The sequence below is a fragment of the Segatella buccae ATCC 33574 genome, from assembly GCF_000184945.1.
Classification (GTDB): Bacteria; Bacteroidota; Bacteroidia; order Bacteroidales; family Bacteroidaceae; genus Prevotella; species Prevotella buccae.
The window spans coordinates 2,355,295-2,412,965 of sequence record NZ_GL586311.1 but is presented as its reverse complement, the minus strand read 5'-3'; the positions used below and the strand labels follow the sequence as shown (position 1 = coordinate 2,412,965).

At 49.7% G+C, this 57,671-nt stretch carries 42 protein-coding genes and 2 tRNA genes (1 of these 44 running past the window's edge); 24 read left to right on the top strand and 20 right to left on the bottom strand.

Translation table 11 applies throughout. From position 1 onward, the window contains the following. Nucleotides 1-391, bottom strand: partial view of a T9SS C-terminal target domain-containing protein gene (locus HMPREF6485_RS09485; RefSeq protein WP_004342226.1) — the 5' portion only. Its footprint begins 320 nt before the window's first position; only the first 391 of its 711 coding nucleotides appear in the window; its start codon is at nt 389-391; its stop codon lies off the left edge, out of view. Nucleotides 392-485: 94 nt separating this feature from the next. Here HMPREF6485_RS09485 and HMPREF6485_RS09480 point away from each other — a divergent pair, with 94 nt between their 5' ends. Both HMPREF6485_RS09480 and HMPREF6485_RS09475 read left to right on the top strand, forming a co-directional pair. Beyond that, nucleotides 486-1,862 (top strand): PBP1 and LysM peptidoglycan-binding domain-containing protein, encoded by a 1,377-nt coding sequence (locus tag HMPREF6485_RS09480; protein WP_004342225.1) that lies wholly within the window; start codon nt 486-488, stop codon nt 1,860-1,862. 137 nt (nt 1,863-1,999) lie between these two features. After that, nucleotides 2,000-2,734 (top strand): porin family protein, encoded by a 735-nt coding sequence (locus HMPREF6485_RS09475; RefSeq protein ID WP_004342224.1) that lies wholly within the window; start codon nt 2,000-2,002, stop codon nt 2,732-2,734. 768 nt (nt 2,735-3,502) lie between these two features. Here HMPREF6485_RS09475 and HMPREF6485_RS09470 read toward each other — a convergent pair. The 5 genes from HMPREF6485_RS09470 to HMPREF6485_RS09450 form a co-directional block, all read right to left on the bottom strand. Further along, entirely contained in the window at nt 3,503-4,129 is a 627-nt protein-coding gene (locus HMPREF6485_RS09470; protein WP_044126380.1) for a response regulator transcription factor, read from the bottom strand. A 155-nt stretch (nt 4,130-4,284) separates the two neighbouring features. Continuing rightward, entirely contained in the window at nt 4,285-5,550 is a 1,266-nt protein-coding gene (gene cls / locus HMPREF6485_RS09465) for a cardiolipin synthase (protein ID WP_248622279.1), read from the bottom strand. An 8-nt stretch (nt 5,551-5,558) separates the two neighbouring features. Beyond that, nucleotides 5,559-6,530: a KpsF/GutQ family sugar-phosphate isomerase gene (locus HMPREF6485_RS09460; protein ID WP_004346191.1), complete on the bottom strand. Its 972-nt coding sequence runs from the start codon at nt 6,528-6,530 to the stop codon at nt 5,559-5,561. Nucleotides 6,531-6,589: 59 nt separating this feature from the next. Continuing rightward, nucleotides 6,590-7,342, bottom strand: a complete 753-nt coding sequence (kdsA, locus tag HMPREF6485_RS09455) for a 3-deoxy-8-phosphooctulonate synthase (protein WP_004346190.1) — start codon at nt 7,340-7,342, stop codon at nt 6,590-6,592. 10 nt (nt 7,343-7,352) lie between these two features. Then, complete coding sequence (locus tag HMPREF6485_RS09450) at nt 7,353-9,773, bottom strand: mechanosensitive ion channel family protein (protein ID WP_248622277.1); 2,421 nt, start codon at nt 9,771-9,773, stop codon at nt 7,353-7,355. A 144-nt stretch (nt 9,774-9,917) separates the two neighbouring features. Between HMPREF6485_RS09450 and HMPREF6485_RS09445 the strand changes: the two genes are divergently transcribed. The 16 genes from HMPREF6485_RS09445 to HMPREF6485_RS09355 all read left to right on the top strand — a co-directional run bounded on the left by HMPREF6485_RS09445 (nt 9,918) and on the right by HMPREF6485_RS09355 (nt 33,271). Continuing rightward, nucleotides 9,918-10,760 carry a hypothetical protein gene (locus tag HMPREF6485_RS09445; RefSeq protein ID WP_004346188.1) on the top strand — a complete coding sequence of 281 codons (843 nt, stop codon included), beginning with the start codon at nt 9,918-9,920 and terminating at the stop codon, nt 10,758-10,760. 589 nt (nt 10,761-11,349) lie between these two features. Then, on the top strand, nt 11,350-12,372 hold the full coding sequence (locus tag HMPREF6485_RS09440) for a hypothetical protein (RefSeq protein ID WP_004346185.1): 1,023 nt from the start codon (nt 11,350-11,352) through the stop codon (nt 12,370-12,372). Between the two features lie 80 nt (nt 12,373-12,452). Next, nucleotides 12,453-13,760 carry a glycoside hydrolase 5 family protein gene (locus tag HMPREF6485_RS09435; RefSeq protein WP_004346184.1) on the top strand — a complete coding sequence of 436 codons (1,308 nt, stop codon included), beginning with the start codon at nt 12,453-12,455 and terminating at the stop codon, nt 13,758-13,760. Nucleotides 13,761-13,858: 98 nt separating this feature from the next. Then, the gene (locus HMPREF6485_RS09430; protein WP_052296820.1) at nt 13,859-17,065 is read left to right on the top strand and encodes a SusC/RagA family TonB-linked outer membrane protein; all 3,207 of its coding nucleotides are present in this window, start codon (nt 13,859-13,861) and stop codon (nt 17,063-17,065) included. A gap of 22 nt (nt 17,066-17,087) precedes the next feature. Continuing rightward, the gene (locus HMPREF6485_RS09425) at nt 17,088-18,869 is read left to right on the top strand and encodes a RagB/SusD family nutrient uptake outer membrane protein (protein ID WP_248622275.1); all 1,782 of its coding nucleotides are present in this window, start codon (nt 17,088-17,090) and stop codon (nt 18,867-18,869) included. A gap of 27 nt (nt 18,870-18,896) precedes the next feature. Next, the gene (locus HMPREF6485_RS09420) at nt 18,897-20,525 is read left to right on the top strand and encodes a hypothetical protein (protein ID WP_004346181.1); all 1,629 of its coding nucleotides are present in this window, start codon (nt 18,897-18,899) and stop codon (nt 20,523-20,525) included. Between the two features lie 21 nt (nt 20,526-20,546). Beyond that, nucleotides 20,547-22,031: a cellulase family glycosylhydrolase gene (locus HMPREF6485_RS09415; protein WP_004346180.1), complete on the top strand. Its 1,485-nt coding sequence runs from the start codon at nt 20,547-20,549 to the stop codon at nt 22,029-22,031. Between the two features lie 174 nt (nt 22,032-22,205). After that, entirely contained in the window at nt 22,206-23,486 is a 1,281-nt protein-coding gene (locus HMPREF6485_RS09410) for an acetylxylan esterase (RefSeq protein ID WP_004346179.1), read from the top strand. Nucleotides 23,487-23,503: 17 nt separating this feature from the next. Further along, nucleotides 23,504-24,583, top strand: a complete 1,080-nt coding sequence (locus HMPREF6485_RS09405) for a glycoside hydrolase family 26 protein (protein ID WP_052296831.1) — start codon at nt 23,504-23,506, stop codon at nt 24,581-24,583. Nucleotides 24,584-24,618: 35 nt separating this feature from the next. Beyond that, nucleotides 24,619-25,788: a glycoside hydrolase family 130 protein gene (locus HMPREF6485_RS09400; RefSeq protein ID WP_004346177.1), complete on the top strand. Its 1,170-nt coding sequence runs from the start codon at nt 24,619-24,621 to the stop codon at nt 25,786-25,788. Between the two features lie 45 nt (nt 25,789-25,833). After that, nucleotides 25,834-27,210 (top strand): MFS transporter, encoded by a 1,377-nt coding sequence (locus tag HMPREF6485_RS09395; protein ID WP_004342208.1) that lies wholly within the window; start codon nt 25,834-25,836, stop codon nt 27,208-27,210. 42 nt (nt 27,211-27,252) lie between these two features. Continuing rightward, complete coding sequence (locus HMPREF6485_RS09390; protein ID WP_407636077.1) at nt 27,253-28,482, top strand: AGE family epimerase/isomerase; 1,230 nt, start codon at nt 27,253-27,255, stop codon at nt 28,480-28,482. Between the two features lie 642 nt (nt 28,483-29,124). Next, nucleotides 29,125-29,589 carry a helix-turn-helix domain-containing protein gene (locus HMPREF6485_RS09375; RefSeq protein ID WP_004346173.1) on the top strand — a complete coding sequence of 155 codons (465 nt, stop codon included), beginning with the start codon at nt 29,125-29,127 and terminating at the stop codon, nt 29,587-29,589. Between the two features lie 9 nt (nt 29,590-29,598). Further along, entirely contained in the window at nt 29,599-31,614 is a 2,016-nt protein-coding gene (locus HMPREF6485_RS09370; protein WP_004346172.1) for a dipeptidyl-peptidase 3 family protein, read from the top strand. A 9-nt stretch (nt 31,615-31,623) separates the two neighbouring features. Further along, complete coding sequence (locus HMPREF6485_RS09365) at nt 31,624-32,232, top strand: DNA alkylation repair protein (protein ID WP_004346171.1); 609 nt, start codon at nt 31,624-31,626, stop codon at nt 32,230-32,232. A 331-nt stretch (nt 32,233-32,563) separates the two neighbouring features. Further along, entirely contained in the window at nt 32,564-33,271 is a 708-nt protein-coding gene (locus HMPREF6485_RS09355) for an SIMPL domain-containing protein (protein ID WP_147279903.1), read from the top strand. A 296-nt stretch (nt 33,272-33,567) separates the two neighbouring features. Here HMPREF6485_RS09355 and HMPREF6485_RS09350 read toward each other — a convergent pair whose 3' ends face one another. The 4 genes from HMPREF6485_RS09350 to HMPREF6485_RS09335 all read right to left on the bottom strand — a co-directional run bounded on the left by HMPREF6485_RS09350 (nt 33,568) and on the right by HMPREF6485_RS09335 (nt 39,747). Then, a complete protein-coding gene (locus HMPREF6485_RS09350; RefSeq protein ID WP_004346168.1) occupies nt 33,568-34,374 on the bottom strand; it encodes a polysaccharide biosynthesis/export family protein in 807 nt (268 codons plus the stop codon). A gap of 245 nt (nt 34,375-34,619) precedes the next feature. Next, nucleotides 34,620-37,952, bottom strand: coding sequence for a preprotein translocase subunit SecA (gene secA / locus HMPREF6485_RS09345; RefSeq protein ID WP_004346167.1), 3,333 nt, complete (start codon nt 37,950-37,952; stop codon nt 34,620-34,622). Nucleotides 37,953-38,008: 56 nt separating this feature from the next. Continuing rightward, nucleotides 38,009-38,401 (bottom strand): hypothetical protein, encoded by a 393-nt coding sequence (locus HMPREF6485_RS09340; protein WP_004346166.1) that lies wholly within the window; start codon nt 38,399-38,401, stop codon nt 38,009-38,011. Continuing rightward, a complete protein-coding gene (locus tag HMPREF6485_RS09335; protein WP_004346165.1) occupies nt 38,398-39,747 on the bottom strand; it encodes an Lnb N-terminal periplasmic domain-containing protein in 1,350 nt (449 codons plus the stop codon). Before HMPREF6485_RS09335 ends, HMPREF6485_RS09340 begins: the two co-directional genes overlap by 4 nt. A 124-nt stretch (nt 39,748-39,871) precedes the next feature. On the opposite strand from HMPREF6485_RS09335, the gene HMPREF6485_RS09330 reads away from it, so the two are divergent. The 4 genes from HMPREF6485_RS09330 (at nt 39,872) to HMPREF6485_RS09315 (ending at nt 45,538) form a co-directional block, all read left to right on the top strand. Continuing rightward, on the top strand, nt 39,872-41,170 hold the full coding sequence (locus tag HMPREF6485_RS09330; RefSeq protein WP_004346164.1) for a porin family protein: 1,299 nt from the start codon (nt 39,872-39,874) through the stop codon (nt 41,168-41,170). A gap of 2 nt (nt 41,171-41,172) precedes the next feature. After that, nucleotides 41,173-41,880 carry an LptA/OstA family protein gene (locus HMPREF6485_RS09325; RefSeq protein ID WP_004346163.1) on the top strand — a complete coding sequence of 236 codons (708 nt, stop codon included), beginning with the start codon at nt 41,173-41,175 and terminating at the stop codon, nt 41,878-41,880. Nucleotides 41,881-41,901: 21 nt separating this feature from the next. Further along, entirely contained in the window at nt 41,902-43,173 is a 1,272-nt protein-coding gene (locus HMPREF6485_RS09320) for a hemolysin family protein (protein WP_004346162.1), read from the top strand. 214 nt (nt 43,174-43,387) lie between these two features. Next, complete coding sequence (locus HMPREF6485_RS09315) at nt 43,388-45,538, top strand: peptidylprolyl isomerase (protein ID WP_004346160.1); 2,151 nt, start codon at nt 43,388-43,390, stop codon at nt 45,536-45,538. Nucleotides 45,539-45,664: 126 nt separating this feature from the next. Here HMPREF6485_RS09315 and HMPREF6485_RS09310 read toward each other — a convergent pair whose 3' ends face one another. Together HMPREF6485_RS09310 and HMPREF6485_RS09305 are read right to left on the bottom strand one after the other, a co-directional pair. After that, nucleotides 45,665-46,189, bottom strand: a complete 525-nt coding sequence (locus HMPREF6485_RS09310; RefSeq protein ID WP_004346159.1) for a methylated-DNA--[protein]-cysteine S-methyltransferase — start codon at nt 46,187-46,189, stop codon at nt 45,665-45,667. Between the two features lie 177 nt (nt 46,190-46,366). Then, nucleotides 46,367-47,155, bottom strand: coding sequence for a class I SAM-dependent methyltransferase (locus tag HMPREF6485_RS09305; RefSeq protein WP_004346158.1), 789 nt, complete (start codon nt 47,153-47,155; stop codon nt 46,367-46,369). A gap of 625 nt (nt 47,156-47,780) precedes the next feature. Here HMPREF6485_RS09305 and HMPREF6485_RS14510 point away from each other — a divergent pair. Next, nucleotides 47,781-48,023 (top strand): VOC family protein, encoded by a 243-nt coding sequence (locus HMPREF6485_RS14510; RefSeq protein WP_004346157.1) that lies wholly within the window; start codon nt 47,781-47,783, stop codon nt 48,021-48,023. Between the two features lie 223 nt (nt 48,024-48,246). Here HMPREF6485_RS14510 and HMPREF6485_RS09295 read toward each other — a convergent pair. From HMPREF6485_RS09295 to abc-f, 7 genes are all read right to left on the bottom strand, one after another. Further along, nucleotides 48,247-48,318 (bottom strand) — tRNA-Glu (locus tag HMPREF6485_RS09295). A gap of 33 nt (nt 48,319-48,351) precedes the next feature. Beyond that, nucleotides 48,352-48,441, bottom strand: a tRNA-Ser gene (locus HMPREF6485_RS09290). Nucleotides 48,442-48,609: 168 nt separating this feature from the next. Continuing rightward, nucleotides 48,610-49,500: an N-acetylmuramoyl-L-alanine amidase-like domain-containing protein gene (locus tag HMPREF6485_RS09285; protein ID WP_007412388.1), complete on the bottom strand. Its 891-nt coding sequence runs from the start codon at nt 49,498-49,500 to the stop codon at nt 48,610-48,612. A gap of 124 nt (nt 49,501-49,624) precedes the next feature. Then, on the bottom strand, nt 49,625-50,767 hold the full coding sequence (locus HMPREF6485_RS09280) for a DUF4421 domain-containing protein (RefSeq protein WP_052296819.1): 1,143 nt from the start codon (nt 50,765-50,767) through the stop codon (nt 49,625-49,627). Between the two features lie 74 nt (nt 50,768-50,841). Further along, a complete protein-coding gene (locus tag HMPREF6485_RS09275) occupies nt 50,842-51,825 on the bottom strand; it encodes a Gfo/Idh/MocA family protein (protein WP_004346154.1) in 984 nt (327 codons plus the stop codon). Between the two features lie 24 nt (nt 51,826-51,849). Next, on the bottom strand, nt 51,850-52,458 hold the full coding sequence (gene yihA / locus HMPREF6485_RS09270; RefSeq protein ID WP_004341838.1) for a ribosome biogenesis GTP-binding protein YihA/YsxC: 609 nt from the start codon (nt 52,456-52,458) through the stop codon (nt 51,850-51,852). Between the two features lie 63 nt (nt 52,459-52,521). Further along, nucleotides 52,522-54,351, bottom strand: coding sequence for a ribosomal protection-like ABC-F family protein (abc-f, locus tag HMPREF6485_RS09265; RefSeq protein ID WP_004346153.1), 1,830 nt, complete (start codon nt 54,349-54,351; stop codon nt 52,522-52,524). A 151-nt stretch (nt 54,352-54,502) separates the two neighbouring features. Here abc-f and rho point away from each other — a divergent pair, with 151 nt between their 5' ends. After that, nucleotides 54,503-56,470, top strand: coding sequence for a transcription termination factor Rho (rho, locus tag HMPREF6485_RS09260; protein WP_004346152.1), 1,968 nt, complete (start codon nt 54,503-54,505; stop codon nt 56,468-56,470). Between the two features lie 315 nt (nt 56,471-56,785). Here rho and HMPREF6485_RS09255 read toward each other — a convergent pair whose 3' ends face one another. Further along, a complete protein-coding gene (locus HMPREF6485_RS09255; protein ID WP_155814402.1) occupies nt 56,786-57,019 on the bottom strand; it encodes a hypothetical protein in 234 nt (77 codons plus the stop codon). Nucleotides 57,020-57,671: the final 652 nt, after the last annotated feature.

Here is a 57,671-nt window from a genome sequence, read left to right as displayed (position 1 = left end):
AAATCGTTATCGGCTCCTCTTCGTTAGACACTTCTATGGCAGTTTGTCCGCTCTTGCTGAATTTGGCATAGCAAATGATGCGATGACTTCCGGCTACATTAAAGGTGAAATCAGTATTTTGCTCATATCTTACAAGATAGGGGGAAGTGTTGTTGTCAGTATAAAATCTCCATTCGTAATAGGGGGTCCACCCATCTGTGGCTGTGGGATTGGCCTGTAGCTTGACCGTAATGGGGGCCGACCCGCTAAAACTCGTTCCCTCCTCGGTGTGTCCTTCAGCATCGGTAAACGTCGCATTGGGAGAAATAGTGGGGTAATCTTGTGCATTGACAGTGACTATCGACAGACACGAAATGGCCAATGCTAATATTAGTTTAATTTTCCTTTCCATATCGTTTAATTATGCAAAGTTAATAAAAAGATGAAAGATAATCAATGTGGGATAATAGATTTTTTGTATTTTTGCACTTGAATACAAAATACCTATGGATATGAGACATTTTTTAAGATATTTGTTGTTGTCCCTCACTTTGCTTTTAAGCGTATCTGTATTTGGACAAAGCACCAAGTGGCGCGATATTTATCAGACAAAGAAAAAGGACACGCTGTTTGGCATTGCAAACAAGTACGGCATCACTGTGCCCGACTTGTTGGATGCCAATCCCGATATGAAGACCGAAGGCTATGTGCTTAAAAAAGGGACGACAGTCTTCATTCCTTTTGCAAAGCCGGAACGGTCAGCAAATAGTGTCAAGACACCCGCAACGCCCGCTAAGGTGGTGACATCCGCAAAGGCAGCCACTCCGTCATCGGCCATTCGCGTAGGCATGATGTTGCCCCTGCATGATGTGGATGGCGACGGTCGGCGGATGGTCGAGTACTACCGTGGCTTTCTCATGGCCGTTGAAGACATGAAGCGACAAGGTTTCTCCACCGAAGTATACGCTTGGAATGTTCCTATTGATGCAGATATGCGGCAAACGTTGCTGAAAGAGGGGGCCACGAAGTGTGATGTTATTTTTGGACCTCTATATTCCAAGCAAGTTGCAGCGCTTGGGGAGTTTTGCAAGGCATACGACATAAAGATGGTCATTCCTTTTTCTATCAGTGGAAACGAAGTGAATACCAACAGGCAGGTTTACCAAGTCTATCAATCGGCAGAATCGCTTAACCGATCGGCCATCAATGCCTATTTGAATCGATTCCCCAATGCTCATCCCATTTTCATCGATTGTAATGATACGGCTTCGACGAAAGGGATATTTACTTTCGGACTCCGCAAGCAGTTGGAAAGTCGTGGCATCAAATACAGCATCACAAATCTCAACTCGTCGCCCGAAGCTTTTGCCAAGGCTTTCGACCGCTCTAAGCAGAATGTCGTTATTCTTAATTCGGGACGTTCTCCTCTGCTGACTGCTGCATTAAACAAACTCGACCTGCTTAACAGCCAATACCCCGGTTTGGTAGTTTCTCTGTATGGCTATACCGAGTGGTTGATGTATACCAAGTACAATCTTGACCGTTTCTTCCGTTATGACACTTATATCCCTTCCACTTTCTATTATAATGCTTCCAATGCGAAGACTGTAGACTTGGAACGGCGCTATAAGTCGCTTTTCGGGGCGGATATGCTGTTTGCCATGCCTCGCTTTGCCCTTATTGGTTACGACCAGGCACAGTTCTTTCTCCGTGGATTTAAGCGGTTTGGTAAGAACTTCACAGGGGAGAAGGCGCAAAACACCTACCAACCGCTGCAAACGCCATTGTATTTTGAGAAAGCCGGACGTGGCGGATTCCAGAATCATAGTTTCCTGTTGATTCATTACACTTTCAACAAACAGATAGAGTCTATTGCCTATTGATATGGCCGTTCTGCAGTAGCATGGCTTAAGAGAAGTAGGGAAGGTGTCTTGGTGCATGCAAATTGTAGAGTGTTTACAGACAGTGTGACAGATAGAAAAAGAATAATATGAGAATACATAAAAAGGTGTCGGCCATCATGGCCATATATCTGTTAACATCCGCTTCCGCCCATTCGCAGATAGGCGAGCATCGCAACGATTTTGCCGTTGGTGTCAATGGCGGCTATGTGTTGAGCAATGTAGGCTTCGATCCTTCGGTGTCTCAAGGTTACCACGGCGGCATCACCGGCGGACTGTCATTCCGGTATGTGTGTGAAAAATATTTTAAGACCATTTGTGCCATTCAAGCCGAGGTGAACTATGCCTCACTTGGTTGGAAAGAGGATATAAAGACAGTTAACAATGAGCCGGTCATCAATGAAGAAACCGGTTTGGCTGAGGAGTATAGTCGCACCATTAACTATGTGCAAGTTCCCATGTTTGCCCACCTCGCATGGGGACGCGAAAGCAAAGGTGCCAATTTCTTTGTTAATTTGGGGCCACAGTTTGGCTATTATTTAAGTGAATCCACCACGACCAATTTTGAATTGAGCAAGCGCAACCAGTCTCTTACGACAGGGCGCAGCAACACGGTCGTCGCCCAAGACACCATGAGTGTAGAGAAGAAGTTCGACTATGGCATTGCCGTAGGCTTGGGTGTTGAATATTCCGTACCTAAGATCGGGCATTTTCAAGTCGAGGCCCGTTACTATTATGGACTTGGCAATATTTATGGTAGCAGCAAACGTGACTTCTTTGGCAAGAGTAATTTTGGCAACATCGTCATTAAGGCGAGCTACCTTTTCGACCTCGTCCGCACACGAAAGAAATAGCACTTTTGCGCTGCCTTAACAGGGAGGGGCGGGGTGGAACATATACTCCAGCCTGCCCTTTATGTTATAATCAGGTGTTGCATGTTCGTCGGACAGTTGCCATTTGATGGGATGAATGAAAGCATGTATCAGTCACACACCGATAAAACCTGTGAAAGTTGTCTCCACAAGAAGACTGATGGTGGCGAATAAACTTAACAAAAATACATCCACAGAAATCTTTCAACCAGAATGGAAAGTAGGCTTCAAACCATCGGGAAAACCTACCGAATTTTCCTTTCCGGATCTCCGGGCTTGCGAAAGAGCCACACTTGAAAGCTGAAAGGGGCACAGTTGCGTCGCAACTGTGCCCCTTTTGCAAACTCGTTTGGACCCTTTCAGGCCCGTTTCCGAATTCTAATTCATGTTGATAAAATTCAAATAGCTGATTGTCAGCGTTTTGGAAATGTCGCTAAAATCGCTTATTTACGGTCAAGTGGGTTGTCGGTTGTGAATATCGTAATATGAGAGGCCGAAAATGAATAAATGTTTTGACAATTATTCTGTCCGGTGTTCTCCTCCGCTAAACATTGACAGAGCTCTAATGTCCTTTCCATGCTTCTCTGCTATTGGAAAAGGCAGAGTGTGGAAAAGATAATAAAAAGGCTGCACAATGGGCAGCTTTTTAAAAATAGGGGAGGGGCTTGGGCATATCGCTTTAGGTTTTCTTGTCGGTTTTGCCGGTCAGGGTGACTCTGAATGAAAAGAACCGAAAAATCCCGGCTCCGTTTAAATGGCGTTGATATCTACATACCCTCGCATGACGGCATAGATGGTGAGTGCCGACACGCTCTTCAGGCCCAACTTCTCTTGGATATTCTTGCGGTGGGTGATGACGGTCGTCAACCCGATGTTGAGCGTTTCTCCTATCTCCTTGTTTATTTTCCCCTGAGCCACGAGTGATAGTACTTCTATCTCCCGGTCGGTCAGTATCTTGGCCCTTAAAGCCCTTGGAAGTTCCGGTAGGTTTCTGCCGTTGGCATGGCCCGTTTGCTCTAATTGCAGCAGGCTACGCACAAGATGGTCTTCCGAGACATTGGTACATAGACAGCGGAAATCTCTCATTTGTGAGTTGGGATCCTGCGAGGTGGTGAGGACAAAGGTCTTCGATTGCCGGTCAAGGAAAAACTGTCTGTTGGCAATGACAATGTTCGTGGCAACGAAAAAGTGGACATAGGTGTCGGGATTGCTCTCCTGCAACTCTTCAAACGACCCGAATGTGTCTATCGTCATGATGGGCATGACGTTTTGCAGGATGTGTTCCAGCCCTATCACTGCCAGTGTATTATTGTCTACAATGGCTATTTTGGGCCGCGTGGCTTTAGGTTTGCCTGTCGGCTCTCCGGCCGTTTGCATGTCTCCATGCGGGTGGCCTTCCATTTCTTTTGTATTTTTCATTATTTTTTCTGTTTCTTGTTAGAAAAATCCATAGTTGCAAGCAGTGTGTCCCCATTGGTCTTTATGCCTTTCGGCAACCTGCAGTTGCAAAGATAGATAAATATTTTTAGAGATCAGAGGAATGGAGCCAGGAAACTGGCCAACCATCCCCGCAGTTTTTGCCAACGTGTGCGTGTGTGATCCCATATTTCTTCCGTCAGGAGATAGCTGTCTTGCTTGTCTTTTTCAAACAATTCATCAAGTTGTCCGGTGGTGTAGGGATCCAAGATGACGGCGTTTTCCTCATAGTCCCAGCGCAGACTTCTTGCATTGAGATTGGCACTCCCCACTGTACAAAACCGCCCGTCCACCATAATGATCTTGGTGTGGTGGAATCCCGCCGTGTACATCCATATATTGCAGCCCGCCTGCATCAGGTTGTGTGCATTGAAGAAACCGTAATCGGGAGTCAGTGGTATGTCGCTTCGGGTGCTGAGCATGATCTCGACCTTCACGCCTCTTTTGACGGCTTTGCGCAAGGCTTTTTTCAGCTTGTGGCTGAGTGTGAAGTAGGGGTTGATGATTTTAATGGAGTCTTTGGCATCGTTGATGGCGTTCAGGTAAAAGTAGCGGATGATGTCATTGCTTGTGTGTGGCTCGCGGTTGATGATGCCGACGGTCTTCTTGTAGGCCGTTGGAGTTGTGTCTGGTTTCAGTCCCTTGAAGTAGTCCTGCCGCTTGGCCCGATAGTATTGTGGCCCGTGTATGTTCTGGCCGCTCACTTTGTTCCACATGCGCAGGAATATCTTTTGAAGCGTGTTCACCTCATCGCCGTCTATGCGGCAGTGCATGTCGTTCCAGCTCCCCACTAGTCGTGTGCCTTTTATATAATAGTCGGCCACATTCATTCCGCCGGTGTAGGCTATCTGCCCGTCGATGACGACAATCTTACGGTGGTCGCGGTTGAAAAGATCGTCTATCCATGGGAACCTTACCGGGTTGAACTCGAATATCTCGATGCCCCTGCTGTGCATGTCGCGGATATGTCGCTTCTTGAGCGGCTGATTGTTGGAGCAGTTTCCAAACCCGTCAAACAGTGCGCGCACCTCGACTCCCGCTTTTGCTCTCTCCGCCAGCAGGTCAACCAAGGCGTTGGTGATGGAGTCGTTGCGGAAATTGAAGTATTCCAAATGAACGCTTTTTTGGGCTTGACTGATGGCCTTGAACAGGTCGTCAAATTTCTCCTTGCCGTTCATCAGCAGTGTGACCGAGTTGTTGTGTGAGAATGTGATACCCTTCCCGCGGAGTTGTCCGGCGATGAGCGAATCGCTCGTCTGTGCTCCCACTGTGGTATAGAAAACGAGTAGGAGCAATGTTGTAACGCTATTCCGAAGTTTCATATTCCCCCTTAAATCATACATGCGTAGTGGTCGACCACTCCGAGCAGATGTCGTTCCTTGTCAGTCACCAGCACCGTGTGTATGCGGTGTTGTTGCATGATGCGTTGTATTTCCGTGATTTTGGTGTTAGGCAACACGAGCTTGGGGGTGCGTGTCATGATTTCATCCACCGTATGGTCAAAGAATTTTGCCTGCCATTTTTCCATCGCCCGGCGAATGTCACCGTCGGTGATGAGCCCGGCCACCTTATTGTCTTCCAGCGAGACCCCCAGTCCCAGTTTGCCTTTGCTCACTTGGATAATGGCTTCCCCCAAGTGCATGTCTTGCGGGATAATGGGCAGTTGGTCGCTGCGCATCACATCTTCAGCCGTGGTGAGCAATCGTTTGCCCAGTTCGCCGCCGGGATGGAACTGTGCAAAGTCGCGTGGCTTGAAGTCTCTCACCTGCATCAGTGCCACGGCGAGGGCGTCTCCCATGGCCAAGGCTGCCGTGGTGCTGCTCGTGGGAGCCAAGTTGAGTGGGCAGGCCTCCTTCTTGACCCAAACCTTCAGATGAGCATTGCTGAATTTGGCCAAAAGCGACTTCTCGTTGCCCGTCATGGAGATGATGGGTACATTCATGTGCAACAGCATGGGGATGAAGCGCAGCAGTTCGTCGGTTTGCCCCGAATTGCTCAATGCCAGCACCACGTCATCGCTGGTCATCACGCCCAAGTCGCCATGATACACGTCAAGAGGGTTAATGAAAAAGGCCGGTGTACCGGTCGAGGCGAGAGTCGCGGCAATCTTTGCCCCTATGTTGCCGCTTTTTCCCACTCCCGTCACAATGATTTTGCCATGACATCGGTACATCATTTCCACGGCTTTGGAAAAGTTCTCATCCATTTGCGGAATCAAGTCGAGCAGTGCTTGGGCTTCGTCCCGCAGACATTGCTTTCCCCAATTCAGTATGTCTTTTTGTTTATTGCTGTCTTGTTTCATTTTTCTAATCAGATTGATATCAATAACCGGCCGGCATGATAGAGTGGATTACCGGTCTGTCAGATAATCCTGTTTACAAGTGCTTCGAGCTTGCCAAGTTCGAGCATATTGGCTGCATCCGACAGTCCTTTGTCCGGCTCCGGATGCACTTCAAAGAAGTAACCTGTGGCTCCGAAGGCCTTGGCCGCCATGGCCATAGAGGGCACAAACTTCCGGTCGCCCACCGTTTTTCCCTCTCCGGCACTGGGCCGCTGCACGCTGTGCGTGCAATCCATGATGACCGTGGGCACGATCTCTTTCATGTCGGGGATGTTGCGGAAGTCTACTACGAGGTTGTTATAGCCGAAGCTGTTGCCACGCTCGGTGAGCCACACCTCCTTGGCACCGCTCTCGAGTGCCTTCTCTGTCGGATAGCGCATGTCTCGTCCGCTAAGGAATTGTGCTTTTTTGATGTTGACGATGCGTCCGGTACGGGCTGCTGCCACAAGCAAGTCGGTCTGCCGGCAGAGAAAGGCCGGTATCTGCAACACATCGACCACTTCTCCCGCGGCTTCGGCCTGGCAGCTCTCGTGAATGTCGGTCAGGAGTCGCAATCCGTATTTTTCTTTCACCTTTGACAGCATCTCCAAACCTCTCTCCAGTCCCGGCCCGCGGAAGGAGTGGAGCGATGTGCGGTTGGCTTTGTCAAATGAAGCCTTGAAAATGATGTCTATCCCGAGTCGCTTGTTGATTTCTACAAGCGTCTTCGCTACCGTGTCGAGCAGTTCTTGCGACTCGATGACGCAAGGGCCCGCTATGATGATCGGTTTCATATTTCTGTCGTTAGATGTTTGCTTGTGTGTTCTTGTCATTTTGTGCCATGAGTTCCGGTATGCGGTCGTTGTCAGTGCGGATGATGCGGATATCGCGTTGCGGGAACGGAATCTCCACACCGTGGGCATTGAGCGTCTCGTAGATGCATTCCATCACCTCCCCATCGTTGGTATATTGGGTAAGCACAGGCACCCAAATGAGCACTTTCAGGATGATGCTGCTGTCACCGAAATCTTTAAGAACGATTTTCACCCCGCGCTCCTTGTAGATGAACGGCAGCTTGACGATAGCCTCTTGCAGGATTTGTTTCACCATTTTGATATCGCTTCCATAGGCCACGCCCACTTCCAGCACATCCAGTTCATAGCCGTGGTTTTTGGTCATGTTCTTGTAGTTTTTGGTGAGCAGCTGCGAGTTTTGAAACGAGATGATCGACCCGTAGATGGTCTCAATGGTGGTGGAAGTGTAGCTGATGCTGTTCACTTTGCCACGGGTACCGTCGCACTCGATATAGTCGCCCACCTTCACGCGGCCCGCCATGAGCGATGCCCCATAGTAGATGTTTTCCAGAATATCCTTCATGGCAAAACCGATACCGGTGGAAAGACCTCCGGAAACCACAGCCAGTACCGTCATGTTGACGTTGAATATCTTCAACGACACCAGCAACCACACCCCCCAGACGAAGATCTGTATCACATTGCGGGCCATCATGTTGCGGCTCATGGCCGTGTTGGGATCCGATTTCTCGAAGTGGTATTTCACAAATGCCTTGATGGTATGATTGAGATAGGAGAATACAAAAAAGAGGCTGATGACCACGGCGATGGAGGTGATGCTCAGCGTGATAACATCCTTGTTGTCAATAAATTTGGTGTTGAAGATGCGCCAGGTGGTATCGCCCATGTTGAAGATGTCGGCCGCCCAATAGATGGAGATGAAAACGGAAGCTACGCCCAGCACCGGAAGTGCTACATGGTAGACGAGATTGAACAGCCAGCGCTTGGTGATGTCCTGCACATCAAGCCCCTTGCGTTTGCTGTAGACCCGTAACCAGCCGCTCAGACAGGTGATGGTGAGGATGCAAGTGAGCTGCATCATCCACCAGATGATGAGCTGTACGGAAAGCAGGGTAAAGCCTGCCCACGAGCTGATGCAGGAAGTGATGAATACGCCCAAGGAGACGAAAGTGTATAGCATGTCGCTTTTGGGCACATTGTGGTTGTGTCGCTTGATGACATTGGCCTGCCACAGCAAGCACACGAGCAGCACAGGAGGGAAAACCAAGTTGACCAACGCATTGGGGATGAGCACGATGCGAAAGAATATCACGATGAAAGTCACCACAATGAGCGGAGCGTAGATGCGGAAAGCACTCCTGATCTGTTTGTCACTCACACGCAACAGCAGAGATATGAGAATGACTCCCAACAACCAGGCATATTCCACCAGCAGATTGCTGGCCATGATGATAAAGTTCTGGCTGACCACAGTATGGATCACTCCCAGAATAATGGCAAAGGTCACCACCGTCATGGCCATGATGATGCAGGTGCGCTTGGCCATAAAGGAATCCTGCATCTTGGCAAACTTGTTGCGTTTCATCAGTCGGGTGGCGATGATCCGGATGGTGATAAGGTTGATGATGACCGATAGCAAGGCGTAGACGGCAATCAGCGTGAACAGAAAGAAAATGACTCGGACATCCCATTGCGACACTCTCTCACTTCGGAGTGGCTTATATTTCTCCGCGACCGACTCTCCGGTCTTCGACAGGTTTGTCTTCAGATGACTCAATATCTTGAAGTAATTGTCACTGCCATTCTTGAATATGTTGGTCTGTATCTCCTCATACTTCATGTTGGCGAAGTCGTTGAGGGTTTTTAGTTTCTCTTCCGAGCGGTTGTAGTAGCCTATATAGGTGTCAAGCAGCACTTGGTTTTCTTTTAGTTGCCGGCGAATGTTAATGGCCAAAGCCAGACACACGCTGCGGTCTATGCGTGCTTTTTCGCTGAGAAACAGCGGCTCCATGGAATTGAGGTTGGCAATGAGGGAGTCAAAACGTGCCAATTCAGTCGTATTTTGATTGATGCGGTCACGGAATGGTTGCGACTTTGACTTGAACCGGTGAAACTGCTCTGTGGCCTCATGGCAGGCATAGGCCAAATCAAAGATGTAGCCATTGCGTTGCGAATAGAGCATCACGGCGTTTTGGTCGGCCAGATTGGTAATCGTCGTAAGCTCTTCCACCACAGTCTGCTGTTGTTCTTCCATGTCTTTCGACTGCTGTTCAAGCTCCAAATGATAGTTGATGAGCTCTGCCCGGAGTATGTGGAGTGTGGTGTCAAGATTCGCCTCTTTGAGCACTGCGTGGCCGGGCAGTACGCATAGTACGACGAGTGAAACCAAAAACAATAATCTTTTTTCCATAACGGCTGTAACTTGCTTGCAAAGGTAATAAAAGATTGGGGAATAGGCGGGTGGGTGGGGCTGTTTTTTCATTTATTTATTGGTTTCGTAATAGCTTTTCCGTTAAAATTACTACTTTTGCACAAAACAATCAACTAATGAGCAATGAAACTGATAGCTGACGGTGGAAGTACAAAAACCGATTGGGCTGTGGCCGAGGAGGGGATGGTGATGCAACGGATAGTCACGCAAGGCATCAATCCTTTTCATCAGGACGAAAGGCTGATAGCACGCATCCTTTCCGAAGAATTGATTTCCCAACTTGCTTTCCCCATCGATTCCATTTCGTTTTATGGTGCCGGCTGTACTCCAGAGATGTCTCCCAAGTTACAGGGCGTGTTGCGACGCATGTTTCCCCATGCCGGGGAAATCGGTGCGTTCGGCGATCTGCTTGCCGCTGCACGGGCTGTGTGGGGGCATAAGACCGGCATTGTCTGCATATTGGGTACGGGAGCCAACAGCGGACTTTATGACGGTAGGGAAATCGTGATGAACACACCGCCGCTGGGCTATATACTTGGTGACGAGGGAAGTGGGGCTGCCCTTGGAAAGAGTTTCTTGAATGCCATTTTCAAGGGCTTTCTGCCGGCAGAAATGCGTGACGACTATCTTGATTGGGCCGGACTGACCTATGCCGACATCATCTCAAAAGTGTACAGAGAGCCTTTGGCCAATCGTTTTCTGGCCTCCGCAGCCCGCTATATAGTTCTGCACCTTGACAACCGGGCGTTGAGAGAGTTAGTGAAAGCCAATTTCAGGCAGTTTTTCAGACGGAATATCGTGCAGTATCACCGTTGCAGTCCGACCGTAAGCCTCGGTGCCGTGGGCAGCATTGCTTGGCATTTCCGGGAGTTGTTTTCTGAAACGGCTCGGGAAGAAGGGTATGAGCCGGCTAAAGTGATAAAGAGCCCCATTGAAGGACTTGTGCGTTTTCATGCGGAGCTTTAACCAACCTTACAAGCGACGGATGCACCAAGCATACTAACGCTTCCGAGAGCCCACTCTTGTAATTTATTGCAATTTAATCTACTAAAATTTACAAAACATTGCATTCTGGATGATGTTTGTTTGTAAAATGACGCGTTTTGCGATGATTTTGAATGCTTTTATAGCCCGAAAAGGTGCTGATTATGGCATTAAACATTCTCTAAAAAACCTTTTGTACTGCCAATATTGCATGGGCGATTATCCCATACTGCCGAAATGAGAGGGTGGAAGATACGTCATGGGTGTGGTGCAGAGCCTTTGCGCATTCCGTGCTTGGCTGTTGCACACTTGGTGCGGAGGCTCTGCACGGATGGTGCATAGGCCTTGCACCGAATCTTTTCGGTTGTGGAAGAAAAGGGAAGTGACCACTATCGGATTTGCATTTCTTAACTCTTGTCGTAAAAAAGTATTAAGAATGAGCAATAAAGTATCAATGTATTTCAATTTAATGGGTTACATTTGCACCATGTAATCAGAATCACCAATCTAACTGTACAATACAATCATTAACTTACCAAATAAATTATTAAAAACCAATTATTTTACGTTTATGAAGAAAATGTTTACTTTAGCTGCTGCGTTGGTTGCAGTTTTGACCTTGAATGCTGTGACGACAAAAAAGTATGGCTTTGTCATTGATGCGAATCCGTGGAATTATGAGACCACGGCAAAGAGTACGACAGTTCTCAGTGGTGAGATTACCGTGAGTGCAACTTCCCAATGGGGAGAATACAAACTTTCCGATAAGGCCATCGACATGTCGTTATACAAAGGCTATAAGGTTGTTTATGCAGCCTATAACCCCGGTACACCGAAGGACGGCAAACAGGGAATGCAGCTGAAGATGGCGGGTACCCCCGAAACATTGAATGCCTATAAAGACCTTCCGGAGGATGCCACAGAAGTGACGGGCGACTTTAAGGGGACAGAGGGAAGTATAACCACTTTCACTTTACAAGCCAAGACTGCGGACGCTTCCATCAACATAAAGAGCGTTGCGCTCATCAAGCACGATGGGACGGAAGAAGAGATTCATTATGGCGGTGTTGCATGGGGATGCAAGCAGACCGGGGGCACCGTCTTGATTTCTCCGGCTCCCATGCCTTGTGAAATCACTTATACCGGCCAATGGGGAAGTTTGAAGCTGGCCTCTACAGACGGAAAAACCGCTACATTCGCCAAAGGCAGTGGGGAAGTGCAGGCATTTAAGATCTTGTTCTCCGAGCCGACAACGATAGATATGTGTGTCGAAGCCGACAACGACTCCAAAGGCATTGCATGGTTTAATATTCCCGTCGGTTCAACGGAGTTTAGATTTACAATCGATGAAACCACTGTGCCCGAAGATGTCGTGAACATTTACATCAAAGCCAGTAAGGCAGATGCCGTTTATCCTTCGACGGTGAAGTTTGCAAGCATTGAGTCGGTCATTACCTCTCCTACAGGTGTCGATGGCTTAAAGGCTCTCAAGAAGCCTGAACGCAAGACAGCCTACAATGTTGCCGGACAGCAGGTGGGCAAGTCGTATAAGGGCTTGGTCATCGTAGATGGCAAGAAATATGTCCGTAAATGATGTCGAACAAATAAGCATATAGAAACCAAAGGGGCGGTTCTGCCCGTTGTGCGCAGGACTCCCTCTTTCAAAAAACTACAATGAGAAAAATCTTTTGTTGTCTGATGATGCTCGCTGCTTTGTCACTCTCTGCCAAAAAGGGATTTGTGCAGGTGAAAGACGGTCATTTTGTGAGAGACGGTATACCTTATTATTATGTGGGCACCAATTTTTGGTATGGTGCCATTCTCGGTTCTGAGGGGCAGGGAGGCAACCGCGCCCGGCTGTGCAAAGAGCTCGACCGGATGAGGGCCATGGGAATAGACAATTTGAGGATACTTGTCGGTTCCGATGGCCAACGGGGCATAAAGACCAAGGTCGAGCCTACGTTGCAGGAGGCTCCGGGAGTCTATAACGATACGATTCTGGCCGGCCTCGACTATCTGCTCATGGAGATGGGGAAGCGGAGGATGGTGGCAGTGCTCTATCTCAACAATTCTTGGGAGTGGAGTGGGGGCTATGGCTATTATCTCGAACAGGCAGGCGAAGGCAAGGCTCCACGGCCGGATGAAGACGGCTATCCGGCCTTTATGAAGTTTGTGGCCCGCTATGCCACCTGTGAGAAGGCACACCAACTGTTCTATGACTACGTGCGTTTTATCTTGTCACGAACCAACCGCTACACGGGGCTGAAATACACCGACGATCCGGCCATCATGAGTTGGCAGATAGGAAACGAGCCCCGGGCTTTTTCGACAGAAGCATTGCCGGCCTTCGAGAAGTGGCTTGCCGAGGCTTCGGCCCTTATCCGCTCCCTTGACGCAAACCACCTTGTAAGCATCGGCAGTGAGGGTAGTTGGGGATGCGAAAACGACTATGGAGTGTATGAGCGCATCTGTGCTGACAAGAACATCGACTATTGCAACATCCACCTGTGGCCCTACAACTGGGGATGGGCACGGGCCGACCACTTGGTGGAAGACCTGGCCGTGAGTTGCCGGAACACCAAAGACTATATCGACCGCCATTTGGCGATATGTGCTCGGCTCAGCAAGCCGCTTGTGATGGAAGAGTTCGGCTATCCCCGCGACGGATTTTCGTTCTCCCTATCTTCGACAACCGAAGGCCGCGACGGCTATTATAAGTATGTGTTCTCTCTCGTGGGCGACAATGCCGAGAAGGGCGGCTACTTTGCCGGCTGCAATTTCTGGGGATGGGGCGGCTTTGCAAAGCCCCGACATGAGCAGTGGGAAGTGGGCGATGATTATACCGGCGACCCCGCGCAGGAGGCACAGGGCCTCAACTCCGTGTTTGTCACGGACACGACAACCTTGCAGGTGGTGAAAGCGGAGGTGGAGAGAATGCGCCGTCTTGGGCAAAGCAAGCATAAAAGCCGGAGCCACCGGTAGGCTTGTGGAGCAGCGGAACCGTATCGGGAAGCTGACGGAAAGCCACGGATAACTCGTAAAATAAATCATTATAATATCTAATGGAAACAGCTATAAGTATGAATCACGACAGTTTTGATTTGAGGCACATGCCTTCCTTGGGTAAGGCAATGGTGCTATTGTTTATGTTGTTGCTTCCTCTGACGGCTTTTGCACAGGTCAAAGTGACCGGTACGGTCACGGATGGCAGTAGCGGAGAGCCAATCATCGGAGTGACAGTGAAAATTAAAGGGGGGGCTACGGGAGCCGTTACCGACCTTGACGGTAACTATTCCGTGAACGCCAAACCCGGACAGACATTGGAATTTTCGTATGTCGGTTATGCCACGCTCACAGCCAAAGTGCCCGCAAGCGGCCGTCTGAATGTGACCATGAGCGAAGATGCACAGACGCTTAACGACATTGTCGTTGTGGGCTATGGTGTGATGAAGCGTTCCGACCTCACCGGCTCGGTGGCTTCGATCAATGAAGATGCCATCAAGCAGGGTGTCAACACTTCGCTTGAGCAGGCCATGCAAGGACGCATAGCCGGTGTGCAGGTGATGCAGAACTCCGGTGCGCCGGGTGGTGGCATCTCCGTGCAGATTCGCGGTATCAACACCTTGAATGGCAACGAGCCGCTGTATGTTATCGACGGTATCGCCACGAGCGGCAATACTTCAGGCAGTTCGAGTGTGCTGGCCAGTATCAACCCTTCTGACATCACCTCCATTGAGGTGCTGAAAGACGCTTCGGCCACGGCCATCTACGGTTCGCGTGCTTCCAATGGTGTGGTGATGATCACCACCAAGCGGGGACAAGACGGCAAGGCCAAAATACAGTATGAGGGGTATATCGGCTGGCAGGCCCTCCCCAAGAAACTCAGTGTGATGAACCTGCCGCAGTATGCGGAGTTCTATAATGTGCGTGCGGCCATTCAAGGCTGGGGCACCCGCGAAGACTATAAAGACCCCTCGCTGCTCACCAACGGCACCGACTGGCAGGACGAACTTTTCCAGACGGCCTTCATGCAAAACCACTCGGTGAACATCAATGGCGGTAACAAGGACATGCACTACTCCTTGAGTGGCGGCTATCTCGATCAAGACGGTGTGGGTATAGGCTCGGGCTTCACCCGCGCCAGCTTCCGTGCCAACTTTGACACCAACATCACCAACTGGTTGCAGGTGGGCTTCAACGCGGCATACGCCAACACGAAGCAGCTCATCACCTTTACGGAGAACAACGTGATCAACACGGCACTCAACCAGTTTCCCGATGTTGCGCCGCGCAATCCGGACGGCACGTATGGCTTCCCGAAAATCAATGATACCGGTACTTATTACAGCAACCCCATCTTTGAGGCCAACATGAAGGAGAACCGCACCAACAACTACCAGCTTGACTATAATGTCTATGCCAATATCATGCCCCTGAAAGGTTTGAGCATCCGTATAGAATATGGTGGAAACCGTGGTTGGCTGAACAATTATTACTTCACTCCGGAATATTCTTACGGGATGATCAAAAATGAATCTTTGAGCACTCGCAGAAAGAACCTGAGCAAGTACAACTCGTTCAAACAATACGCCACTTATGACTTCGAGCCGTGGAAATCGCACCGGTTCCAGATCATGGGCGGGCATGAAGCGCAGTGGGGCAACTGGGAATCGCTCTCAGGTTCCCGTAAGGGCTATATCTCCGACATCATTCATTCGCTGGATGTGGGTAATGCAACAACGGCCACCAACTCCGGCGACGATGGCACCCAATGGTCTATCGAGTCGTACTTCGGTCGTGTGAACTATAATTTGCTGGATCGTTACCTCGTTACCGCCACCCTTCGTACCGACGGTTCGTCGAGCTTCGGCAAAAACAAGCGGTGGGGATGGTTCCCGTCGGCAGCCTTGGCATGGCGTGTGAGCAATGAAGACTTCATGAAGAATGCCAAGTGGATAGACAACTTGAAACTCCGTTTGGGATGGGGACTTGTCGGCAACCAGCAGTCGGCCTCTTTCGCCTACGGTGCAACAATGGCCAACACTTCCACAGCTTGGGGCACGGGATACTATCCGGGCAACTTTGCCAACGAGAACTTGAAGTGGGAGAGCACGCGGGCTTGGAATGTAGGTTTTGACTTGAATGTCTTGAACAATCGCATCGAGTTTATCGTAGATGCTTATCTCAAAAAGACGGACAATCTCCTGATGAGAGCGGTACTGCCATCCTACGTCATCAACAACGACTATATGGGCATGTCGTCTCCTTGGGTGAACAAGGGCAGTTTGCAGAATAAGGGTATCGAGTTTTCTTTGAATACCGTCAACATCATGACCAAAGACTTGCAGTGGCGCACGGGAGCGACGCTCTCTTTCAACCGCAACAAGTTGACAGCCCTGAACAGCGAGAGCTCTACCATACCCGGAACCATCGGAACCAATACCTATACGCTTTCTGAGGTAGGTGGACCTGTAGGCCGCTTCTATGGCTACAAGGTGATCGGCATGTTCACCAAAGAGAGCGACTTCTATCAGCGGAACGCACAAGGTGAGTTCCTGCTTGATGCTTCGGGAAACAGAGTGCCCGTTGCACGACCGGTCGATACGAACAAGAATCTTCAACCCATTGCGCAGAATGGCATTTGGGTAGGAGATTATATCTATGAAGATATCAACAAGGATGGCAAGATCACGGAGGCCGACCGCACCTATATCGGCGATCCGAACCCCGATTTCACTTTCGGTCTGAACAATGTCATCACGTGGAGGAACTTTGAATTGAGTTTTTTCCTGAACGGTAGCGTGGGCGGCGACATCTACAATCTTGTGCGTCAAGACCACACGAACACACAGGGATATGGCAACAAGATGAGCGAGGTGGCCAACTACGCGCATGTGGAGCTCATCGATCCCAACGGCTCGGCCACTGACATCTCCAATGTGTATGTCCCCAATGCAAATACGGCATCGGTGCAACGTATCAGTGCGGCAGGCACGAGTCTGAATGACAATAACCGTGTGAGCGACCGTTTTGTGGAGAACGGATCCTATCTCCGTCTGAAAACATTGTCGTTGGCTTACAACCTTCCCAAGAAATGGCTCAATCCGCTGAAGATCGATTGGGTGCAGGTGTATGGAAACATTCAAAACCTGTTCACCATTTGCGGATACAACGGATACGACCCGGAGGTTGGAGCACAGGGGCAGAGCGTTATCCTGCAGGGCATCGACAACTACCGCTATCCTTCGCAACGCATCTATACATTCGGCGTGAAGGTCAAATTCTAAACTTATAATTCGAGCAATGAATATGAAAAAGATAAATGTGATAATGGTGGCTGCTCTGGCAGGTCTCTCACTGTCATTGACCAGTTGTAGCGAGGATTTCCTCGACCAGAAGCCCAAAGGTCAATATACGGCCCCGACCTACTACTCCTCCGACAAGGCAGTGATGAAAGGCACCGAACCACTCTACAACCGGGCTTGGTTTAACTTCAATCGCCGGGCTTTTGTCGGTATGGGCTCCTATCGCGCCAATGATGCCTGGAATCCATACGTGAGTGCGGAGTTTGCCAAATTTCAGGTGACCGGCCTGACTGAGGACATGAGCTTGGCGTGGTCGTCACTCTATAACGTGGTGACTATGAGCAATGCCGTGTTGTATAATTTGCAGCACTACACAACCTCTGCTGTCACGGAAAGCGTGAAGAATGCGGCAGAAGGTGAGTGCTATCTCATGCGCGGCTGGGCCTACTTCTACTTGCTTCGTGGCTGGGGAGACAACATCTTGTTTGAAGACAATCAAAAGATGGTGGACAATCCTGTGCAGCCCTTGAATCCAGAAACAGACGTGCTGAAGTTCATTGTCCGCGACTTTCGTAAGGCTGTAGAGCTATTGCCCGAAACGGGGACAGACCATCATCCCTCACGCTATGCTGCCAAAGCGGCATTGGCCAAGGCGTTGTTGGCACAGAGCGGATGGTCTTCGGCAAAGGGAGACCACAGTCGCGACGACAAAATATTGCAGGAGGTGGTTACTCTCTGCGATGAGGTCATCAACTGTGGGCAGTATTCGCTGTTGCCCAACTATGAAGATCTCTTCAAGGCACAGAACAATGACAATAGTGAAACTATCCTTGCCATGCGCTGGGCAGACCCCAATACAGACGAGTGGGGGACAAGGAATGCGCTTTATTCCGATTTGGCTTTTCCTGAAGTGACCGATGTCAATGTATGGGGTGGGGCTCTTGTTGCCTCTGTGGATATGATCGATATCTATAATGAGGAGCCGGCCGACTCGGCACGTATCAACGCCACGTTCTTTACTCCCAACCATCATTACAGTTACATCAAGAAAGCAGAGGGGGGGTATACCTATGCCCACAACTGGATGCAGCTGAAGAAAGGTGTGCTGGGCACCAAAGCGGATGTCGCCCCTTGCAATTTGGCGCAGATGGCTTCACCGCTGAATACGTATATTCAACGTTTGGCCGATGTCTATTTGATGAAGGCCGAGGCCATTCTCGGCAACAACGCAGAGACTTCAGATGCGCAGGCACTTGCGGCTTTCAATGCTGTGCGTGTGCGTGCTGGTGTGGAGCCATACACCAAGATTACATTCAGCGACTTGATTCGTGAACGCCGCATCGAGTTCTGCATGGAGTATTGCAACTGGTGGGATATGGTGACATGGTATCGTTGGAAGCCCCAGACCATGCTTGATTTTTTCAACAACAAGCAGCATCGTGGCTTTGAAATACGCGAGAACAATCTCTTCAAGAATGCAGATGGGACATTTAGCTATCGCTGTATCCCTCCCGGAGTGAAAACATGGTACATTGCCGATTCGAAGGGGCGTGTCTATTGGAATGACAAAATCACGGTATCCGAGAATGACAACACGCCGATTCAAACTGCTGCGCAGGGATATAAGTATGATTTGAACAGTCTTTTGAGAAAATATGTGCCGGGGTATCAAGCCATCACTTTGAGCGAGGCGAACATCTTTATGCCTTATCCGGAGAGTGATGTCATACAGAATCATTATTTCAATGAGGCACCGCAGGCTTACAACTTTGGCAGCGGTAAGTAATTCAAGTAAATATAATAGGATTTTCTTATGAAAAAGAATAGAAATAATATCGGAAAGAGTCTTGGGACGTTGTTGCTCCTGATGGCATTCTCTTTCGTATTTACGTCTTGCAGCGATGACGATTCGGCAGGCGGGCAACCTACGATCACCGGTGTGCGTGTGCCCGACCCGGCAAAGGCCGACAGTCTGTTTACCAAGTCGGGGGCCGGACAGCTCATTGCCATCATAGGTACCAATCTGTGCCATGCACAGAAAGTGTACATCAATGATCAGGAGGTATATTTCAATCCGACCATGAACACCGACCACAGTATCATGGTAACGATTCCTTCGGAGAAAGACGGGTTCAAACTTTCGGCTTTCAACAGCAACATCAAAGATGAGATACGGGTGGAGACAAGCCACGGCACGGCCGTGTATGCTTTCAAGATAACGGCTCCCGGTCCACAACTTCGGCGCATCGATGCCAACTATCCCCGCCAAACGGGTGATACATTGCGGCTGAACGGACTCAATCTTGTGGACATTGAGAAAATGTATATCACCGATTTGCAGTCGGCTCAGCTGGACACAACTGTGTGGAAAGAAGTGGGTGGCAAGCATGTTGACATCACCGACTATTTCAACATCAAGCAAAACCACTACCTGAATACGGCTACCAATGCCTATGAGACAAGCTCCATCGTGGGAGCCATCGTTCCGGCTGAGGCCCCTGATTCGGGTACGCTGGTCATGGAGTGTGCTGCCGGTATTACCTATGTGGGCTACTATAAAGTTCCGGGCAAGCCTGTTATCAGTTACATTTCCTCCGACATGCCGCAGATAGGCGAGACGCTGATTATCACCGGTCGTGAATTTGTTCAGGTTGAGTCTGTCACTTATGGAGATGTGACGTTGAAGCAAAGCGACTTCACCGTTTCTGCATCTCTTGACACCATCTATGTCGATTTCAAGAAAAAGCCGACAGCCGGCAGTGGCACCACGCTCACCGTGAAGACTCCGGGCGGTTCCGTAACCTCGTCGCAGAGCTTCTATGATAGGACTACGCTCTTGACCACTTTCGACGGTGATGCTATCGACAATGGCTGGGGCCCGAATGCTATTTACGAAGACAGCGGTACGGCTGATGGGATATTTGGCCATATCAACGTAACGAACAATGGTGGAAATGGTTGGGGAACTATGATCTATTGGCGTAAAGACTGGAATGGAAATTCATTCCCCCTGTCAGCGAATATCCCCTCGACGGCTTCTGCCAAAGACATTTATCTGGCCTATAATGTCTATGACAACAATTCAGATTTCAACAGTGACACTTTCTCGGGTATGATTCGCTATCTGATTCAGCCGATAGGAGATAAGGAATACTACTATTTCATAGGAGGTAACGGAGTAGAATGGAGCGGTGTAGAAAAGCCTTGGACGTTCACGCATCCGGTTTTGGCCGACATCAACGACCGGAATCCTAAGGGCAAGTGGTATCGTGCTGTGGTCAGCCTCGACAATTTCGGATGTTTCAAAGGTCTTACCTATGCTGACATTGTGAAGCAGGGAATTAACCAGTTCCGCCTGATGGAATGCAATGAAGGGAAAAACAAGGGCAAGATTGACATCAAGGTTGACAATGTGCGCGTCATCTACATTCCTTCAAAATAAAACATTAAAAGCAACTTAGTTATGAAAACAAAGAATATTTTAAGTTTTGTGCTCTTCGCGGCTATGGCTTGGGGACTCCAAGGCTGTAGCGACAGCGACAACAGCATGGCGGCTACTGGGCTTGATGTGACGAAAGACAATGTCTCCGTCAGCGCACTCGATTTCAACATCTCCGCATCTTCTGCCATACTCGGAGTGTCTACCGATGGCGACTGGACGGCCGCTGTGCCCGATGCGGACACTACATGGTTGAAGATTACCCCCCATGCCGGCTATGGATGGAACTATAAAGACTCGACGGCTTCCAACACCAATGCCTACATTAAGGTGACGGTGGCGACCAACAAGGCGGCTGTTCGTACTTCCACTATTACTGTCAAGGCGGATAGCCAATCGAAAACGATTATGGTAAAGCAGAAAGGAACGGGTGTTGATCCCAACGACCCGTTTGAGAGTGCATGGAATATGATAGCCAATTTGAAGGTGGGGTATAATCTTGGGAACACCCTTGACAGCAACCCCGAGGGCTCATGGTGGGATCCCGCCGGCAAGACACCGAAAGACTATGAAACCTCATGGGGGCAGCCTTATACCACTCAAGAGATGATAGATAGCATTGCCGCCAAAGGTTTCAACATCATTCGTGTGCCTGTCACGTGGGGGCCGCATTTGGATTCCAACAACAAGATTGATGAGGCTTGGATGACACGTGTGGAAGAAGTGGTAAACTATGTGTTGAAAGCCGGTTGCTATTGCGTCATCAATGTGATGCACGATACCGGCGAGAAAGGGTGGCTCTATGCTGATATGGGGGATTATGCCACTCGGACCACGAAGTATCAGGCTGTTTGGAAACAGATTGCAGAACGTTTCAAGAACTACGGAGAAAAGCTTGTCTTTGAAAGTTTCAACGAGATTTTGAACAAGCAGCGTTCTTGGACGGCTCCTGCCGCCGGCGATGGGGCCTATCAGGCCATCAATAAGTTGCAGCAAGACTTTGTCAACACTGTGCGTGCAACGGGCGGTAACAACGAATACCGCAATCTGGCCATCACGACCTATGCCGCTACCGGCAACAAAGCTGTGGCTTTGGCTGAACTGGCTGTGCCGACGGATGTGCATCCCAGCCATATTTATCTCACGATCCACAGTTACGATCCTTATAACTTCTGTGAGAACAATGCCGGAAAGAAGGCCGACGGATCGTCATACGACTATAACATTCTGGTGTGGGATGCCGATTGTGAGGCTGAAGTATCCAAGGTGGTCAATCAGGTAGCCAAGCGCGCCGACGAGCTTGGCATTCCATACGTCTTTGGAGAGTTTGGTGCCATTGACAATAAAAAGAATATAAATGAGCGGGTGAAGTATGCCAATTATGTAGCCGCACAATTCAAGGTTCATAACACGACAGGCCTTTGGTGGATGGGACTCTTCGACCGGAAGACACTGACGTGGACCGAACCGCAGCTTGTGAATGCCTTGATGAAGGTCTTGAACAAATAAAAACTTAGTCAAATTTTGCATTGAAAATTAGGTGGAGGGGGCAGTCCTTCCACCTAATTCTTTTTTAGGTATTAAAGTATTATCTTTCGATAAGAAAGTATCAATCAATGTAGTTTTTTTGTTTTATCTTTGCACTCGATGAATAATCATTATCCTAAACAACAATAACTTGAAATGAAAAGACTGTGTTTGTTTTTGCAGACTTTGATAGTCGTGCTGTCTGTTGGAGCCCAGATTCGTGGAAATAATATTGTCGTAACGGTTACACCCGACCATAAAGATTGGAATTATCGCGTGGGTGAGAATGCCGGTTTTACGGTGGATGTCCGTAAGTCGGGCACGCTGCTTGAGCATGTCAAGGTCGATTATGAAGTCGGTCCGGTGATGTTTCCCGAAGTGAAGAAACAGAATGTCGTTTTGAAAGATGGTACCATGAAATGGACGGGCACGATGAAGCATCCCGGTTTTTATCGTCTGAAAGTCATAGCCGACGTAGAAGGCAGGAAGTATGAAGGACTTTGTATGGTAGGATTTTCTCCTTTGGAAATTAGAGATCATGCCAAAGTGCCTGAGGATTTTGATGTCTTTTGGCGTAGGGCGCTTGATGAAGCTCGCAAACTTGACATCAATCCGCATCGGAGGCTGTTACCCGAACGGTGTACGAAAGACGTGAATGTCTACGAAGTGGACTTTACCAACGACACTCCCAATCGGCGGGTTTACGGCATTCTCTGCATACCGGTCAAGCCGGGTAGGTATCCGGCTTTGTTGAGAGTGCCCGGTGCCGGTGTCCGTCCCTACGCCGGAGATGTCTATACAGCCTCCCGAGGAGCCGTCACTTTGGAGATAGGCATACATGGGGTGTCGGTCACTATGCCGCAAAAAGTGTACGACGATTTGGGCAATGGAGCCTTGAACGGATATTGGGAGACTAATATTGATCAGCCGGATAAGAATTATTATAAGCATGTGGTGGTAGGAGCCGTCCGTGCCGTAGATTATATTGCTTCTCTTCCCGAGTGGGACGGTCGCACGTTGGGTGTCACCGGATCGAGCCAAGGCGGTTTCCTGTCGTTGGCTGTCACCGCGTTGGACAAGCGTGTCACGTTCTATGGAGCCGTGCATGCAGCCTTGTGCGATCATCTGGCAGCTTTGAGCGGTGTGGCTCCCGGTTGGCCCCAGTATTTTATATGGAACAAGAAACCATCTGAGGTCCATTTGGCAGGTTCTCAATACTACGATGGTGTCAATTTCGCCCGGCGCATTACGGTGCCCGGATGGTTCTCTTTCGGCTATAACGACGAGGTGGTTCCGCCCAACTCTGCCTATGCAACCTATAATGCAGTCAAGGCCCCCAAGCAGCTTAGTGTCTATCCGCAGACTGCGCACTATTGGTATCAAGAGCAGTGGGACGAATGGGAGAACTGGTTGCTTGGCCGGATGAACATCAAATGACAAATGCTGTGTGGAATATGAAAAAGATAAGTGTAGTTTTGGCAGCCATGCTCATGAGCGTGGGTATTGGTGCACAGACACCGGCCCGGGAGTTGGTCAAGAGATTGCAGAAGTTGCAGAAAAAAGGAATCATGCTCGGCCATCAGGACTCTCCTGTCTATGGAACGACTTGGAAATGGGACAATGGGCGATCTGATGTGCTTGAAACCGTAGGTGATTATCCTGCAGTGATGGGCTTCGACTTGGGCAAGATAGAGCTTGGCAGCGATGAAAACCTCGATGGGGTGTCGTTTGAGCGTATGCGGCGTGAAATCATCGCCCACTATCTGCGGGGTGGTATCGTCACCCTGAGTTGGCATCCGTGGAATCCTGTTACGGGAGAAAACGCTTGGGATTCTTCAGGCGAAGCCGTAAAAGACGTACTTCGTGGAGGAAGCCAGTACCGGAAATTTGAAGGTTGGCTGGAGACCGTGGCAGCGTTTATCAACTCTTTGCAGACTCCCGGCGGGCAACGGATACCCGTAATATTCCGCCCATGGCACGAAATGAATGGCGGATGGTTCTGGTGGGGAGCAAAGAGCTGTACAGCCGAGGAGTATATAAACCTTTTTACATTTACCCATCACAAATTGGTAGACCAATATCGTTGCAACAACATCGTGTGGGCTTGGTCACCCAATCTCAGCGATGTGAAAACGGAAGCAGCTTTTATGGAGCGTTATCCCGGCAACCAATATGTAGACCTCATTGGGGTGGATATCTACGAATTTGACAACAACGATGCCGCTTATAGCAAGAACCTCAAAGAGACGCTTGATGTATTGGTGTCGGTGGCATCGAAAGAACATAAGCTCGCCGCTTTGACCGAGACCGGTTGTAGGGGGATAGGCAAGAAAACCGACTGGTTCATGAACACTCTTTGGCCGGTATTGCGGCAGTACAAGTTGAGTTATGTGCTCTTTTGGCGCAACGACTGGCAGAAGCCGGAAGAAGAATCTTACTTGCCGGCCACAGGTGACAAGGCTGCACCGGATTTCAAGAAGTGGGTGGATCTGAAAGAGGTCTGCACGGTCAAAGATATCAGAAAAGTCAAATAGAAGATTGAGAATAACAATATAAAAGAAATATAATCATGACAGATTTTAAGACAAGAGTACGGCAAATTCGTGCCCGTCACGAAGAGTTGTTAGGCAGAAAGAACGAACCGTTGGAGTGTGGCAACGGCATCTACGAGAAGTATAAGTATCCCATTCTGACAGCTGAACATACGCCCTTGGAGTGGCGTTATGACTTCAACGAGAAGGACAATCCCTATTTCATGCAGCGCATCATGATGAATGCCACGCTAAACAGTGGAGCCATCAAGTGGAATGGCAAATACTTGCTGGTGGTGCGGGTGGAAGGAGCCGACCGCAAGAGCTTTTTCGCCGTGGCCGAAAGCCCCAATGGTGTAGATAACTTCCGCTTCTGGGACGAACCCATCACCATGCCTGATGATGTGGTGCCGGCGACTAATATCTACGACATGCGGCTCACAAGCCATGAAGACGGCTACATCTATGGCGTGTTCTGTGCCGAGCGGCACGACGACAGTGTGCCCGGCGATCTGAGTGCCGCCACGGCTACCGCGGCCATTGCCCGTACCAAGGACCTGGTCAACTGGGAGCGACTGCCCGACTTGAAGGCCAAGAGTCAGCAGCGTAACGTGGTGTTGCACCCCGAATTTGTCAATGGCAAGTATGCGTTTTACACCCGGCCGCAAGACGGTTTCATCGATACCGGTTCGGGAGGCGGCATCGGTTGGGCACTTGTTGATGATATCACCCATGCTGAGGTGAAAGAAGAAAAAATCATCAATCTGCGTCATTACCACACCATCATGGAAGTGAAAAACGGCGAAGGGCCCCATCCCATCAAGACCGACCGTGGCTGGTTGCATCTGGCCCATGGCGTGCGTGGGTGCGCTTCCGGGCTGCGCTATGTGCTCTATATGTACATGACGGCCCTCGACGACCCGACCCGCGTCATAGCCCGGCCGGGAGGTTATTTCCTGGTGCCGGAAGGTGAAGAATATATCGGTGATGTGATGAATGTCGTCTTTGCCAATGGCTGGATAGCCGATGAAGACGGCAAGGTGTTCATCTATTATGCTTCGTCGGATACCCGTATGCACGTAGCCACTTCCACCATCGACCGGTTGGTGGACTATTGCATGAATACTCCCGAAGACGGTTTCACCACTTCGGCCAGTGTGGAGACCATCAAGCGGCTGGTGGCCAAGAACAAGGCGATGGGGCAATGAACCGTTGCCGGCGACATCTTCAACACTTAAATTCAGAAAGCAAGTATGGCAAGTTTAAAAGAAAAAATCGGATACGGTTTCGGTGACATGTCTTCCAGCATGTTTTGGAAGATATTCTCCTATTATCTACCTATTTTTTACAGCGATGTGTTCGGTCTGTCCTTGGGGGCTACGGCCACATTGATGCTCGTCACTCGGATATGGGACACCGTGAGCGACCCTATGATGGGTGTCATAGCCGACCGCACGCACACCCGTTGGGGCAAGTACCGTCCCTATCTGCTTTTCTTTGCAGCTCCGTTTGCCATTTCCGGCGTGCTGTTGTTCACGACACCCGACTTGGGCGAAACGGGAAAGTTGGTGTGGGCATACGTCACCTACATATTGATGATGACCGTCTATACCGGCATCAATGTGCCATACGGCTCTATGCTTGGCGTGATGACCAATGATTCTGACGAGAAGACCGTCTTCTCGAGTTTTCGCATGTTCTTTGCCTACGCCGGTTCGTTCATCGCCCTGTTTGCGTGGGAGCCGCTTTGCAACCTTTTTAAGCAGCAGGGCGGCACAGAGAGTTCGGCTTGGCAGAGTGCCATGATCGTTATTGCAGTTTTCTGCTTTCTCTTATTCCTGCTCTCCTTCAAGTTGACTAAAGAACACGTGAAGGCTGAGGCCACGGCCTTGGGCTCCGACCTGTCTTCTCTGGTGCGCAATGCCCCTTGGTGGCTGTTGACCGTAGCCGCCCTCTGCACAAATCTTTTCAATACGGTGCGTGGAGCCACGGTGGCCTATTATTTCAAATATTACATCGGCGAGAATGCCAGCATCGAGTTGGGTGCCATCAGTTTCCTCTTCTTTGCCGGTCTGTTTCTGGCTGTCGGTGAGGTGTGCAACATGATAGGTGTGGTGGTGGCCGTGCCCGTCAGTCGCCGGTTGGGTAAGCGCAAGACATTTGGGTTGGCCGGCGTGTTGCTGGCCGTGTTGAGCATAGCCTTCTTTTTCGTGCCTTGCACCAATGCCGGTTTCATCCTCATGCTGTTGTTGCAAATACTCATTTCCATCTGCACGGGCATTGTGTCTCCGCTGGTGTGGAGCATGTATGCCGATGTGGCCGACTATGCGAGAGTGAAGGATGGTTCTTCCTCCACCGGACTGATATTCTCTTCGGGGTCCATGGCCCAGAAGTTTGGCGGAGCCATCGCAGGCAGTGCCGTGCTGTGGCTGTTTGCCGCTTTCGGGCTTGTGCCCAATGCCGCCTCCCAGACCGAGAGTGCCATTCTCGGCATGAAGCTCACTATGAGTTGGATTCCTGCCGCCATAGCCTTGTTGATGGTCTTCATCATGGTGGTGTATCCGCTGACCAAAAGTAAGATGAAGGAAATAGGCCGGCAGTTGGTCTCCTTGCAGCAGGTGGAAGACTGACGGTGACAACCTTGTAGAGTTAAACCATAAAATGCTACTGACGTGAACAGCTTTAAACTTACTATGAGGGATGTGCTTACCAACAACATCCTTCCTTATTGGATTAACAACGTGACCGACCACGAAAACGGGGGCTTCTACGGACGCATCGATGGCTATGAGAATGTCCATCCCGAGGCCGATAAAGGAGCCGTCATGAATGCCCGCATCCTTTGGTCGTTTGCCGCATCCTACCGTGTGTTGAAGAAGCGGGAATATCTGGAAACAGCCCGGCGGGCTAAAGACTATATCGAAGCCCATTTTTTAGACAAGGAGTATGGCGGCCTGTATTGGAGTGTGGACTATAAGGGGAACCCCGTAGACACCAAAAAGCAGACCTATGCCATAGGCTTTGCCATCTACGGCTTTTCCGAATATGCACGGGCCACAGGCGACAAAGAGGCTTTGGCTGTGGCTTTGTCGCTCTATGACGACATAGAGCGTCATGCCTTTGATGCCGAAAACAACGGCTATGTGGAGGCACTTACTCGTGAATGGGCACCTATAGCCGATATGCGCCTGAGCGACAAGGACGAAAATGGCAGCCGCACCATGAATACGCATCTCCATATCATAGAGCCTTACACCAATCTCTATCGTTGCATGAAAGAGATGGGAATAAGCCCTGTGGAGCATGGCACGGAGGGAGAACAAACCATGTGGCGTGTGGGCAAGTCGGCCGAAAACTTGCTTGACATCTTTATCAACAAGCTCCTGAACAAGCAAACTTACCATCTCGACCTTTTCTTTAACGATAAATGGGAAGGGAAAAGAAATGTGGAAAGTTACGGGCATGACATAGAAGCCTCGTGGCTACTCCATGAAGCGGCTCTTGTACTGGGTGACAAGAAAATGTTGCAACGGGTGGAACCGGTGGTAAGGCGTGTGGCTTTTGCTGCCGATGAGGGGCTGAGGAAGGACGGGGCCATGATCTATGAGCACTGGAAAGACACCGGCCGCCAAGACCTTCAACGCCAATGGTGGGTGGAATGTGAAACGGTCATCGGGCACATCAACCTTTACCAGCATTTCCATATAGAGGAGGCTTTGGACATAGCCGTGAGGTGTTGGAGCTTCATTCAGAAACATCTCATCGATGAACAGCACGGTGAGTGGTACTGGGCCATGCTTGAAGACGGCACCGTGGATCATGACGGCGACAAAGCCGGCTTTTGGAAATGTCCCTATCACAACAGCCGGATGTGCCTGGAGCTCATAGAGCGGGACTTTTAGTGCTTTGCCGCACACTCCGCTGACAGTTGTTGCAGGGGATGATTCTCCCTCGCTGCATGGTTGCGGCAAGAGACCGGTAGATGGTAATTATTGTCAAGTATATTCGCCATCGGTTTGCAAAAAGACTTTTTAGTAGTATCTTTGCATAGCAAGGGGAGTACATACGTGCTCCCCTTTTTTAGCTCCCCAATTTCCTAAAGCGGGCTTTGCCATCTTGTTGTGGATGCAATCCGGCCCGAATGGCGTTGTGAAAAGGGCTCTTTCGGCTTGCAAGTGTGGCTCTTTTGTAAGGTTGTTCGGGCTTAGTGGAAAATGTTTTTCCGTTTTTCGGCCATTTTGAAAAGCCATGTCGGGTGTACTATACTTTTGAAATACGAATTTCAGTAAAGCTTTTTCTTGATTTGAATAGGTTTTGCACTATAGGTGGAGTTCTTGGCATGGAGGGTAAGGGAGGCCGGGCAGCCTTGCCGTCTCTTATAGTCGGTGATTGGGACAGCCTTTGACGGATGGCAGGTGTATCGGAATGCATATTCGTTGGAGAACGTGCGATTTGGCCTGTAAATATTTGGAGTATCGGAATACATTGTGTATTTTTGTAAAAAATAAGAATTTATTTGTTTATCCCACATTATAGAGAGGCGCATGGTAAAGTACAACATTACGGAAATAAAGGAAAAGGAAGCGGCTTATCGAACATTGGTGAGTCCGAAGGTGATGGATGAAATGAAAGGGAAAATACTTGATATCATTCTCATCAAGAAACGATATAAAGACAAGGACTATTCGGCTAAAAAACTGGCGGAAGAACTTGGCACGAATACGCGCTATGTCTCTGCCGTGGTCAATGTGAAATTTCACATGAACTATACGTCGTTTGTCAACAAATTCAGGATAGAGGAGGCCATGAGCATCTTGATAGACAGCCGTTATCGGAAGCTGAATATGGAAGATGTGTCTGACATGGTGGGCTTCTCAAACAGACAAAGTTTCTATGCGTCTTTTTATAAGTTCAACGGGTGTACGCCGAGGGAGTATAAACTGCGACATGCAATGGAAGCCCCGCAGCAGGCCAAGCACAGAGGGAGAAAGACGAAGAGTGAAGAGTAAGAAGAGGACATGAATAAAGAGTTTTTTCCGTTTGCAGATGAGCGGTTTGCCGATTTGCAGATGCTGCGTTATGCTCTAAGAGGCTTTGAGGGGCTTACCTTAAGACAAAAGATGTATATATATTGTCTTTCAGAGGCTACATTGTATGGTCGGGATATCACCTTCGACCAGCAGGGAAAGTATAATCTGGACATTCGCAAGGTGCTGGAAGCCGTGTATGTTAATTATGAAGGTGATCGGAAACTGAAAAATTTTGTCGGGTTGGAAACCTATCTGAAGCGTGTGTGGTTTTCGAGCGGCATATACCATCACTATGGTTGTGAAAAGTTGGAGCCCGGGTTTGATCCCGATTTTTTGAAGACCGAAATAGGCAAACTCCATGCCGGTCAGCTTTCCTTATTGCAGTCGGAATCGCCGGAATCATTGTGCGACAGACTATTTCCCATTATTTTCGATCCGGAGGTGCTACCCAAACGGGTGAATCTGGCCGATGGAGACGATCTCGTGTTGACCTCGGCCTGCAACTTTTATGAAGGCGTTGACCAGAAAGAAGTCGAAACTTTCTATGCGCAGAAGAAGAACGATGTGCTCCGCCCGGGTGTTCCGGAAAGTGAATTTCCGGAACAGACAAACCTCGGACAGCCTTCTTGGGGGCTCAACTCGAAGCTCGTCAAGGAGCATGGTTCAATCAAAGAATGCACGTGGAAAGAACACGGCATGTATGGAAAAGCCATCAGCAAGATTATTTATTGGTTGGACAAAAGTTTGCAGTATGCCGAAAACGACCGACAAAAGGAGGTCATCAACCATTTGATGGCGTTCTACCGCTCGGGCGATTTGACGGATTTTGACACCTATTCCATAGCCTGGGTAAGGCAGCAGGATGGGATGATCGATTTTATCAATGGTTTTATAGAGGTGTACGGTGACCCATTGGGCCTTAAAGGCACATGGGAGGGCATCGTGGAATACAAGGACATGGAGGCCACGAAGCGCACACAGTGTATTTCCTCAAACGCACAATGGTTTGAAGACCATTCTCCGGTGGATGAGCGTTTTAAGAAACGTGTTGTGACGGGAGTGGTTGCCCACGTAGTGTGTGCTGCCATGCTTGGCGGAGACGAATATCCGGCTTCGGCTATAGGCATCAACCTGCCCAATGCCGATTGGATAAGGGCAAGGTATGGAAGCAAGAGCGTGACCATTGGTAATTTGACAGAGGCTTACAATCAAGTGGCCAAGGGAAACGGATTCCTTGATGAGTTTGTCATTGATGCCTCAACCCGTTGTTTGATAGAGAAATATGGCGACATTTGCGATGAGTTGCATACAGACTTGCACGAATGTCTTGGGCATGGCAGCGGACAACTCCTGCCGGGCACCGACCCGGATGCGCTGAAGGCCTACGGAAGTACAATAGAGGAAGCCAGAGCCGACTTATTCGGACTATATTACATGGCTGATGACAAGGTGTTGGAACTCGGACTTGTGCCTGACGGCGAAGCTTATAAAAGTCAATACTATTCTTATCTGATGAACGGGCTGCTGACCCAACTGGTAAGAATCAAGCAAGGCGACAAGATAGAGGAGGCGCACATGCGTAACAGGGCGCTCATTGCCCGGTGGACATTGGCCCATGCAGACGGTGCGGTAGAGTTGGTGTGTGAGCAGGACGATAGGGAGCCAAAGGGCAGGAAGACCTATCTGAAGGTGAATGACTATGCAAAATTGCGCACCTTGTTTGGCGAATTGTTGCGGGAAATTCAGCGCATTAAGAGCGAGGGAGACTATGAAGCGGCCCGAAGGCTTGTGGAGGGGTATGCCATTGACATTGATGCGGACTTGCATAGAGAGATCTTGTCCCGATATGCCAAACTGAATATCGCTCCTTACAAAGGATTTATCAATCCACGGTTGACCCTGAAGAGAAACGAACGTGGGGAGATCGTCGACGTGGAAGTCGATTACTCGGAAGGTTATGCCCACCAGATGCTGCGTTATTCACGCGATTACGGAACATTATAAAGAAGAAGTATGACAGAAGAGATACATGAAATGGTGAAAACCATCAAGCAGTCGTTTAGACTGATGATGAACGGAGTAGCCTCAAGCTCCATGCGTGAGAAAGGGGTTGTCTACAAACTCAACTGGGGTGTACCGCTGACCAATCTGCAAGAGATGGCCACCAGCTATGGCAAGAACTACGAGTTGGCCATTGAACTGTGGAAAGAGGACATCCGTGAATGTAAAATAATGGCGACCTATATCATGCCGCCGGAAAAGATGCTGCCCGACATGATAGATGTCTGGATGGAAAAGGTCACGACGCAGGAGATTGCGGAAATCCTTGTGTTAAATCTTCTTCAACACGTAAATAGTGCTCCGGTGTTGGCTTATCAGTGGATTGCATCGGATGACATACTGCGCCAAATCACGGGGTATCATCTGCTTTCGCGCTTGTTTATGAAAAAACAGGAGGCTAACGAGAGGGGGATAAACGAGTTTATAGACCATGCGGCGACCGCCCTTCAAAGTGATCATGTGGGGCTTAAACATGCTGCTGCAAATTGTGTGTACCGATTTATGGATTTAGGCGATGCCTACGAAAAGATTGCACAAAGTGCTTTGGGAGCCCTTATTTAACTAAAGTTCTCTTTCTACAGACGGGGCTTTGAAGATGGGACGATCTCTTTTAATCCCTATTGAGTGGGATTTCTCCAAAGGTATATTGCAAAGTGGAAAACCAAAAGCCGGGCGAATGAAAAGTGCCATGAAATGGGTTTGCAGTAGACTTTTAACACTTGACATGTTGGCAGATTCGGAAAAAATGCTTAGCTTTGTATTTGTCATAGTTGTTCTTTAAATGGTTGAAAACTTGTCATTTAGCGAGGCAAAAGTATAGATTCTTATCGAATGACTGTTACTTTTTATCTCCCCCATCTTTTATATGGTGGAAAACTTAAATTGGAAAGTTATGAACATTAACACAGGTATCAAGCAAGCTGCAATCTTAGCCATCGGCATCATTGCGCTTGGATGTTGCATCAAGTCGGGCTTGGATGGCTTGGCAGGTAAAGACCGTAAGGTCGTGGTGAAGGGCTTGTCAGAGAAAGAAGTCGAGGCTGACAAGGTGACGTGGCCTATCCTTTCAAAGGAAATAGGCAACGACTTACCCGAACTCTATCAGAAAATTAATACTACAACGCATGTCATTAGACATTTCTTGATAGCCAATGGCGTGAAAACAAGTGAAATCAGCGTGAATGCTCCTGTCGTCATCGACCTCAATGCCGAGCGGTATGGTGACAACAGGCAGCCTTATCGCTACAATATCACGTCTATTATCACGGTTACATCTAACAATGTGAAGCTTGTGCGCAGTATCATTGCCCGTCAGGGCGAACTTCTCCAAAAAGGTGTCGCTATCGTAGATGGCGGTTACGACAACCCTGTGAAGTATGAGTATGTCGCCTTTCGCAAGATGAAACCCAAGATGATGCAGGAGGCGATAGAGAATGCCGAACAGACAGCCAGACAGTTTGCCGAGAACAGCAAGAGTAAACTCGATAAGATCATGAATGCCGACCAAGGCCAGTTCTCGATAGAAGACCGAGACTCGAACACGCCTTATATTAAAAAGGTGAGGGTGGTCACTACTGTCACTTATTCGTTGAAGGACTAACCCCGGCAAACAGATATTTTCTTTAGAATGTGGAGGGGGGCGAACGCAAGTGTTGGCCCTCCTCCGCATTCTCTTTGTTTGTGGAAATTACCATCCTTCAGTTTTGGCAGAAGTAACGGAAGAGCCTCTTTAGGAGGTATGGGATAGGGACTGTTGGGGGGATTTGAAAGGATTAGGCATTGAAACAAGGGAAACACCGTGTGTTTCCCTTGTTGATGCAAAGATAATATTTTTAGATCGAGATGCCGATGCGGAGTAATAAATGTAAATATTCCGAAGTACCGGCAATGGTTACCTTATTTGCGCCAAATGTTGGAGATGAGCGTAGCCACGGAAGTGGATATTCCGGCCAGTGAAAACCAGTAGGTGGTGCTCGTGCTGATTTCGGATGCCCCTTTCTTCACCTCGTTGGGTTCCACGTACACCACGTCGTTTTGCTGGAGATAGTAGTAAGGGTCGTTGAGCACATTGGCATCATTGAGGTTGAAGCGGTGAACCACCTTGGCCCCTGTAGCGTCTTCGCGGATGAGCATTACGTTGTCGCGGCGGCCGTAGATGGTTAGGTCGCCGGCTTGGGCGATGGCCTCAAGGATGCTGATTTTCTCAGTGGGCACGGTGATGGACTTCGGATTGGCCACTTCTCCCGTCACGGTGACCACATAGTTTTGCATCTTCACTGTCACCATGGCTCCGGCATTCTGGGTGAAGTAGGGTGCTATCTTGTCCATGATGTGCTCCTCGGCTTGCCTGACGGTGAGTCCGCTCAGTGCTATCTTGCCTACCACGGGAAACTGAATGTTGCCATCATTGTCTACGAGGTAGAGCTGTGTGCTGTTGCTCGCGTAGGAAGTGGCGGTGGTGCCTGTGGTGGTTTGCACGTTGAGGTTGAAGAGGTCCGACGCGCGCGGATCAAGCGCGTGTACGGTGATCTGCAGATAGTCTTTGGGCATGATGTGCGCATCGAATGGACGCTTCGAGCCCGTAAGATCAGCCTCGTCTGCGTTTTGGAAATAGGCTACCTGCTTGGCAAACTCGGCTGATTTACACGCGCCGAGCGACAGTAGTGCTATGGCTATGAGGAGCAAGATTGACAGTTTCTTCATTGGTGAATATATTTGCTTTGCAAAAATAGCATAACTTTTGCAGAGTGCAAAATTTTTGGGGTGGAAAAGACAGGAATACCCTTGATTCCTCTATTTGCTTTGTGATGGGAATACTTTTGTTTTTGTATTTCCAAAGGTATACGTTGGTTCGTGTGGAGCAAGACTATGGGGAGGAAATACAAAAAGAGGACATGCCCGGCAAGAAAGGCATGTCCTCTTGGTTTATGTGTTTCGGTTCAGCCCGCTTAGAGGTTGCGGCCGTGGCAATTCTTGAATTTCTTGCCCGAACCGCAGGGGCACGGGTCATTGGGGCGCGGCATGGCTTCTTTCACGATGGGCTGGTGATGGGGTCGGCCACCTGTGGCACGCGTGTCTTGATTGGCAGCCTGCTGTTGGGCTCGACGGGCCTCTTCAAGATCGTCTTTCTGCTCCATGTAGCGTTGGCTGCGCTCCTCGGGTGCGGCTTCCTGCACCTGCTGCTGCATCTCGGGTATCTGTCCACGCATGAGGATGGAGGCCGTGCGGTTGTTCATCTCGTCAATCATGGCATCCCAAAGTTTGGCACTCTCGAGCTTGAAGATGAGCAGCGGGTCTTTCTGCTCGTAGGAAGCGTTCTGCACGGAGTGGCGTAACTCGTCGAGCTGGCGCAGGTTCTCCTTCCAACAGTCGTCGATGATGTGAAGCATGATGACCTTCTCAAATTGCTTCACCACCGATTTGGCCTCCGAGTCGTAGGCTTCTTTGAGGTTGCAGCCGATGTTGTAGACGCGCTTTCCATCGGTGATGGGCACCATGATACGCTCGTAGATGGCTCCTTGATTTTCATACACCTCTTTTATGATAGGCCAGGCCACGCTCTGTATGCGGTCGGTCTTACGCTTAAACACGGCCATCGTCTCTTGGAACACGCGCTCCTCGAGATCGGCCTTGGCGGTGGAGATGAACTCGTCTTCACTGAATGGCACTTCCATGGCCAGCACCTTGAGGAACTGCTCCTTGGCTCCCTCGTAGTCGTTGTTCTCGATGATGTTGACCACGCGGTCCCAGATGATGTTGGTAATGTCCATGCCGATGCGCTCACCCATGAGGGCGTGACGGCGCTTCTCGTAGATCACGGTGCGCTGTTTGTTCATCACGTCGTCGTATTCGAGCAGGTGTTTACGGATGCCGAAGTTGTTTTCCTCTACCTTCTTCTGTGCGCGCTCAATGGAATTGGATATCATCGAACTCTCAATGCGTTCGCCATCTTCAAATCCGAGACGGTCCATCACTTTGGCGATGCGCTCGCTGCCGAAAAGGCGCATGAGTTTGTCTTCGAGCGAAACGTAGAACACAGAGGACCCCGGGTCGCCTTGACGGCCTGCACGACCGCGCAACTGGCGGTCTACACGGCGGCTCTCATGGCGCTCGGTGCCGATGATGGCAAGTCCACCGGCAGCCTTCACCTCAGGTGAGAGCTTGATGTCGGTACCGCGTCCGGCCATGTTGGTAGCGATGGTCACGGCCCCCAACCCATTGGTGGAGCGTCCGGCCTCGGCTACGATGTCGGCTTCCTTTTGGTGGAGTTTGGCATTGAGCACCTGGTGAGGTATCTTGCGCATACTCAGCATCTTGCTCAGCAGTTCGGATATTTCCACAGAAGTGGTGCCCACGAGGCTTGGACGACCGCTGTTGCGCATGGCTTCAATCTCCTCGATCACGGCATTGTATTTCTCGCGCTGGGTCTTGTAGACACGGTCTTCCTGATCGTTGCGGGCAATGGGGCGGTTGGTGGGAATCTCCACCACATCGAGTTTATAGATGTCCCAGAACTCGCCGGCCTCGGTGGATGCCGTACCGGTCATACCGGCCAGCTTGTGATACATGCGGAAGTAGTTTTGCAGTGTGATGGTGGCAAAGGTCTGCGTGGCAGCCTCCACTTTCACATGCTCTTTAGCCTCAATGGCCTGATGCAGTCCGTCGCTCCACCGGCGGCCCTCCATGATACGGCCCGTCTGTTCGTCTACGATTTTCACCTCGTCGTTCATCACCACATATTCATCGTCCTTGTTGAACATGGTGTAGGCCTTGAGCAACTGTTGCAGGGTGTGTACGCGCTCGCTCTGCACGGCATAGTAGCTTAGCATCTCGTCTTTGCGGTCAAGGCGTTCCTGATCACTCAGGCCGGTTTCTGCTTCGAGTGCGGAGAGCTGCGAGGTGATGTCGGGCAACACGAAGAGGTTTTTGTCGTTCACCTGCTTGGCCAACCACTCGGTTCCCTTGTCGGTGAGGTCGCAGGAGTTGAGCTTCTCGTCCACCACGAAGTAGAGTGGTTCCACGGCCTTTGGCATCTCACGGTTGTTATTGGCCATGTAGTATTCCTCCGTTTTGAGCATACCGGCTTTGATTCCTTCTTCCGAGAGATACTTGATGAGCGGCTTGTTCTTGGGCAAACACTTGAACGAACGGTAGAGGGCGAGGAATCCCTCGTCAAGCATCTTTTGGTCTTTCTTCTCGTTGCCCTCCTTGATTTTACTGCGGGCTTCGGCCAAAAATTCCGTAGCCAGTTTGCGCTGTACCTCGTAGAGGCGTTCCACGAGGGGCTGGTATTCCTCAAACATCTGGTCGTCGCCTTTGGGCACGGGACCGGAGATAATGAGCGGCGTGCGGGCATCGTCGATGAGTACGGAGTCTACCTCGTCGACGATGGCGTAGTTGTGTTGCCGCTGCACGAGGTCGGCAGGCGACACGGCCATGTTGTCGCGCAGATAGTCGAAGCCGAACTCATTGTTGGTGCCGAAGGTGATGTCGGCCTGATAGGCGCGACGGCGAGCCTCGGAGTTAGGTTGGTGCTTGTCGATACAGTCCACCGACAGTCCGTTGAACTCATAGAGCGGGCCCATCCACTCGGAGTCGCGCTTGGCCAGATAGTCGTTCACCGTTACCACATGCACGCCGTTGCCCGTAAGAGCGTTGAGAAACACAGGCAACGTGGCCACAAGGGTTTTACCTTCACCCGTTGCCATTTCGGCGATTTTGCCCTGATGGAGCACCACGCCTCCGAAGAGTTGCACGTCGTAGTGCACCATTTCCCATTTCAGGTCATTGCCGCCTGCCGTCCAGTGGTTGTGATAGATGGCCTTATCGCCGTCGATGGTGATGAAGTCCTTGGCCGGATCAGCCGCCAGTTCACGATCGAAGTCGGTGGCAGTGACCACTGTTTCCTCATTTTCGGCAAAGCGGCGAGCCGTATCTTTTACGATGGCGAAAGCCGTGGGCATCACCTCGTTGAGTGCCTTCTCGTAGATGTCAAGTGCCTCTTTCTCCAATTTGTCTATCTGGTTGAATATCTCTTCGCGTTCGTCGATGGGTGTGTCTTCGATGGTAGCCTTGAGTTTGGAGATCTTGTCTTTCTGTTCTTTGGCCGACTGCTGCACGTATTGCTGTATTTCTTTGGTCTTGGCGCGCAGTTGGTCATTGCTCAACGCCTTGATTTCGGGATATTTCTTCTTCACCTCTTCCACGAAAGGCTGAATGAGTTTCATGTCACGAGACGACTTGTCTCCGAATAGACTTTTTAATATTTTACTGAAATTCATGTTTTGTTTGTCTTTTTGTTTTTATTCGATATTGCCCGTAGGGCAGAAATCATGGATTACGCATTTCTTTCGAATAGAGCCCAAACGGCTCTTGTATCATCGGGTCCTCGAATAAAAACAAAAACCTTACAGTCTGCGATCAATAACGATGCCTCTCCCTCGGCGGGGCAGGTCTTCGTGACCGCAGGCTGTAAAGCCTCTTCGGTGGCACGGAAAAAAGCCGTGCCAGTGATGTGTTTCAGTTCGTGAGGACCATTAAGATCGGCCTGCTTGAGGGCTTTGATGATGGTCAGGAGATCTTCTTCTAGTGCTTTGGCTTCTGGTTGACCGATAATTTGCTCGGCCGAGAGGTCACCCAACGCCAATTTGAGTGCCGACCGGTAGGTCTGCGCTTCGACACCTGTTGCAGCGAGTACAACGAGCAGGGCTGTGATATATCGGTTCATCATCGGTCGGTGAGCTCTATTTGTTGTCGGTGTGTACATTGCACAATGCCCCTACCCAGCAAAATGAATGCCAAAACGATGATGCCCTCGGCGTATTCTTGGAGCATGTAGCCCAAAATACCGGCAACAACCATCCCTGTCCAGACATACCAATAGCGATGGATGTGCCCTTTGCGCAGTTGTTTTATCACAGGGTATAGATATATGGTGTTCAGCGGGTTAAGCAACAATATCTGCAAGTTGAGTCTCACTGTGGGGTGCTGCGAGAACACCATAGCCAACAAGACGATTCCTGCCAATCCTGAAACCAGCATGAGCTGGAGGTCAAGCCACCAGAAGTTTAACTTCTTTTTGCGTTCCCATACGGTCAGCAGTGCCACGATGGCGGCCAAAGCGAGGAATGCGTCAAGTGGGGTGATGCGGTCGGCGAAGGTTTCGGAGCCGCTCTCCACGGTTATTTGCTGTGCTGGAATGAGCCATACAGTAGTGTCTACCAGTCCGACGACGGCATAGCTCGGCATCGTACGGCGCACGGCGTCAAAGTCCCTGCGCAAGTTGTCGGGTAGAAACTCCTGCTCCCCATAGGTCGTCGGGCTGTCGGCTTTGAACCCGAGAAGCAAGTCATTGCCGAAACGCGCCCAGCGATGGTTACCGTTGTGGGCGTGGATGAGTTGTCTCCATGAGGGATAGATCGCCCCGGCAGGTGGTTCTTCCATGTGTCGTGTGCCGGCCGACGCATGAGTATCGGCTAGACCGAGCAGGATACCCGAGTCGAGATGGTTGAGCACCATATCGCGAGCCCGCGTCGTACAGTTGTCGTAAAAATAGTTGTAGCGGTATGTCCTGTTCTCGGGCAAATAGTTTTCGTTGATGGCGTTGACGATGCGGAGCTTCTCGGTTGGTGAGAGATGCAGCCGCTGTTCCACCACCCAGCGCCCCTCGGAGGCATATTCGGCAATGAAATCGCTGGTGGACACGATGCCCATAGAGTAGTCGGTGAGACCAAACACGAAGCGCAGAATGAAATGGTTCTGGCGAAACGAGAAGATACCGTAATTCACAACGATGTCTTGTCCGTGGGCACGATCGTTTATACGCAGTGCCGTGTGCCCGTAATAGGAGTACACTTCCTGCCCCGGTCCACAGGTGAGCAGACCGATGTCGAGCGAGTCGAGCCATCCGTCAGGGGCCGATGCTCCTTTGGAAGCGTTCGGTACAGCTGTCGCATTGCCTTCTTCGACAGAGGCGGTGGCACCCGGAACCGGTGTAGGAACGGCTGCGTCGACCGTCGTAAAAGAGGTTAAAATCACGACGGAGAGTGCGCCGAAAAGATGTTTAAAACGTTTCACGATGCAAAAATAACTTATATTTCTGACTTATCATGCTATTATCTCGAAAAAAATCAATAAATTTGCAGCCGTCTTATGCCGCATTGGCGCGCGTGACACCGTCTAATAGAAATACGTTAAGCAGATGAAAAAGATATTGGCAACTGCCTCGTTGGTTGTATTGGTTACAAGTTCGTTTGCCCAAAGCGGCACGAATTCTCCTTATAGCCAGTACGGCCTTGGTGAGCTGAGCGACCAGACAAGTGGCTTCAATCGCGGTATGAACGGGTTGGGACTGGGCTTTCGCGAGCACAATCAGGTGAACTACATCAACCCTGCTTCCTATTCTGCGCTCGATTCGCTGAGTTTCATCTTTGATATGGGTATTTCCGGGCAGCTTACCAACTTTAAGGAGAATAGCCGCAAGGTGAATGCCAAGAACGCCGATCTCGAATATGTGCAAGCCGGTTTCCGTGCTGCTCGTCACTTGGGCGTGAGTTTCGGTGTGTTGCCTTTCACCAATGTGGGCTACGACTATTCTTTTTCGGGCACGGTGAATGGCGATGCCAACAACACGACCTACACCAATGAGTATTCTGGCAGCGGTGGCCTGCATCAGGTATATCTCGGTTTCGGCTGGGAACCTTTTAAGGGTTTTGCTTTCGGTGCCAACGCTTCTTATCTATGGGGTAACTACACTCGCACAGTAAACAATGTTTTCAGCGGTTCTTCATCCACCAATCTCATGCGCATCTATACGGCCGACATGCGCAGCTACAAGTTCGACTTCGGTCTTCAATACACTTTGCCCTTGAGTAAGAAAGACCGGTTGACGCTTGGTCTTACCTACAGTCCGGGCCACGACATAGGTGGCGAACCGAGAGTGGTGGTGCGTTCCTACACTGTTACTTCATCGTCGCAGATGTCTGTTATCGGGGCCGACACGCTCGGCGGTGCCTCGCTCAGCCATAAGATTCCCCATATATTCGGAGCCGGTTTTGCCTTTAACCACCAGAATCGGTGGAAAGTGGGCGTGGACTACAGCTTACAGAAATGGTCCTCTTTAGAAGCTCCGATCTATGAGTCACACACCTATACCATGAGGAGCGGCTTCTACAAAGACCGCAGTAAGCTCACTGCCGGTGGCGAGTTCTGTAACAATCCCATGGGACGCCGCTTCTTCGACCGCATCCGCTACCGTGTCGGGGCAAGCTACGCTACACCTTATTATACTATCAACGGACAGGATGGCCCCAAGGAAATTTCCGTCAGTGCCGGTTTCGGTATTCCCATCATCAACTCGGCCAACAACCGCTCCATTCTCAACATCAGCGGACAGTGGGTGAACCGTTCGGCCGACGGACTCATCAAGGAGAACACTTTCCGCATCAACATCGGACTCACGTTCAATGAGCGTTGGTTCATGAAGTGGAAGGTGGATTGAGCATGGACAGGCAGAGGGGGATCATCCGTAAGATATTTCAGTCGTGGGCCGATAGCCTTAGATTGTGGTCGCTGCTTCCGGCTGTTGCGGGCATTCTGTTGTTGGGTGCGTGCGAAGAGCAGGTGGAACACACGGCTCCTGCCATCTATGCTCGCGACTCGGTGGCGCTGATGACCAGTTATGGTGTGAACACACTCATCTCCGACTCCGGGGTTATTAAATACCGCATCGTAACCGAGCGGTGGGAAATCAACCCCAACCGTAATCCATCGCGCTGGGTGTTCGACAAGGGAGTGTTTCTCACGCAGTTTGACGAGAAGTTTCACGTCAACTCCTACATCCAATGCGATACGGCCTACTACTTTGACCAGAAGAAGCTTTGGGAATTGCGGGGCCGGGTGCGCATCCTTACTAAGGACGGCCTCCGCTTCTCAAGTGAAGAACTCTTCTGGAACGAGCTCGATCACGAACTCTATTCGCATCGCTATTCTCGGCTGGTGACCCCCGAACGCACCCTTGAAGGCACCTATTTCCGAAGCAATGACACCATGACGCGCTACTATGTAAGCAACTCGAAAGGTTCGTTCGAGAAAGGGGACCTGAGCGGCGAGCGCGACACCATGCGCAGTCAGCCTGATACTGTGAAGGCTCTTGTGCGCCCACAGACCACGCCACGCAGCAAGAATACCTCCATACCATTAACACACTAACCGGCCCCCCTTCAACGACTGATGACAGAAACCATTGATATACCACTCATTGTTGGCATCCTTGTGACGATGCTCCTCTCCGCCTATTTCAGCGGCATGGAGATCGCGTTTGTCTCCAGCAACCGTATGCTGGCTGAGGTAGACAAGGGACGGTATGGCTTTTCCCAACGGTTCATCTCTATTTTCTACAATCATCCCAACGGCTTCGTTTCCACGATGCTTGTGGGCAACAATATCGTGCTTGTAGTCTATGGCATTCTCATAGCCCGACTGTTCGATAATACCATCTTCCGCGGCCTTGACCCGGCCTTTACTGTCCCGGCCGACACGCTGCTTTCCACCTTCGTCATCCTCTTTACGGGGGAGTTTCTTCCTAAAACCTTGTTCAAAAGCAACCCCAATACGTTGTTGGCCGTTTTTGCCCTGCCGGCCTATGTGTTTTATATCATGCTTTGGCCCATCGCCCGGTTGGCCACCTTCCTCTCGAAGATGTGCTTGCGCTTTTTGGGTATTCGCATGGAACAGGGAAGCGACGACGAGGGATTCTCCAAAGTAGACCTTGACTACCTCGTCTCTTCCAGTATCGATAGTGCTCGCAGCGACGATGAGATAGAAGACGAAGTGAAGATTTTCCAGAACGCTCTTGACTTTTCCGATACAAAGGTACGCGACTGCATGGTGCCCCGCACTGAGATCAACGCCATTGAGGAGAATGCGCCGCTTGAGGAGCTTCGGCAACTCTTCATTGAGAGCGGCAACTCCAAGATTATCGTTTATCGTGAAGACATCGACCACATCATCGGTTACATACACTCCTCAGAGATGTTTCGCAACCCTCGCCGGTGGATAGACCACGTGCGCACCATGCCTTTTGTGCCTGAGACCATGGCGGCGCAGAAGCTCATGAAGATATTCATGCAGCAGAAGAAAACTCTCGGTGTGGTGGTCGATGAGTTTGGCGGCACGAGCGGCATCGTGGCACTCGAAGACATCGTAGAGGAGATCTTCGGTGACATCGAAGACGAGCACGACAGTGACAAGTACATCGCCAAGCGTACCGATGATGGTGACTACGTGCTCTCAGCGCGTTTGGAGATAGACAAAATCAATGAGATGTTCGATCTCGGACTGCCTGAAAGCGACGATTATATGACCCTCGGCGGACTCATCCTACACGACTATCAGAGTTTTCCCAAACTCAACGAAATCGTGAAGATAGGTTCTTATGACATCAAGATACTCAAGGCTTCAATGACGAAAATAGAGCTGGTGAAATTGCACAAAACCACTTGACGGCTGTAAAAACAGCTCTTAACCACATTTTTTACTCAAAAAATGACGCTATTTGCATTTTTATTAGTATTTTTGTGGACAATTTGCGGCACTCCATCCCTCTCTCCATCTGTGGATTGCGACTGCATTGGGAGGATGCCGTAACGGCATTCCGCCCTGTGAAAACATGAGAAAACAGAAAAAATAAATATCAATAAAAAACAACAGAAAAGTAATGGCAGCATTAGGAAAAATCAGAAGTAGAGGCCTGATACTGATTTGCATTATCGGTTTCGGTCTCTTCGCGTTCATCGCTGAGGAGCTGTTCCGTTCGTGCGAAAGTTCACGCAACGACCAGCGGCAGCAGGTAGGCGAGGTGTTAGGCGAGAAAATCAGCGTGCAGGATTTCCAGAAACTCCTTGACGAGTATCAGGAAGTCATTAAGATGCAACAAGGCACCGAGACCCTCTCAGAGGAACAACTCAATCAGGTGAAAGATATGGTTTGGAACACTTATGTGCAATCCAAACTTGTGGAGAAAGAAGCTAAGGAACTCGGACTCACCGTGACCGACACCGAGCTTCAGGATGTGCTGAAGGCAGGAACCAATCCCATGCTTCTTCAGACACCATTCGTGAACCAGCAGACCGGCCGTTTCGATGCCGCTTCCCTGCAAAAGTTTTTGGCAGATTTTAAGGCCAACAAGGCCGCCGTCAATCCGCAAATGCAGGAGCAGTATCAGAAGATATACAATTATTGGACTTTCATTGAGAAGACTCTGCGCCAACAGCTGCTCGCGCAGAAGTATCAGGGCCTGCTTGCCCATTGCTTCCTTTCCAACCCTGTAGAGGCAAAGATGGCTTTCGAGGATGAGAATCAGGAGAGCCAAATCAACTTGGCCGCTTTCCCTTATTCCGATATCGCCGACAATAAGGTGACTGTGGAGGAGAGTGATCTCAAGGCTAAGTACGACCAACTCAAGGCTCGTTTCTATCAGCCCATGGAGAGCCGTGACATCAAGTATGTAGACATTGAGGTGTCCGCTTCCCCGGCCGACCGTGCCGCCTTGCAGAAAGAGCTCGCCGGCTATCGCACCCAACTTGCTGCCGCTGCTGATCCCGCAGAGGTGGTGCGCAAGAGCGGTTCGCTTGTTGAGTATATCGGTGTGCCGGTTCCCCGGCAGTTCTTCCCGCAGGATGTGGCTGCACAGTTTGACAGCATGGCCGTGGGCGTTACTTCCGCCGTGAAGGAAAGTACACTTGACAACTCGCTTACTATCGTGCGTCTGCTCGGCAAGGTATCGCTGCCTGACTCTGTGCAATTTCGCTCCATCCAGATTGGCGGTGAAACGGCTGCTAAGGCTTCGGCTACGGCTGACTCCGTTTATACAGCTTTGCAGGGTGGTGCAGACTTCGAGGCATTGGCCAAGAAGTATGGACAGACCGGTGCAAAGACTTGGGCCACGGCTCAGCAGCTCGTGGGATCGCTCATGCAGAGCAACACACCCGACCAGAAGAGTATGGTGAATGCCGTGCGTAATGGTGAGGTCAACAAGTATAATCTCGTAAAACTCACTCAAGGCAGTATCATCGTGCAGGTAACCGCTCGTAAGGCTTTCAGTGAAAACTACACCGCTGCTGTCATCAAGAAGACCAACGATTTCTCAAAAGACACCTACCGTACAGCCTACAACAAGTTTGCCAGCTTCGTGAGTGCCAACAGCACTGGGGCCGACATTGAGAAGAATGCCGAGAAAGCCGGCTACCGTTTGCAGACACTCAACGACATGACCACTTCTACTCACAATGTGGCCAATATTCATTCTACCCGCGAGGCTCTCAAGTGGATATTTGAAGCTAAAGAGGGGGAGGTGTCTCCGATGTACGAGTGTGGTGACAACAACCATCTGCTCGTTGTTGTTCTTGACAAGATACATAATGCCGGCTATCGCAATATGAACGACGCGCAGGTAAAGGAGATGCTTAAGGCCGAGGTTATCCGCGACAAGAAAGCCGAGCAACTCATGGCCAAAGTTAAGGGCGTGACCGGCATTAGTGCTGCCAAAGCCAAGGGTGCTAAAGTGAGCATGGTCAATCAGGTGACCTTTGCCGCCCCCGTCTTCGTTCCTCTTACGGGAGCCAGTGAGCCTGCCCTATCGGGTGCTGTGGCTGCTACCAAGAAAGGACAGTTCTCTACCCATGCCGTGAAAGGTGCTGCTGGTGTTTACCTTTTCCAGGTAACAGGGCGCACCATGCGTCCAGGCAAGTTTGACGACAAGGCGCAGGAAGCTAAGCTCGCACAGCGTGCTATGCAGTATGCAGGTAATTACATGAACGAGCTCTACCTCAATGGCAACGTGGTGGACAACCGCTATTTGTTCTTCTAAACCGTGCCTTGCACGTGGTAACTGATACATCTTCAGCTCAATAGAAAACTCCCGAGTTGCTTATACAGCTCGGGAGTTTTTTATTTCCTGTCCTCATCCTATCAATGTATTAGGAGGAAGCGACAGTCATTCCAAGAGGAAGTCGGTCAGGCGGTAGCAGTCTATGCCTTCCAGTCCGAGCAGGAAACGTTTTTTGTCCATTCCTCCTGCATAGCCCGTAAGACTTTCGTCCGTGCCCACCACGCGATGGCAGGGCACTATTAGGCTCACAGGATTGTGTCCCACAGCCCCGCCCACGGCCCGGGCTGACATGGGACCACCCGTTGAGGCGATGCCGATGAGCTTGGCCAAATGGCGGTAGGTGGTCACCCGTCCATGGGGAATGCGAAGTAATTCTGTCCACACGTGTTGGCGAAATGGGGACCCTATGAGATGGAGTGGGGGTGTAAAATCAGGTGTTTTTCCGCTGAAATAGTTGTCGAGCCAGCGGCGAGTGTCGTCGAACACGGGTAGTTTGTATTCGCTGTGCTTGGGATCCAGACCGGCGGCGAAGTAGCGTTGCCCGTCAAACCAAAGTCCTGTAAGTGCTTCACCGTCTGAGGCAAGGGTGATGTTTCCAAGTGGCGACCGGTAGTGTGAAGTGTAGTGCATGTCTTGAAGGGATTTAGGGGGATTCGGTTTTGCCGAGTGGCACGTGGCCTCCCGTGTCACGATAACGTGCAAACAGATGTTTTCGTGTGCGTTAGGTACAGAATATACAAGTTAAAGGGAGTTAAAGTCCAAGCGACCTCGACTCCCTTCGTATGTTGAAATAGTGATGTAGATATGTCATTTCTTGCCGTAGATGATGCCGATGTTGACTAGCATCCACGGTGCTTGCAGATATTTCGGGATGAGCCCCGTCTGCTCCACATTAGCGATATAGTGTATCTCGTTGATACCCTCGGCCTGAAGCTGGGTGACAAACTCCTCCATGTTTCCATAAAGCCGTTTGCGCACGAAGAGGTCTTGGAAAGCAAAGCTGCCCCCTTTCTTCACCACGCGCAGGGCTTCGCGGATGAGTTGTCGCTTGTCAGGCTGGGTGCTCACCTCGTGGAACACGAAGTTGCTCACGGCCGCGTCAAACGTCTCGTCGGCAAAGTCGAGCTTCGCCGCGTCGCCCTTTGCGAAGCGGGTGCGCCCGCCCACGCCCTCTATCTCGGCGTTGCGCTCGCATTGCGCCTTGGCATAGCCCCATCCGAAGCCCCAGTAGTCGATGCCCGTCACCTGCGCTTCGGGATAGGCTTTGGCGCACCGCACGCTCAGTGCAGCCGACCCGCAGCCGATGTCGAGCAGCGTCCCGTGCCCGTCCCAGTCAAGATGGTCTATCAAAAAGTCGTGTATCTTGGGCATCAACCGTCCGCCCTCAAACGAAAATTCGCGGTGGCAGAGGTGCATGTAGACCGTCATGGACAGCGTGACGGCTGCCGCCAGTCCCATGATAATGGTCACAGTCACCAATCGGGGCCATACAAACGAAGCGGCGAAAAGCAGCAGGAGTGCTGCCGAGGCACTATAGAGCATACGCAGCAGTGGCATGGGTATCCAGTTGCCATAGTTAGTTTTCTGTTGTGTCATTATCTTTCCGGTTAATTTATTCTTTCCCCTTCGGCTTTATTTTCGTATGAAGTGCCGTAGTGTGGCAACATCGGTACAAAGATAGTCGGAATATCCCATCTCCGCAATACTTAAAAATAATGATTTTCAGCTACCATAGAGCAGCTTTCTAGCATTGCTCTCAAGTATCAAGCCTTTCTGTGGTGATTGACCGAAAGAACCATCAGACGGCAAGCCGATTTTATGAAGTGTAGAAAAGCGAAAATTCAAAGGATTATATTCCTCGTTTCTCTTTTTATAGTATCAAAACGTCGCTCATCTCGTTCTGTTTTCTTATCTTTATATTCCACAAATTTGGTGATTTCCTATTCTCTTTGTACTTTTGCATTTGTCATCATCCGGTATTTGTAGGTCGTTTCAGATATCAGACCCGAGTTCTTTATTTTGGGGAATGTGCGGGGGTAGTTTTCCACCAAGTTTGAATGAAGTTCCCGCTGAATTTACCGACGAGTATGGCCACATTAATTGGGATAAGATTGTGCGGTTGGACTCCGGGGAGAAGCGAAAAGGAACGACCATGTGATGGGACAACTATCCACAGTAGATTTTATCAGACAATATATGCATCAGACAAATTGACCATTTTGTGCTTACCACCCGTTCGCTGGCCGACTGCCTACACTTCTATACAGCTGTGCTCGGTATGCGGCACGAGGAGCGTGGTGGACACCACGCGCTGTATTCCGGCACGCAGAAAATTAATGTCCACACTGTGAAGGACGAATTCCGGCCGGCTGCGCAGTATCTCGAATACGGGGCGCAGGATTTCTGCCTCGTGACAGACGATAACCTGCATACTGTGAAGGAGGAGCTTCGCCGGGTGGGATAGTCCGTGGAATTGGGTCCGGTTGGACGTCATGGGGCGATGGGCGCAATGGGCGCAATGGAAAGCCTCTATCTGCGTGACCCCGATGGCAATCTTGTGGAACTGGCTCACTATCGGGAATTGCGGCTCAGTAGAAAATTTCCCCATCTTTTTTCTACTGAGCCGCAATTTGCACCCTGTGAAAACAAAACGCCCTATAAATCAACGACTTATAGGGCTTTCTTTGTAGTCGATAGGGGAATCGAACCCCTATGCCAAGATTGAGAATCTTGTATCCTAACCATTAGATGAATCGACCATGGTTGTTGCATCTGTAGAAAAGTTCTCTGCCTGGCGGAAGGAGGGGGATTCGAACCCCCGGTACGGTAACCCGCACGGCAGTTTAGCAAACTGCTGGTTTCAGCCACTCACCCATCCTTCCATGGGGTTGCAATCCGATTGCCAAGCATTATTTCTCAAATGCGGTGCAAAGGTAGTAGTTTTATTTTGTTCTGCCAAATTTTTGCACCGATATTTTGTTCTTTTTGTTAAAAAACGGGGGGAAATGAAGTGTGTCTTTGATGGAAAGGCTTTCACCTCGAAGTGGAACTTAATTCATTCTACATATCCGAATCCCAATTTGGGAGGGATGGCGTTGCATGTATTGGTATAATGTCATAGGCTCATCTATCACTTTTTTGTGAATGCTGGAAGCATTGAGCATGTGGAGATTACCATTTCTCCAAACGGCCAAGCCGATGTGCGATGTGTCAAGTCCCCGCTTGTTGGTTAGTATAACGATGATGTCACCGTCCCTGATTGCTGTCCGAATCAATTTTTGATTGGCAAGTAGTGCTTTGGGGATGTATCGATACCGCTGTCCGTTAATATCTTGTTCGAGGTTGCGGATGCCTGCGAGCCATTCCGGGTGCGCATAGAGCATCTTATACGATGAGGTATGTGTCGTCATGTAATCTACCCGAATGGTCTGTATGGCAGTGAAAGGAGGGGTGGGGGATTGTATGTCCTCGACAATTTGTTCTTTTTGGTTGTCGTTAATCCAAGTCGTAAAGTAGTGTTGCCGTTTGGTGTATTCTACCTTTCCACCTATATATCTAATGTAACATAATTGGTCGCAGAAGGAATGAAACGACGTGTCTCCCCGCTGTGCACAGCGGGCCAAGGCCAGTGCTTGCTCTACAAATGTGGTGCAGTCCAGTTCTCGTAAGTTTACAACGAGGCGTTCTTTTTCTGCTCTATCCAATGTGCCTCCCACGTATGGAGTACCAATAAATTGATATCCGAAATGGAGCAGCCATGAAACCGGTGGCCGGCTGAAACGGCGTGCTGCGGCAAGCATCTTCTCCACGCGTATGCTGTCGGTCGGGCGATAGCTGATGTCGTGTGAGTGTAAGAGGGGAGTAGTACTTTTCGGAATGGAGGCCTGCCCGTTGAAAACAGTTTTAGTTTGTGCCTTTGTATATGAGTGAATGCCGTTCATGCCATTTGAACGGCATATATTCAATAGCGAAATAGATAAAAAAAATGTAAGGAGGATTTTCATCATTCAAGTATATTGGGATATGTGTTATCATTGTGCGATAGGTGAAACCAAAAAGCTGGAGCTATTTCTTCCGGCCAAAGTTTACACCTACGTAGAAGTTGAGCGAACCAAAGAAGTTATTGGTAGAGAATTGATCTTTGCTGTAATTATAGGAATGAAGTATAGCACTGGCTCCGGCATACCAATGTGTATTGTTCCACACGAGTCCGAATCGGCCGATACCATCCATGTTGAAATTGTGAATATTGAAGCCTCGGTGAGTCCCGTTCTTATCTTTTTCCATATCTCCTTTTGACACTTTGTAACCTATTGCAGCTGAAAGACTTGCATTGAACAGCCAATTTCGTGCAAACACCCAGTTGTAGGAATAGCCTCCCGACACCGAAATATCCGTATAGGTCACTTTGCCGAAGAGCAGTCCGTTGTCTATTTCCACCTCGTCGGTCTGGTTACTGAGCTTGTCATCCAGCAGTTTGTCAAGTTTGTCCCAGTCGATATTGAGTGAATGGCGCGTATATCCGATGCCCATAAGTGCGGAGCCTGCTGAGCGACGTTGCACTGTCGACTGGCTATAAGCTGCGGGATAAGAGAATTTTTTGTGGTTGAAGATATAATAAAGGTTGAAACCCTTGATGCTTGCTTTAAATCCGTCAAAGGACATATTCTTGAGCGGTGAAGTATCAATATCTTCTCCTAAATACATTCGCCTGATTTTATAATCGTTACCCGTTTCCCGCCAAAAGAAATCTAATCCGAGCAAACTGCTATACAAACTCAAGTCATACTCTCTCTTTGACGAATGGCGTGAACTTGCATTAAGGTGATTGACATCAATCGTGTAGCCCAGAAAGACCCACCGCCAACCTATATATGGCCCGATGCGATAGGACATCTCGGGAGCAAATGTAATGCTTTGACCCTGTTTGGATGTCAGTCTATACACTTCGTAAGTGTTAGTGTTCTGAATCAGGGCCGTAAAATTATATCGCTGAGGTTCGATATAGGCAGTGTCGGGATTGTTGAATTCTTTAAAAAACCCTGTGAAGACATCACCTATGCGGTGGAAGAGATCCCTTTTCCGTGGTTTTACGGTTGAGTCTGCGTCAATAACCGACGGTTGAGTCACAGGCTTTAGAGGATATCCTTCCAGCACCGTTCCTTCTTCTGCAGCCCGACAAGGGACAATGGAAAAGACAAAGAACATTGTTACTATGAAGCACCCGACATGTTTCATCCTTTTATTTAATCTCGTGTCTTGTCTTCTTGACAGAATCATTCTTAGTTTTTCCACAATATGCGGTCAAGCACCCAGTTGGTAGGAGTGGCAGAGATGCTGGTGCAGTCACAATGTCCATACCCTTGCAAGTCTTCTATGACAGCTCTGATGATAGGCAACTGAACGTAGGAGGGATTGGGAACATTGATACTTGTTTTGCCCTCACTGGTGACCAGTTGTATTGGGTCGTAGTTGAACACCGAAAAAGACAGAGTGCCTTTAGTACCAATAATTTCGATGCGGTCTTCCTCTGCACTTCTATGACCTACGAAGCACCAGCTGCCACTGCCCGTAATACCGCTCTCGAAGAAAAAGCAAGCCGATATGGTGTCTTCAGCCTGATAGAGACGGGCTCGGTTGGCAGGATAGCCGTGGGCACGCGTAATGATGCCGAAATAGTCTTGCAACAAGTCTATCTGATGGGGGGCCAGATCATAAAAGTACCCGCCACCCGAAATGTCGGGGCGCAGTCTCCAGGGTTGGGCGTCACCTTTTTGCAAATCAATGTCACGCGGAGGAACAGAAAATCTCACTTGAACGTTTATCACTTCTCCGATGGTTCCATTTTGCAGTATTTTCTTCACCCGTTGAAAATAGGGAAGATACCGGCGATAGTAGGCCACGAAACAGGGTATGCCCGTTTCTTCACTGATGCGGTTGATACGTACACAGTCCATGTAGCTTGCCGCCAACGGCTTCTCCACATATACCGGTTTGCCGGCTCTCATAGCCATGATGGCAAAGGTGGCATGGCTTGAAGGAGGGGTGGCGATATAGATGGCGTTCACAGTCGGGTCGTCGATAAGCTTCTGAGCGTCTGTGTACCATTTCCTCACATGGTGACGCTCTGCATACGAACGTGCCCGCCGTTCACTGCGGCTCATCACCGCCTCTATGTGTGAACCCGGCACTTCATTGAATGCCGGTCCTGATTTCTTTTCTGTCACTTCACCGCATCCGATGAAGCCCCAACTGATTTCTTTCATTATTTCCTTTTTAGTATCATAGCCTTACTTGTTTTGCTCCATTACCTTGTTGATTTCATCTATGTAGTCAAGCAGTTCTTCGCGCCCGGTGCGTTTCTCAGCCGAAGTGATGAAATAGGGTGGCAGTTCTTCCCACCTGTCTTGGAGCGATGTCATCCAACGGGCTGCGTTTGCCTTTGCTTTCACAGGGCCTAATTTGTCGGCTTTTGTAAAGACGATAGCAAACGGAACATTGCTTTCGCCAAGCCAATCGATAAACTCACGGTCTATTTTCTGCGGGTCGAGCCGTATATCGATCAGTACAAATACATTGGCAAGCTGTTTGCGTTGCAGAATATATCCCGCAATCATTTGTTCCAGTTGCTTCAACACGGTTTTGCTCCGTTTGGCAAATCCGTAGCCCGGCAGATCTACAAGATACCATTCATTGTTGATGATAAAATGGTTGATGAGCAAGGTTTTGCCCGGTGTAGCTGAGGTTTTGGCTAGTCCCTTATGGTTGCAAAGCATGTTGATCAGACTCGATTTGCCCACGTTTGAACGGCCGATAAAAGCATATTCGAGCCTGTCGTCTTTGGGGCACATACTGACGCGTGGTGCCGATATTATAAATTCAGACTTCTTGATTTCCATAATGATGTGAATAAACCGGAGGAAAACAATCCCCCCTGATACATATTTATATTGATATTTTTCTTATCCCTCTATTTCACTCAATTCCAACCAGCGCATACTCTTTTCGTCAAGTTCGTCCTTGAGCAGTGGTAGGCGTTTACTTTTTTCTGTTAAGTCCTCAACGGAGAGAGTTCCGCTACACAGTTCTTCTTCCAGTCGTCGTTGCTCTGTTTCAAGTGAGGCTATGGCTTTTTCAAGCTGTTCAAACTCATATTTCTCCTTGTAAGTCATGCGGCGCCGACCGTTGCCGTTGTTCTCACGTTTTCTTGAGGTCTCTCCATTGTTTTTGGGGTTGCCATTATGTGAACGTGACACATCTTTGTTTTGTGCTTCCTCCCGCGATTGCATCGCAAGCCATTCCCGGTATTGTGTGTAGTTGCCGGGGAAGTCTTTTATTTCCCCTTCGCCTTTGAAAACCAACAAGTGATCCACCACCTTATCCATGAAATAACGGTCATGACTGACGACAATCACACAACCGGGGAAGTCTTGCAGGTATTCTTCCAGCACCTGAAGTGTCTGAATGTCGAGGTCATTGGTCGGCTCGTCCAGCACGAGGAAGTTGGGATTGCGCATCAACACCGTACAGAGATATAGTTTGCGACGTTCCCCTCCCGACAGTTTGTAGACATAGTTTTGTTGCTGTTGCTGGTTGAACATGAAGTATTGTAGAAATTGTCGCGCTGTCATGTGGCGGCCTCTCCCCAGATCGATATAGTCGGCAATGTCTGTAATTATGTCTATCACCCGTTGGTCGTCCCGAAACTTTAGTCCCTCTTGCGAAAAGTAACCGAACTTTACGGTGTCTCCAATGTCAAACCGTCCGCTATCGGGCGTGACAGCCCCCAAGAGCATTTTGATGAAGGTAGACTTCCCTGTCCCATTGTTTCCCACAATTCCCATTTTCTCAAAGCGTGCGAAGTTGTAGTAGAAGTCACGCAGGATGACTTTCGATCCCAAAGCCTCGTCATCGAACGTTTTCGATACGTATTGGCATTCGAAAATCTTCGAACCGATATACACGTTGCTCGCCTTCAGTCGGAGCTGCCGTTCTTCGATGCGTTGTTTGGCCACGCGCTCCAAGTCATAGAAAGCCTCTTCGCGATAGCGTGCCTTGTGCCCGCGTGCCTGCGGCATACGGCGCATCCACTCCAACTCTGTGCGATAGAGATTGTTGGCATGTTGTATCTCTGCCCGCAGATTGTCGATTCGCTCCTGCCGTTTCTCTAGATAGTAGGCATAGTTGCCCCGATAGGTATAAATCGTTTGGTTGTCGAGTTCCAGGATGAGATTGCACACCCTGTCGAGGAAAAAGCGGTCGTGGGTCACCATGAGCAGCGTCTTGTTTCCCCGTGCCAGATAGCTCTCCAGCCATTCTATCATGTCCAGATCGAGGTGGTTGGTAGGCTCGTCGAGGATGAGAAAGTCCGGTTCGGTGATAAGTACATTGGCTAGGGCCACTCGTTTCTGTTGCCCGCCACTCAACTGTCCCATCGGTTGCTCCATGTCATTGATGTGAAGTTGGGTCAATATCTGTTTGGCACGGAGTAGTCTTTCCGGTTCGCCTTGATGATTGAAGCAGGCGTCGAGCACACTTTCTTCTGGGTCAAAGGCCGGTGTCTGTTCCAGGTAACCCACCCGCAAGTCGCGCCGGTAGACGATGCTGCCACTGTCGTAGCCCTCTCGGTCGGTGAGTATGGAGAGCAACGTTGATTTGCCTGTGCCGTTGCGTGCGATGAGCCCCACTTTCTGTCCTTCGGCTATTGAGAACGAAATGTCGCGGAACAGCACGTCGGCTCCGAAACTCTTCGTTAGATTTTGTACATCAAGGTAGGGTATCTGGTTGGCCATATATTTCTTTTTTGTTTGCAAAAATACGGAAAAAATTTGGTAGTACCGAATAAAATCCCTACATTTGCACACGTTTTAATACAACTATACGGTGTTTCCGTTCGCGAAACATTCTTTTCACATTAGATTTTTTATACCATATAACTTATATATGTATAGTAAAGACGAATTATTATCGAAGGATATCTCCGAATTGGAGCATATCGCCAAAGATCTTGATGCAGTATTCAATGCCGGTGACGACAAAGAAAAGTTAGCCTATTCCATTCTTGACAAACAAGCCGAAGAGGAGGGTAGCAGCCATCCTTTGACAGGTCTCCGCCGTAAGCGTACACGCATTGCCAAGCGCGAAGATCGCGTCTATTCTGTGAAAGGCACCGATGGTGAGAATTTCGATGTCATGAAAAATCAGGTTACAGGCCCCGGGGTGAAAGAACAACCTCTCTTTAAAGACGAACCTGCCCTTTCCAAGGAACAGCCGGAAGAGGCGAAGGCTGAAGCTCCTGTTGTTTTTCCGAAACACCGCGGGCGCAAAAGCAAGGCCGAACTTGCTGCCATTGCTGCTGCCGAAGCTGCTGCCAAAGAAAAAGAAACTGCCGTGGAAGAACAACATCTGGAAACTCCGGCTGCGGATGTAAAGGCTGTGGCTGCGGAAGATGAAAAGGCCGACAAGTCAGCAGCGGATTTCATTCCCGAGGCGGAGTTTGCCACAGGTAGTCAGACTGAGGCCCAACCCGACAATGACTTGTTGGCCAAACTCCAGGAAAAAATCAACGCCCATAATGAGGTGGCCGAGGAAAAGTCTGATTCCGCAGCCTCCGGTGTGTGGGAAGGTGATCCCAATGATGGGACCGATTTTATCCCCATCGTCGACCTGCCTATCGAAGACCAGAGTGCCGTGCAGACTTACGACATGTTCGACCGGCCCATGATGATGGCCGCACCGCAGGTTCCCGCCTATCGTCCCGCTGTGGAAGAGAGAGGCCCCCAATACGATTTCTCCAATATCATTACCGGCAACGGTGTGCTTGAGGTGATGCCCGACGGATATGGTTTTCTGCGCTCCAGCGACTACAACTATCTTTCTTCGCCCGATGACATTTATGTGGCCAACACCTTCATTCGTCGCTATGGTTTGAAAACGGGCGATGTGGTGCAGTGCCATGTGCGCCCGCCGCACGAGGGGGAAAAGTATTTCCCGCTCACCGACATTGACAAAATTAACGGCCGTGTGCCTGCCGAGGTGCGTGATCGGATTCCTTTCGAGCATCTCACTCCGCTCTTTCCCGAAGAGAAATTCACCCTTTGTGGTGACCGTGAAACCACCAATCTCTCCACCCGCATCGTCGATTTATTCTCGCCCATCGGTAAAGGCCAGCGTGCGCTCATCGTAGCCCAGCCCAAGACGGGTAAGACCATTTTGATGAAGGATATTGCCAATGCCATTGCAGCCAACCATCCCGAGGCCTATCTCATGATGTTGCTCATCGACGAGCGTCCGGAGGAAGTAACCGATATGGCCCGCACGGTCAATGCGGAAGTCATTGCTTCCACTTTCGATGAGCCTGCCGAGCGCCACGTGAAGATTGCCGGCATTGTGCTTGAGAAGGCGAAACGCATGGTGGAATGCGGGCACGATGTTGTCATTTTCCTTGATTCCATCACCCGTTTGGCTCGTGCCTACAACACGGTTGCGCCTGCCAGTGGGAAGGTGCTCACCGGCGGTGTCGATGCCAATGCCCTGCAAAAGCCCAAACGCTTCTTTGGTGCGGCCCGCAACATCGAGGGCGGAGGGTCGCTCACCATCATTGCTACGGCTCTCATTGACACCGGTTCGAAGATGGATGAGGTGATTTTTGAGGAGTTCAAGGGCACAGGCAACATGGAGTTGCAGCTCGATCGCTCGCTCTCCAACAAGCGTATCTTCCCGGCCGTCAACCTTGTGGCTTCAAGCACGCGTCGCGATGATTTGCTGCAAGACAAGACCACGCTCGACCGCATGTGGATTTTGCGTAAGTATATCAGTGATATGAATCCGATAGAGGCTATGAACAGTATTCACGACCGTATGGTGCGTACACACAACAACGAAGAGTTTCTGCTGTCAATGAATTCATAGGCGCTGGGCCGTTGTTGCCATTGTGGCACGGAAGATTATTATAGCGAAAGGGGAGGGGCCGGCTTTTAGAGTCGGTTCCTCCCCTTTTTTCGTCCTATGGGGAGGATATTCCGGTCCTGTCGGTGATGATTGGAAAAATTAACAGTCTTTTTGAAAGAAATCGAAATAGCCTTACATAATTTTCTTCCTCAAAAGTATAGTGTTGTTGTTTGTGCGTCCCGAAAAGTCAAACTTCCTGCTTTTCTGATGTTGCGGAGCCCGAATGAGCATGTCAAACGGGCACACTTGAAAGCTGATTCGGCCCAACTTGCAAGCTCATTCAGCCCCGATGAATAACCCGTTCTGGCCCTTTTCCACCTGCTGGCAGTGACGGAAACAAAAAAAGGAAACACCTGCGTGCTTCCTTTGCCGATGCAAAGATACGACATGAAAAGCCAAAATGCAAATCAATGGCGAAAATATTTTCCAAAAATGCGCCTTGTGGTATTCGCCAGGCAGAATCGGATTTTTTCTTGCTTCTATGGTGCAGGATGTTAATTGATTTGTCATGCCAATATTTTTCTTTCTCTTTTTTATATGCATTGATTTACGGAATTATTTTGTGATGTGCAAATCCTATGAATGAAATAGAGAGAAAACAATCCAATTAGCAGAATTAGGTGCGATGTATGGGGGGCTTCTTTCTCGACTTGCCGTCCGTTTTCAGATGCCGGTGGGAAAGAGCTTTAGCCGGTCGATACCTCTTGTACGCCTCTGGTTGAAATTCTGCAGGCCTGCTCATAAAGGTTGCCGTAATGCTCCATCCGGGTAAAATTTGTCTTTCTTTGTATCGCTATGTACAATAAAAGTATTTCCAAGAACAGAGTCTCAAGGGTCTTACCTAATTTTGTAGATGAACTTTTAATGGCATTTCTGCAGATTTCCGTCTATTGGTTGAGTGGTTCTGATGTCATTCGCTTTGAGCACTATAAAACTGCAGGTTATCAGTTGCTTAACCAGATTCTGCTAGTTATATATTGTTAATTAAGCCGCTTATTCCCCAATGATTACGTACGAATCAACAGGGTGTTGAATGAGAAATAATCTCTAAAAATGTTGGGGAAATCACTTACAAATCAATTATACATTCACTGTAAAGGTTTGGAAAATTAGTATACCGTAGGTGTTTTTTGCTATTTTTACATTTATTAATCTATATTTC

What these genes read in the sequence shown, in the direction of transcription:
- HMPREF6485_RS09395 (WP_004342208.1), top strand. Translation starts at nt 25,834, where the DNA reads ATGGCAAGTTTAAAAGAAAAAATCGGATACGGTTTCGGTGACATGTCT.
- HMPREF6485_RS09475 (WP_004342224.1), top strand. Translation starts at nt 2,000, where the DNA reads ATGGCCATATATCTGTTAACATCCGCTTCCGCCCATTCGCAGATAGGC.
- HMPREF6485_RS09330 (WP_004346164.1), top strand. Translation starts at nt 39,872, where the DNA reads ATGAAAAAGATATTGGCAACTGCCTCGTTGGTTGTATTGGTTACAAGT.
- HMPREF6485_RS09355 (WP_147279903.1), top strand. Translation starts at nt 32,564, where the DNA reads ATGAACATTAACACAGGTATCAAGCAAGCTGCAATCTTAGCCATCGGC.
- HMPREF6485_RS09470 (WP_044126380.1), bottom strand. Translation starts at nt 4,129, where the DNA reads ATGCAAACGGCCGGAGAGCCGACAGGCAAACCTAAAGCCACGCGGCCC.
- HMPREF6485_RS09480 (WP_004342225.1), top strand. Translation starts at nt 486, where the DNA reads ATGGATATGAGACATTTTTTAAGATATTTGTTGTTGTCCCTCACTTTG.
- HMPREF6485_RS09285 (WP_007412388.1), bottom strand. Translation starts at nt 49,500, where the DNA reads ATGAACGGCATTCACTCATATACAAAGGCACAAACTAAAACTGTTTTC.
- HMPREF6485_RS09315 (WP_004346160.1), top strand. Translation starts at nt 43,388, where the DNA reads ATGGCAGCATTAGGAAAAATCAGAAGTAGAGGCCTGATACTGATTTGC.
- HMPREF6485_RS09305 (WP_004346158.1), bottom strand. Translation starts at nt 47,155, where the DNA reads ATGACACAACAGAAAACTAACTATGGCAACTGGATACCCATGCCACTG.
- HMPREF6485_RS09280 (WP_052296819.1), bottom strand. Translation starts at nt 50,767, where the DNA reads ATGTTCTTTGTCTTTTCCATTGTCCCTTGTCGGGCTGCAGAAGAAGGA.
- HMPREF6485_RS09340 (WP_004346166.1), bottom strand. Translation starts at nt 38,401, where the DNA reads ATGATGAACCGATATATCACAGCCCTGCTCGTTGTACTCGCTGCAACA.
- HMPREF6485_RS09425 (WP_248622275.1), top strand. Translation starts at nt 17,088, where the DNA reads ATGAAAAAGATAAATGTGATAATGGTGGCTGCTCTGGCAGGTCTCTCA.
- abc-f (WP_004346153.1), bottom strand. Translation starts at nt 54,351, where the DNA reads ATGGCCAACCAGATACCCTACCTTGATGTACAAAATCTAACGAAGAGT.
- HMPREF6485_RS09375 (WP_004346173.1), top strand. Translation starts at nt 29,125, where the DNA reads ATGGTAAAGTACAACATTACGGAAATAAAGGAAAAGGAAGCGGCTTAT.
- kdsA (WP_004346190.1), bottom strand. Translation starts at nt 7,342, where the DNA reads ATGAAACCGATCATCATAGCGGGCCCTTGCGTCATCGAGTCGCAAGAA.
- yihA (WP_004341838.1), bottom strand. Translation starts at nt 52,458, where the DNA reads ATGGAAATCAAGAAGTCTGAATTTATAATATCGGCACCACGCGTCAGT.
- HMPREF6485_RS09325 (WP_004346163.1), top strand. Translation starts at nt 41,173, where the DNA reads ATGGACAGGCAGAGGGGGATCATCCGTAAGATATTTCAGTCGTGGGCC.
- HMPREF6485_RS09450 (WP_248622277.1), bottom strand. Translation starts at nt 9,773, where the DNA reads ATGGAAAAAAGATTATTGTTTTTGGTTTCACTCGTCGTACTATGCGTA.
- HMPREF6485_RS09275 (WP_004346154.1), bottom strand. Translation starts at nt 51,825, where the DNA reads ATGAAAGAAATCAGTTGGGGCTTCATCGGATGCGGTGAAGTGACAGAA.
- HMPREF6485_RS09365 (WP_004346171.1), top strand. Translation starts at nt 31,624, where the DNA reads ATGACAGAAGAGATACATGAAATGGTGAAAACCATCAAGCAGTCGTTT.
- HMPREF6485_RS09435 (WP_004346184.1), top strand. Translation starts at nt 12,453, where the DNA reads ATGAGAAAAATCTTTTGTTGTCTGATGATGCTCGCTGCTTTGTCACTC.
- cls (WP_248622279.1), bottom strand. Translation starts at nt 5,550, where the DNA reads ATGAAACTTCGGAATAGCGTTACAACATTGCTCCTACTCGTTTTCTAT.
- HMPREF6485_RS09440 (WP_004346185.1), top strand. Translation starts at nt 11,350, where the DNA reads ATGAAGAAAATGTTTACTTTAGCTGCTGCGTTGGTTGCAGTTTTGACC.
- rho (WP_004346152.1), top strand. Translation starts at nt 54,503, where the DNA reads ATGTATAGTAAAGACGAATTATTATCGAAGGATATCTCCGAATTGGAG.
- HMPREF6485_RS09430 (WP_052296820.1), top strand. Translation starts at nt 13,859, where the DNA reads ATGAATCACGACAGTTTTGATTTGAGGCACATGCCTTCCTTGGGTAAG.
- HMPREF6485_RS09405 (WP_052296831.1), top strand. Translation starts at nt 23,504, where the DNA reads ATGAAAAAGATAAGTGTAGTTTTGGCAGCCATGCTCATGAGCGTGGGT.
- secA (WP_004346167.1), bottom strand. Translation starts at nt 37,952, where the DNA reads ATGAATTTCAGTAAAATATTAAAAAGTCTATTCGGAGACAAGTCGTCT.
- HMPREF6485_RS09320 (WP_004346162.1), top strand. Translation starts at nt 41,902, where the DNA reads ATGACAGAAACCATTGATATACCACTCATTGTTGGCATCCTTGTGACG.
- HMPREF6485_RS09420 (WP_004346181.1), top strand. Translation starts at nt 18,897, where the DNA reads ATGAAAAAGAATAGAAATAATATCGGAAAGAGTCTTGGGACGTTGTTG.
- HMPREF6485_RS09350 (WP_004346168.1), bottom strand. Translation starts at nt 34,374, where the DNA reads ATGAAGAAACTGTCAATCTTGCTCCTCATAGCCATAGCACTACTGTCG.
- HMPREF6485_RS09445 (WP_004346188.1), top strand. Translation starts at nt 9,918, where the DNA reads ATGAAACTGATAGCTGACGGTGGAAGTACAAAAACCGATTGGGCTGTG.
- HMPREF6485_RS09460 (WP_004346191.1), bottom strand. Translation starts at nt 6,530, where the DNA reads ATGAAACAAGACAGCAATAAACAAAAAGACATACTGAATTGGGGAAAG.
- HMPREF6485_RS09400 (WP_004346177.1), top strand. Translation starts at nt 24,619, where the DNA reads ATGACAGATTTTAAGACAAGAGTACGGCAAATTCGTGCCCGTCACGAA.
- HMPREF6485_RS09255 (WP_155814402.1), bottom strand. Translation starts at nt 57,019, where the DNA reads ATGACAAATCAATTAACATCCTGCACCATAGAAGCAAGAAAAAATCCG.
- HMPREF6485_RS09415 (WP_004346180.1), top strand. Translation starts at nt 20,547, where the DNA reads ATGAAAACAAAGAATATTTTAAGTTTTGTGCTCTTCGCGGCTATGGCT.
- HMPREF6485_RS09370 (WP_004346172.1), top strand. Translation starts at nt 29,599, where the DNA reads ATGAATAAAGAGTTTTTTCCGTTTGCAGATGAGCGGTTTGCCGATTTG.
- HMPREF6485_RS09410 (WP_004346179.1), top strand. Translation starts at nt 22,206, where the DNA reads ATGAAAAGACTGTGTTTGTTTTTGCAGACTTTGATAGTCGTGCTGTCT.
- HMPREF6485_RS09310 (WP_004346159.1), bottom strand. Translation starts at nt 46,189, where the DNA reads ATGCACTACACTTCACACTACCGGTCGCCACTTGGAAACATCACCCTT.